This is a genomic window from uncultured Oceanisphaera sp., assembly GCF_947495715.1.
In the GTDB taxonomy this organism is placed as follows: Bacteria; Pseudomonadota; Gammaproteobacteria; order Enterobacterales; family Aeromonadaceae; genus Oceanimonas; species Oceanimonas sediminis.
Window position 1 is genome coordinate 57,672 of sequence record NZ_CANLZU010000012.1, and the last position, 57,443, is coordinate 115,114.

At 57.7% G+C, this 57,443-nt stretch carries 54 protein-coding genes (2 of these 54 cut by a window edge); 19 read left to right on the plus strand and 35 right to left on the minus strand.

From position 1 onward, the window contains the following. From Q0753_RS09060 to Q0753_RS09075, 4 genes are all read left to right on the plus strand, one after another. On the plus strand, positions 1-1,125 hold the 3' portion of the coding sequence (locus Q0753_RS09060) for a UxaA family hydrolase (protein WP_298719683.1). It extends 54 nt beyond the left edge of the window; the window shows 1,125 of its 1,179 coding nt (coding positions 55-1,179); its start codon lies beyond the left edge, outside the window; it ends in the stop codon at positions 1,123-1,125. 10 nt (positions 1,126-1,135) lie between these two features. After that, on the plus strand, positions 1,136-2,251 hold the full coding sequence (locus Q0753_RS09065) for a mandelate racemase/muconate lactonizing enzyme family protein (RefSeq protein WP_298719685.1): 1,116 nt from the start codon (positions 1,136-1,138) through the stop codon (positions 2,249-2,251). A 29-nt stretch (positions 2,252-2,280) separates the two neighbouring features. Then, the gene (locus Q0753_RS09070; protein ID WP_298719687.1) at positions 2,281-3,846 is read left to right on the plus strand and encodes a BCCT family transporter; all 1,566 of its coding nucleotides are present in this window, start codon (positions 2,281-2,283) and stop codon (positions 3,844-3,846) included. Between the two features lie 629 nt (positions 3,847-4,475). Next, positions 4,476-4,895 (plus strand): VOC family protein, encoded by a 420-nt coding sequence (locus Q0753_RS09075; RefSeq protein WP_298719689.1) that lies wholly within the window; start codon positions 4,476-4,478, stop codon positions 4,893-4,895. A 15-nt stretch (positions 4,896-4,910) separates the two neighbouring features. Here the strand turns inward: Q0753_RS09075 and Q0753_RS09080 are convergent, their stop codons facing one another. After that, the gene (locus tag Q0753_RS09080) at positions 4,911-6,848 is read right to left on the minus strand and encodes an alkaline phosphatase D family protein (protein ID WP_298719691.1); all 1,938 of its coding nucleotides are present in this window, start codon (positions 6,846-6,848) and stop codon (positions 4,911-4,913) included. Positions 6,849-7,030: 182 nt separating this feature from the next. Between Q0753_RS09080 and Q0753_RS09085 the strand changes: the two genes are divergently transcribed. Both Q0753_RS09085 and Q0753_RS09090 read left to right on the plus strand, forming a co-directional pair. After that, positions 7,031-8,701 carry a methyl-accepting chemotaxis protein gene (locus tag Q0753_RS09085; RefSeq protein WP_298719693.1) on the plus strand — a complete coding sequence of 557 codons (1,671 nt, stop codon included), beginning with the start codon at positions 7,031-7,033 and terminating at the stop codon, positions 8,699-8,701. A 185-nt stretch (positions 8,702-8,886) separates the two neighbouring features. After that, positions 8,887-9,945 (plus strand): AI-2E family transporter, encoded by a 1,059-nt coding sequence (locus Q0753_RS09090; protein ID WP_298719695.1) that lies wholly within the window; start codon positions 8,887-8,889, stop codon positions 9,943-9,945. Between the two features lie 99 nt (positions 9,946-10,044). On the opposite strand, the gene Q0753_RS09095 is transcribed toward Q0753_RS09090, so the two are convergent. From Q0753_RS09095 to puuE, 3 genes are all read right to left on the minus strand, one after another. Next, positions 10,045-10,551 (minus strand): ureidoglycolate lyase, encoded by a 507-nt coding sequence (locus tag Q0753_RS09095; RefSeq protein ID WP_298719802.1) that lies wholly within the window; start codon positions 10,549-10,551, stop codon positions 10,045-10,047. Positions 10,552-10,613: 62 nt separating this feature from the next. Continuing rightward, entirely contained in the window at positions 10,614-11,129 is a 516-nt protein-coding gene (gene uraD, locus Q0753_RS09100) for a 2-oxo-4-hydroxy-4-carboxy-5-ureidoimidazoline decarboxylase (protein WP_298719696.1), read from the minus strand. Continuing rightward, positions 11,129-12,049: an allantoinase PuuE gene (gene puuE / locus Q0753_RS09105; protein WP_298719698.1), complete on the minus strand. Its 921-nt coding sequence runs from the start codon at positions 12,047-12,049 to the stop codon at positions 11,129-11,131. Before puuE ends, uraD begins: the two co-directional genes overlap by 1 nt. A 389-nt stretch (positions 12,050-12,438) precedes the next feature. Between puuE and uraH the strand changes: the two genes are divergently transcribed. Both uraH and Q0753_RS09115 read left to right on the plus strand, forming a co-directional pair. After that, positions 12,439-12,792: a hydroxyisourate hydrolase gene (gene uraH / locus Q0753_RS09110; RefSeq protein ID WP_298719702.1), complete on the plus strand. Its 354-nt coding sequence runs from the start codon at positions 12,439-12,441 to the stop codon at positions 12,790-12,792. An 89-nt stretch (positions 12,793-12,881) separates the two neighbouring features. Then, on the plus strand, positions 12,882-14,225 hold the full coding sequence (locus tag Q0753_RS09115; RefSeq protein WP_298719704.1) for an NCS2 family permease: 1,344 nt from the start codon (positions 12,882-12,884) through the stop codon (positions 14,223-14,225). A gap of 96 nt (positions 14,226-14,321) precedes the next feature. On the opposite strand, the gene Q0753_RS09120 is transcribed toward Q0753_RS09115, so the two are convergent. After that, positions 14,322-14,654, minus strand: a complete 333-nt coding sequence (locus Q0753_RS09120; RefSeq protein ID WP_298719706.1) for a DUF3461 family protein — start codon at positions 14,652-14,654, stop codon at positions 14,322-14,324. Between the two features lie 225 nt (positions 14,655-14,879). On the opposite strand from Q0753_RS09120, the gene Q0753_RS09125 reads away from it, so the two are divergent. Next, positions 14,880-15,131, plus strand: coding sequence for a hypothetical protein (locus Q0753_RS09125; protein ID WP_298719708.1), 252 nt, complete (start codon positions 14,880-14,882; stop codon positions 15,129-15,131). Positions 15,132-15,182: 51 nt separating this feature from the next. Here the strand turns inward: Q0753_RS09125 and Q0753_RS09130 are convergent, their stop codons facing one another. Further along, positions 15,183-15,596: a DUF3461 family protein gene (locus Q0753_RS09130; protein WP_298719710.1), complete on the minus strand. Its 414-nt coding sequence runs from the start codon at positions 15,594-15,596 to the stop codon at positions 15,183-15,185. A gap of 3 nt (positions 15,597-15,599) precedes the next feature. Between Q0753_RS09130 and Q0753_RS09135 the strand changes: the two genes are divergently transcribed. Beyond that, positions 15,600-15,728, plus strand: coding sequence for a hypothetical protein (locus tag Q0753_RS09135; RefSeq protein ID WP_298719712.1), 129 nt, complete (start codon positions 15,600-15,602; stop codon positions 15,726-15,728). A gap of 72 nt (positions 15,729-15,800) precedes the next feature. Here Q0753_RS09135 and Q0753_RS09140 read toward each other — a convergent pair whose 3' ends face one another. Further along, complete coding sequence (locus Q0753_RS09140) at positions 15,801-17,132, minus strand: aldehyde dehydrogenase family protein (protein WP_298719714.1); 1,332 nt, start codon at positions 17,130-17,132, stop codon at positions 15,801-15,803. A 270-nt stretch (positions 17,133-17,402) separates the two neighbouring features. Between Q0753_RS09140 and Q0753_RS09145 the strand changes: the two genes are divergently transcribed. The 7 genes from Q0753_RS09145 to Q0753_RS09175 all read left to right on the plus strand — a co-directional run bounded on the left by Q0753_RS09145 (position 17,403) and on the right by Q0753_RS09175 (position 26,160). Next, entirely contained in the window at positions 17,403-19,199 is a 1,797-nt protein-coding gene (locus Q0753_RS09145; RefSeq protein WP_298719716.1) for a SulP family inorganic anion transporter, read from the plus strand. Positions 19,200-19,342: 143 nt separating this feature from the next. Next, positions 19,343-20,323, plus strand: coding sequence for an AAA family ATPase (locus tag Q0753_RS09150; protein WP_298719718.1), 981 nt, complete (start codon positions 19,343-19,345; stop codon positions 20,321-20,323). A gap of 162 nt (positions 20,324-20,485) precedes the next feature. Then, on the plus strand, positions 20,486-22,246 hold the full coding sequence (locus Q0753_RS09155) for a cobalamin biosynthesis protein CobT (protein ID WP_298719720.1): 1,761 nt from the start codon (positions 20,486-20,488) through the stop codon (positions 22,244-22,246). A 305-nt stretch (positions 22,247-22,551) separates the two neighbouring features. Beyond that, complete coding sequence (locus Q0753_RS09160; protein ID WP_298719722.1) at positions 22,552-23,568, plus strand: TRAP transporter substrate-binding protein; 1,017 nt, start codon at positions 22,552-22,554, stop codon at positions 23,566-23,568. 63 nt (positions 23,569-23,631) lie between these two features. Then, the gene (locus Q0753_RS09165) at positions 23,632-24,225 is read left to right on the plus strand and encodes a TRAP transporter small permease (RefSeq protein WP_298719724.1); all 594 of its coding nucleotides are present in this window, start codon (positions 23,632-23,634) and stop codon (positions 24,223-24,225) included. Then, positions 24,218-25,561, plus strand: a complete 1,344-nt coding sequence (locus Q0753_RS09170; RefSeq protein WP_298719726.1) for a TRAP transporter large permease — start codon at positions 24,218-24,220, stop codon at positions 25,559-25,561. Before Q0753_RS09165 ends, Q0753_RS09170 begins: the two co-directional genes overlap by 8 nt. A gap of 74 nt (positions 25,562-25,635) precedes the next feature. Beyond that, complete coding sequence (locus tag Q0753_RS09175; RefSeq protein ID WP_298719728.1) at positions 25,636-26,160, plus strand: universal stress protein; 525 nt, start codon at positions 25,636-25,638, stop codon at positions 26,158-26,160. Positions 26,161-26,457: 297 nt separating this feature from the next. Here the strand turns inward: Q0753_RS09175 and Q0753_RS09180 are convergent, their stop codons facing one another. The 14 genes from Q0753_RS09180 to Q0753_RS09245 form a co-directional block, all read right to left on the minus strand. Continuing rightward, positions 26,458-27,927 carry an NCS1 family nucleobase:cation symporter-1 gene (locus Q0753_RS09180; protein ID WP_298719730.1) on the minus strand — a complete coding sequence of 490 codons (1,470 nt, stop codon included), beginning with the start codon at positions 27,925-27,927 and terminating at the stop codon, positions 26,458-26,460. Between the two features lie 410 nt (positions 27,928-28,337). Next, a complete protein-coding gene (locus Q0753_RS09185; RefSeq protein ID WP_298719733.1) occupies positions 28,338-28,631 on the minus strand; it encodes a DUF6506 family protein in 294 nt (97 codons plus the stop codon). Positions 28,632-28,659: 28 nt separating this feature from the next. Then, entirely contained in the window at positions 28,660-29,607 is a 948-nt protein-coding gene (locus tag Q0753_RS09190; protein WP_298719735.1) for a bifunctional enoyl-CoA hydratase/phosphate acetyltransferase, read from the minus strand. 197 nt (positions 29,608-29,804) lie between these two features. After that, the gene (gene xsc, locus Q0753_RS09195) at positions 29,805-31,565 is read right to left on the minus strand and encodes a sulfoacetaldehyde acetyltransferase (protein WP_298719737.1); all 1,761 of its coding nucleotides are present in this window, start codon (positions 31,563-31,565) and stop codon (positions 29,805-29,807) included. A gap of 402 nt (positions 31,566-31,967) precedes the next feature. Further along, positions 31,968-33,434: a PLP-dependent aminotransferase family protein gene (locus Q0753_RS09200; RefSeq protein ID WP_298719739.1), complete on the minus strand. Its 1,467-nt coding sequence runs from the start codon at positions 33,432-33,434 to the stop codon at positions 31,968-31,970. 133 nt (positions 33,435-33,567) lie between these two features. Next, positions 33,568-34,992 (minus strand): FAD-binding oxidoreductase, encoded by a 1,425-nt coding sequence (locus Q0753_RS09205; protein ID WP_298719741.1) that lies wholly within the window; start codon positions 34,990-34,992, stop codon positions 33,568-33,570. 42 nt (positions 34,993-35,034) lie between these two features. Continuing rightward, positions 35,035-35,430: a nuclear transport factor 2 family protein gene (locus Q0753_RS09210; RefSeq protein WP_298719743.1), complete on the minus strand. Its 396-nt coding sequence runs from the start codon at positions 35,428-35,430 to the stop codon at positions 35,035-35,037. Between the two features lie 303 nt (positions 35,431-35,733). Then, positions 35,734-36,474, minus strand: coding sequence for a GntR family transcriptional regulator (locus Q0753_RS09215; protein WP_298719744.1), 741 nt, complete (start codon positions 36,472-36,474; stop codon positions 35,734-35,736). Between the two features lie 217 nt (positions 36,475-36,691). Beyond that, on the minus strand, positions 36,692-37,996 hold the full coding sequence (guaD, locus tag Q0753_RS09220; RefSeq protein WP_298719746.1) for a guanine deaminase: 1,305 nt from the start codon (positions 37,994-37,996) through the stop codon (positions 36,692-36,694). A 30-nt stretch (positions 37,997-38,026) separates the two neighbouring features. Then, the gene (gene xdhC / locus Q0753_RS09225) at positions 38,027-38,872 is read right to left on the minus strand and encodes a xanthine dehydrogenase accessory protein XdhC (RefSeq protein ID WP_298719747.1); all 846 of its coding nucleotides are present in this window, start codon (positions 38,870-38,872) and stop codon (positions 38,027-38,029) included. Between the two features lie 355 nt (positions 38,873-39,227). Then, positions 39,228-41,624, minus strand: a complete 2,397-nt coding sequence (gene xdhB, locus Q0753_RS09230; protein ID WP_298719749.1) for a xanthine dehydrogenase molybdopterin binding subunit — start codon at positions 41,622-41,624, stop codon at positions 39,228-39,230. Continuing rightward, positions 41,617-43,062 carry a xanthine dehydrogenase small subunit gene (gene xdhA / locus Q0753_RS09235; RefSeq protein ID WP_298719751.1) on the minus strand — a complete coding sequence of 482 codons (1,446 nt, stop codon included), beginning with the start codon at positions 43,060-43,062 and terminating at the stop codon, positions 41,617-41,619. The genes xdhB and xdhA overlap by 8 nt, the downstream gene beginning before the upstream one ends. Before the next feature lie 339 nt (positions 43,063-43,401). Then, positions 43,402-44,022, minus strand: coding sequence for a TetR/AcrR family transcriptional regulator (locus Q0753_RS09240; RefSeq protein WP_298719753.1), 621 nt, complete (start codon positions 44,020-44,022; stop codon positions 43,402-43,404). Between the two features lie 191 nt (positions 44,023-44,213). Beyond that, entirely contained in the window at positions 44,214-44,645 is a 432-nt protein-coding gene (locus Q0753_RS09245) for a heme-binding protein (RefSeq protein WP_298719755.1), read from the minus strand. 277 nt (positions 44,646-44,922) lie between these two features. On the opposite strand from Q0753_RS09245, the gene Q0753_RS09250 reads away from it, so the two are divergent. Then, positions 44,923-45,495, plus strand: coding sequence for a superinfection exclusion B family protein (locus Q0753_RS09250; RefSeq protein ID WP_298719757.1), 573 nt, complete (start codon positions 44,923-44,925; stop codon positions 45,493-45,495). Between the two features lie 72 nt (positions 45,496-45,567). Here the strand turns inward: Q0753_RS09250 and Q0753_RS09255 are convergent, their stop codons facing one another. The 14 genes from Q0753_RS09255 to Q0753_RS09320 all read right to left on the minus strand — a co-directional run bounded on the left by Q0753_RS09255 (position 45,568) and on the right by Q0753_RS09320 (position 56,104). Continuing rightward, entirely contained in the window at positions 45,568-45,759 is a 192-nt protein-coding gene (locus Q0753_RS09255; RefSeq protein ID WP_298719759.1) for a bacterioferritin-associated ferredoxin, read from the minus strand. Positions 45,760-46,031: 272 nt separating this feature from the next. Beyond that, entirely contained in the window at positions 46,032-46,457 is a 426-nt protein-coding gene (locus Q0753_RS09260; RefSeq protein ID WP_298719761.1) for a TIGR01244 family sulfur transferase, read from the minus strand. Between the two features lie 164 nt (positions 46,458-46,621). Further along, complete coding sequence (gene tuf / locus Q0753_RS09265) at positions 46,622-47,806, minus strand: elongation factor Tu (protein WP_298719763.1); 1,185 nt, start codon at positions 47,804-47,806, stop codon at positions 46,622-46,624. A gap of 63 nt (positions 47,807-47,869) precedes the next feature. After that, positions 47,870-49,966, minus strand: a complete 2,097-nt coding sequence (gene fusA, locus Q0753_RS09270; protein WP_298719765.1) for an elongation factor G — start codon at positions 49,964-49,966, stop codon at positions 47,870-47,872. Between the two features lie 75 nt (positions 49,967-50,041). Further along, positions 50,042-50,512 (minus strand): 30S ribosomal protein S7, encoded by a 471-nt coding sequence (gene rpsG / locus Q0753_RS09275; RefSeq protein ID WP_298719767.1) that lies wholly within the window; start codon positions 50,510-50,512, stop codon positions 50,042-50,044. Positions 50,513-50,596: 84 nt separating this feature from the next. Continuing rightward, on the minus strand, positions 50,597-50,971 hold the full coding sequence (gene rpsL / locus Q0753_RS09280) for a 30S ribosomal protein S12 (RefSeq protein ID WP_071474210.1): 375 nt from the start codon (positions 50,969-50,971) through the stop codon (positions 50,597-50,599). A 135-nt stretch (positions 50,972-51,106) separates the two neighbouring features. Beyond that, positions 51,107-51,391, minus strand: a complete 285-nt coding sequence (tusB, locus tag Q0753_RS09285; protein ID WP_298719772.1) for a sulfurtransferase complex subunit TusB — start codon at positions 51,389-51,391, stop codon at positions 51,107-51,109. An 8-nt stretch (positions 51,392-51,399) separates the two neighbouring features. Further along, positions 51,400-51,756, minus strand: a complete 357-nt coding sequence (gene tusC, locus Q0753_RS09290) for a sulfurtransferase complex subunit TusC (RefSeq protein ID WP_298719774.1) — start codon at positions 51,754-51,756, stop codon at positions 51,400-51,402. Between the two features lie 28 nt (positions 51,757-51,784). Then, entirely contained in the window at positions 51,785-52,186 is a 402-nt protein-coding gene (tusD, locus tag Q0753_RS09295) for a sulfurtransferase complex subunit TusD (protein ID WP_298719776.1), read from the minus strand. Positions 52,187-52,235: 49 nt separating this feature from the next. Further along, complete coding sequence (locus tag Q0753_RS09300) at positions 52,236-52,619, minus strand: RidA family protein (RefSeq protein ID WP_298719778.1); 384 nt, start codon at positions 52,617-52,619, stop codon at positions 52,236-52,238. Then, a complete protein-coding gene (locus Q0753_RS09305; RefSeq protein WP_298719780.1) occupies positions 52,616-53,350 on the minus strand; it encodes a PAS domain-containing protein in 735 nt (244 codons plus the stop codon). Before Q0753_RS09305 ends, Q0753_RS09300 begins: the two co-directional genes overlap by 4 nt. Before the next feature lie 124 nt (positions 53,351-53,474). Next, on the minus strand, positions 53,475-53,786 hold the full coding sequence (locus Q0753_RS09310) for a DUF2845 domain-containing protein (protein WP_298719782.1): 312 nt from the start codon (positions 53,784-53,786) through the stop codon (positions 53,475-53,477). Positions 53,787-53,891: 105 nt separating this feature from the next. Next, the gene (gene ilvN, locus Q0753_RS09315) at positions 53,892-54,386 is read right to left on the minus strand and encodes an acetolactate synthase small subunit (protein ID WP_298719784.1); all 495 of its coding nucleotides are present in this window, start codon (positions 54,384-54,386) and stop codon (positions 53,892-53,894) included. Next, on the minus strand, positions 54,386-56,104 hold the full coding sequence (locus Q0753_RS09320) for an acetolactate synthase 3 large subunit (protein WP_298719786.1): 1,719 nt from the start codon (positions 56,102-56,104) through the stop codon (positions 54,386-54,388). Before Q0753_RS09320 ends, ilvN begins: the two co-directional genes overlap by 1 nt. Positions 56,105-56,936: 832 nt before the next feature. Here Q0753_RS09320 and leuA point away from each other — a divergent pair. Further along, on the plus strand, positions 56,937-57,443 hold the beginning of the coding sequence (gene leuA, locus Q0753_RS09325; RefSeq protein WP_298719788.1) for a 2-isopropylmalate synthase. 1,059 nt of this gene lie beyond the right edge of the window; only the first 507 of its 1,566 coding nucleotides appear in the window; the start codon lies at positions 56,937-56,939; its stop codon lies off the right edge, out of view.

Below are 57,443 nucleotides of genomic sequence, written 5' to 3' on the forward strand. Positions count from 1 at the left end.
AACCACATTCTGATTCTGGTTATCGACGAGTGTGCCGAGGGCATCGCTCAGGCCATTCGTCAGACCGTGAGCGAGTGCGTCATCGTCACCAACCATTACACCTGCATGTATGGCGGCAATGAAGAGCTGGTCAACGTGATGATCGGCGCCGCACTCAACCCCAACGTGGCGGGTGTGCTGGTGCTCAACATGGGCTGTGGCAGCATAGACCCGAGCATTCTGACCACGCCGGTAGAACAGGCCGGCAAGCCGGCTCGTAGCCTGCCGGTGATCAAGAGCAACGGCACCCGGCAAACCATTCGCCAGGGTATCGCCCTGGCCCGGGAGCTGGTGGCGCTGGCAAAGGAAGTACCGGTTGAACCCGTATCAATCAGCGAGCTGCTGGTCGGGGTGAAATGTGGCGGCTCGGACACCAGCTCCGGCATTGCCTCCAACCCCGCCGTGGGCAAGGCGGTCGACACCCTGGTGGACATGGGCGCCAGCTGTGTGGCCGGCGAGCTTATCGAGCTTATCGGCTGCGAAGAGATTCTGCGTCGGCGTGCGGTCAGCGACACCGTGGCCGACAAGATAGAGCGCCTGATCTTCGAGGAAGAGCGCCGCTGGCATGTGCCGGGCACCGATGTAGAAACCATGAGCATCGGCAACAGCGTCGGCGGCCTGACCACGCTGGAAGAAAAGGCCCTGGGCGCACTGCACAAGACCGGTACCCGCCCGATTCAGGATGTACTGCAAATCACGCCCACCGGCATCGAAAAACCGGGCGCACCGGGCATGTACCTTTCCGAAACCACTCACCTGTGTGGCGCGGCCGGCATGCACTTTGCCGCGCTGGGCGCCCAGGTAATCCTGTGGACCACCGGCGGCGCCGGCTTTAACAACCCGATAGTGCCGGTCATTCGCGTCAGCGGCAATGCGTCACTGATCACCGAAGATATCGACGTGGATGTCAGCGGCATCATGTCTGCCACCCAGAGTGTCGAGCAGGCGGCCACCGAGGTGCTGAGCTGCCTGAATCAGGTGATTCAGGGGGAGCAGACCGCTATCGAAGAGGTCGGTTTTGCCTTTTGCTCGCTGTATCAGAAAGACCAGCGCCTGGAAACGCTGATCCATTCTCAACCGGTATAAAGAGAAACTCATGAAAATTACCGATATTGAAGTGATCTGCCTGCGGGTGCCCGCACCGGATCAGGAATGCGAGTGGGGTGAAGATGCGGTCATCGTCCGCGTGCATACCGACACCGGCCTGATCGGCATCGGCGAAGCCGACAGCTCGCCCGAGGTGGTCAGGGCCTGTATCGAAACGCCCCAGTCCAATCTGTATTGTCACGGCCTCAAGTCACTGCTGATCGGTGAAAGCCCGCTGGAAATAGAGCGGCTGTGGAACAAGATGTACTGGGCCTCGAACTACTTCGGACGCCGCGGCGCCGGTATTCATGCCATCAGCGCCATCGATATTGCCCTGTGGGACATCGCCGGCCAGTTTTATGGCGTGCCCCTGCATACCCTGCTCGGTGGCAAGTATCGCGACCGTATCAAGGCATACGGCACCTTCATTCCCGCTCCCCGGCCGGAAGACAACCGCGCCATTGCCGCCCGTCTGGTGCAGCAGGGCTTTACCAGCATCAAGTTTGGCGGTGGCGTGTTTGGCGATGATCCGGAAACGGATTACCAGATAGTGAAGCAGGTGCGCGAAGCCGTCGGCGAGCATATCGAGGTGCAGATCGACCTGGCCTCGAAGTGGCGCACCGCAGGGCATTCCGCCTACATGGCCGAGAGACTGGAGCCCTTCAATCTCAACTGGATAGAAGAACCGGTACTGGCCGATGATCTGGCCGGTTACAGCAAGCTGGCCGGCAAGGTACGGGCCAAAATCGCCGGCGGCGAGTCGCTGACCACCCGTTACGAGTTCAAACACTTTCTCGAGCATTCCCGGATAGACATAGTGCAGCCGGATATCACCCGCTGCGGTGGCATCACCGAGATGAAAAAGATCTATGACCTGGCCCAGATGCACGGCGTTCAGCTGGTGCCTCACGGATTCAGCACCGGCATTCTGCTGGCCGCATCGGTGCATTTTCTCGCGGCCAGTGAACACGGCACCCTGATGGAGTACTCGCAGAGTCAAAGCCCCCTGTCCACCGCTTTGGTGGCGAATGGTTTGCCGTTTGAAAACGGTTATGTCCCTGTTCCGAATCAACCGGGCTTAGGGGTAGAGCTCAATGAAGACATCATCGAGCGTTACAAAGCATAAACATGTCAATATGGATGGAATCATTAGTTATGAAACACGAAAAGAGAAACATAGATAAACCCTTGATGCTGATCAGCCTCTCCACGATTCTGTTTATCGTGGCCGGGCTGTCGATCTATCCCGAACAGGGCAATGCCATTGCCAAGCAGTTGTTCAGCATGATTACCGACCACTTCGGCTCGCTTTACCTGCTGTTCGGCTTTTTCAGCGTGATTGTTCTGGCCTGGATTGCCCTTAGCAAGCATGGCGCCATTCGCCTGGGTGACAGCAAGCCCCAGTACGGTTTTTTCACCTATCTGTCGATGATGATCTGTGCCGGACTGGGCTCGGCCACCGTGTACTGGGCCTTTCTGGAATGGGGCTACTATTACATGGATCCCCCTTACGGTATCGCGCCCTACTCGTCTCAGGCAGCCGAGTGGGCCACCGGTTACAACATGTTCCACTGGGGTATTTCGGCCTGGTCGCTGTACTGTCTCGCCTCGCTGCCCGTGGCCTACTCCTTCCATGTTCGCAAGAATCCCAAGCTCAAACTGAGCGCGGTGTGCGAAAGCATCATGGGCCGTTTCTATAATGCGGCCGTGGGTAGAACCATAGATACCATCTTTATCTTCAGTTGCGTCGGTGCCATGGGTATTACCCTGGGTCTGAGTGTTCCCATGGTGACCGAGGGCATCGCTTCTCTGCTGGGCACCGAAAGCAGCTTCGCCATGAACGTGGGCCTGATGTTGTTTATCACCGCCCTGTTTACCATCAGCTCCTACGTCGGCATTGAAAAGGGCATGGCCAAGCTGAGCGACATGAACACCAAGCTGGCCATCCTGTTTGTGGTGTCGATTCTGCTGATTGGCCCCACCACTTTTATCATCGATCAAACGGTCAATGGCTACGGCCTGATGCTGCAGAACTTTATTCGCATGAGCCTGTGGACCGATCCGGTAGAAGGCGGCTCCTTCCCGACCTCCTGGACCGTCTTCTACTGGGCCTACTGGATGACCTATGTGCCCTTTATGGCGCTGTTTGTCACCAAGGTGTCTGCCGGTCGTACCCTGAGAGAAGTGATTGCCAGCATGGTGCTGGGTGGCAGTGCCGGCTGTTTCATCTTCTTTGGTGTGCTGGGCAGCTTCAGCATGAGCGCGCACCTCAATGAACTGATCAACCTGACCGAGTCACTCAACACCGCCGGCGGCTCCGCCACCGTGGTGGCGGTGATGAAGACATTGCCGTTCAGCTCGCTGTTTATTGTGATGTTTGCGGTGATGTCAGTCCTGTTTCTGGCCACCACGCTCGATTCCGCCTCCTTTACCCTGGCGGCAACGGCGGCAAACCAGCTGGATGAAAATGCCAACCCGCCCACCTCGTTGCGTCTGTTCTGGTGTCTGATCCTGGCGGCGGTCCCCCTGGCCATGATGTTTATCGACGCACCGCTCAGCACGGTGCAAACACTGGCCATCGTCACCTCGCTGCCGCTGATGGTGGTGATCTTCATCATGCTGTACGGCTTCTTCCGCTGGATAAATGGCCAGGAAACCGTAAGTGAGCAACAAGAGCAAACGGTGGAGCAAGCAGCCGTGATATCGGTACCGGCCGACTGAGGCCGTGGCTGAACACCTGATGTGAAAGGGCAGAAGCGCAAGCTTCTGCCCTTTTTCATATTGAGCCACCGTGGCACAACCCTCGGCTCGCCACCATACTCAGCACCGAGTGATACCAATTTGAATAAAGATCTGATCATTTTTTAAACCCGAGCTCAGAGGCAACACAGCCGCCTCCCACGACACGCCATGGGCTAAGGCCATCTGCGCTTGGCGATGGCTGCAAACATTCACTGGATGTTTGGTCCATCACCAAACTTGATGCAGACAGCAAGCTGCCCCCTGAGGGCTCAGGAAATGCCGTCTGACCGTCAGGGATGACAGGAATGCCGAAACGGCAGGAGCATTTTTCGGCCATGGCATTTCATGGTCGTGGCAGTCGATCTCTGTTGCCTCTTCTCGAGCACCGAGTTGCCTGTAAACGACGCTAACAGGCAACTCCTTGGCATCAGAGAGGATAAAGGGATCTGCTCCGCCGACCCTCCGCGCCAAGGATGGCGCGGCGGAGCCTACATGGAGGTATTCACGGCGTGTCGGCGGAGCGGGGCCTTTGTCCGATCTTTACAGAGCAACCAAATAGATAGGTTCTTAATCCCTTTGGTATGAGATCAACTCGAGGAGTACAACCCATGGCGCACATTCACTACCCCCGCCTCACCCACATCGCCCTGCATGTGCAGGACATAGAAGCCTGCATCCGTTTCTACCGCGACTTCTGCGGCATGGTCGAGACTCACCGGCGCGACAAGCCACCGCAAATCATCGTCTGGCTGGCGGAGCCCGGCCGTGAACGAGACTTCATCTTCGTGTTGATGAACGGCGGCGAGGATCTGCAGCTGTCCGAACACGACTACCGCCATTTCGGCTTCGCCCTGCCCAGTCGGGCGGCGGTGGACGAGATTGCCCGCCGGGCCGACGCCGCCGGGTGCCTGATCTGGCTACCCAGAGACGAGCCCTGGCCGGTGGGCTATTACTGCGGCGTGAAGGATCCCAACGGTAACTACGTGGAATTCAGCCACGGCCAGCCATTGGGGCTACCCGAAGAGTAAGCGCCTGCCGAACGCTCAGCGTCCTTCCCGATTCAGGGCCGCCGCCGGCTCGGCCGCCTTGTCGGCGACAAAATCCACCGCGCCCTCATTGGTGATCTGCTGCACCAATACCGGCTCGCCGGCGTCGTTGAAGCGCACATAGCCGATACCGGAACGGTTCAGCAATCGCTCGCCTTTTGATGCCGATACCGGCGGATGCGGGGTAATCTCCAACCGCCGCCGCCGGGTAAACCAGTTCAGCGGTGAACGGGGGGCATAGAGCCAGCGGTTGAGCCGGTCCAGTACATCCAGCAGCCGGGCCGGAAACTCGTTCTTGATGCCGCTGCTGGTGATTTGCCAGATATGCGGCTCCCCGCCCCGATGCCGCAACTTGATGTCGTACATGAAGGAGTAATGCACGTCTCCCGACAGGATCACGTAGTTGGCCGGGGTGCGGGCATGGCGGAAGATGTTGAGGATCACGTTGGCGGTGCCCTTGTGAGCCATCCAGTTTTCCGCATCCACCAGCAATGGCTTGCCGAACCAGGTGAAGATCTTCTGGATCACCTCGATAAGCTTGACCCCGAACACCGGCGTCGGTGACACGATCACCACGGCGTCATGGTGCAGCAACTCCCCCTGCAGCTCGGTCAATGCTTCCCAGTCCATCAGCCCCGAAGGGCGATCGAAATTGGACTCGGCACGCCAGCGGCGGGTGCGGGTATCCAGCACCAGCAGCTTGGGGCTGGTCGGCAGGTGATAGTGCCAGCGTTCGAATTTCAGCAGGTGATCGATCAGTCGATCCTGTTGCTGTGCTTCCGGCTTTCTGCTCCAGGCATAGAGCAAGGCCAGCGGATCACCCTTGAAGGCATCCGGATCGTTACCCCAGCCCTGACAGATCGAATAGCCCACCAGCGCATTGCCGATGATCCGGCGAGAAAAAGGGTGGCCGTAGGCACTCTGCTCCCAGGCGGCGGTCAGGTTCCAGTCGTCGGTGACATCATGATCATCGAAGATCATCAGGGTCGGCAGGTGTGCCAGCAGACGCCGTACCGCCGACAAGCCTTCCACAAAGGCCGCCAGCCGCGTGCGCTCGGTCTGGTATTGACGCTGTCGCTCCGGGCTCAACTCCGGCTGATAATCCGACAGCCCACGCCAGGGCTCCGGCGACCAGACCAGCAGATACATGGCCAGTACCTCGGCCAGGGTAATCAGGTGGTTGTCGGCACTGCTGGTGGTAAAAATGGGCTTGCGCGCCCCTTCGAAGAAACGCTGCTGCAGCGTCCGGTTGCCTTGATTACTGGGCAGCAGTTCGCTGCGGCGGTAGTAGTTGAGCGGGCTGGCAAACAGCTCTTCACTATTGGCAACCAGGGCGCCGTCCAGCGTTTCCGGATACAGGCCCAGCTCTTCAATCAACTGATGAATGGCGGTCAGCATGGGGCCGGCCACATCGTCCGCATAAATCTGATCGCCGCTCAGCATCAAGACCGCCGGGCGCTTGAGTGGCTGCTGGTGGCATTGTTGCAGCCAGCTATCGGCCGCCACCAGCCCGTCGTCTGCGGCGTGATGAGGCTTGCGACAGGAGCCGTGCAGTATTTCTTCCAGCCGGCTGCGGATCACCAGCTGCGGCAGCGGCTCGCCCGGGTAGCACAGATCCGGCGCCCAGTCGGCCATGCCGTGCCATTCATCCTGCTCCGACGCACGCCACTGCAGATCGTAGGCCACCAGGGTATCGGCCGGCAGCGGCGTGTCGAGTTCGAGATCCAGTAACTGAATAAAGCAGCGCTCTCCTACCCGCACTTCTTGCTGCCGGTCTCCGCTGAATACCAGTGGGCTGCGCTCCGGCAGCAACAGGCGAAATTGCAGTGGGGTTCGGCTGGCCAGCCAGAATACCAGCCGTTCGCAACTGGTCCGGCGCAGCATGGGACCGGCGAGAATGGTTGAACGCATGTGGTGCTCGATGAATAAAGTCATGTCCGCATCATAACGGGGCCGGTCATCGCTTGAAAAGACAAGCCGCCCACGCTGCCGCTGGCATCGCTCGAAATCGTGCACTTTATTGTCTTAAATTGCAGCTTGCGATACTAGTTTCAATGACAAATGGAAGGCAAAATGATACAAGATTGTGAACAACTGATAACACAGTGAGATCAAGGATGAACCGACTTTCCATCAGGCAAAAAATACTGCTGCTGGCACTGCTGCCCCTGACGCTACTCGCCGCCGTCAGCACCTGGGTGAATGTAAACCAGTCGCTGCGGCTCAAGGAGTTGAGCGGTGAAAGCCTGCATCGCTCTTTGTTCGATGCCCGCAAGCAACAGCTGGCCAATTACATGGAACTGGCGGTAAGTGGCATTAGTCCCCTGCTGCAACAAGGCAGGATCGACGCCGCCAAGGCCCAGCTGCGCCGGCTGCGCTTCGATGACGGCAGCGGCTACTTCTTTGTTTACAACGGCGACGGGGTACAGGTAGTCAGTGCCGATAATCCGGCGCGGGAAGGGAACAATTATCTCAACTCCACCAGCCCGGACGGACGCCATCTGGTGCAGGAATACGTAGCCCTGGGTCGCCAGGGCGGCGGGTACGTCGAATACCGCTGGCCGAGACCGGATTCGACCGAGGGCGCACCCAAGCTGGCCAACATTACCCCGATTCCGGGTAGCGACTGGCTGCTGGGCACCGGCTTCTACATCGATGATCTGCAGGCCACCGTGGCCGGGCTGGAGCAGGAGCTCTCCGCGTCGGTACGTCAGGGCCTGATTAACTCCGCCCTGTCTGCCGCCCTGCTGCTGGCGCTGATTGCCGCCGCCGGTCTGGTGATGGCGCGCAGTATTCACGCCCCCATCCGTCAGGCGGTGTCCACCATGGAAGACATTGCCCGGGGTGAAGGCGATCTGACCCGCCGGCTCGATACCGGTCATGGCCATGAGCTGGGCGTGCTGGCCCGCTCGTTCAACCACTTTGCCGGCCAGATCAGCACCCTGGTGCAAAGCACCCGCCAGTCGGCCGATACCCTGCAGGAAGCCAGTGCCGAGCTGCAGCGCTTTATGGACGAAACCGAAACCGGCATCAGCCGCCAGCATCACGAAAGCGATCAACTGGCCACCGCCATGAACCAGATGTCGGCCACCGCGCAGGAAGTCGCGGCCAGTGCCGCCCAGGCCGCCGATGCGGCCCGCCAGGCAGAACATCAGGTCTCGGGAGCCCAGCAGCTGCTGCAGGGCGCCATCACCGTCATCGACGGGCTGGAAAGCCAGGTAGCCAGCGGCGTGGAGATCATTCAACGACTGGGGCTGGAGTCGGAACAGATTGGCTCGGTACTCGACGTGATCCGCGGCATTGCCGAACAGACCAATCTGCTGGCACTCAACGCCGCCATCGAGGCGGCCCGGGCCGGCGAGCAGGGCCGTGGCTTCGCGGTGGTGGCCGACGAGGTGCGCACCCTGGCCGGACGCACCCAGAGCAGCACCGAAGAGATTCACAACATGATCAATCGGTTGCAACAGGGGTCCAAGGACGCGGTACAGGCTATCGAAAGCATTCGTGATCGCAGCAGCCACACTGTGACCGAGGCCCGTCGCATCGACGATGCGCTGGTCGATATCGGCACCGCCGTCAATACCATCAACTGCATGAACGAGCAGATTGCCAGCGCCGCCGAAGAGCAGACCCAGGTGTCGGAAAGCATCAACGTCAACGTGCATCAGATTGTGGCCATTGCCGAGCAGACCAACGCCGGCTCCCGCGCCGCCAGCCAGACCAGCCGCCAGGTTGGCGAGCTGGCCAACAGCCTGCAGCAACTGGTAGGTCGCTATCGCACCAGCTGATCTGCCGCTCACTCGGCAAACAGGAGAGTAACGTTAACGTGCGCCAGTCAGGATGAAAGTCCCGACTGGCGCAACGCGTTTATAGCGGCGCCACTCGCTTGCGAATGACTTGCAGATGAATAGGTAGCTTAGACTCCCGCCCTTCTTTACCATGGGCTCAGTGTCTTATCAGGAATCACCTACCCATGCGTGAAAAACTCGAACAACGCTCTTTTCTGTTTATGCTGCTGCTGGTCAGCCTGCTGTTCGGGCTGGTGCTCAAGCCCTTCTGGGGCGCCATTTTCTGGGCCTGCGCCATCGGCGTCATCTTCTCTCCGCTGCAGGAGCGCATTCTGCGCCTGATTGGTCACAAGCCCAATCGCGCCGCCCTGCTGACCCTGCTGATCTGCATGGTCATAGTGGTGCTGCCGGTACTGCTGATCGCCACCTCCTTCATTCAGGAAGGGCTGGCGCTGTACCAGCGCATCGACAAGGGCGAGATAAATCCGGCCGGCTGGCTGGAGCAGATGCGCCACGCCTTTCCGCTGGTGCCCGAGCTGTTCGAACGACTGGGCGTCGATGTCGACAGCATTCGCCAGAAGCTGTCCGAAGGCGCCGTCGCCACCAGTAAACTGATGGCAGAAAAGGCGCTCGGCGCCGGTCAGAGCACCTTCACCTTTCTGATGAACGTGGCGCTGATGCTCTATCTGAGCTTCTTTCTGCTGCGCGATGGCCACCATCTTATCGAGGTGCTGGTCAAGGCGCTGCCGCTGGGTGATGCCCGTGAACGCCGGCTGTTCAGCAAGTTTTCGGAAGTCACCCGGGCCACGGTCAAGGGCAACATTCTGGTCGCCATGGTACAGGGCGCCCTGGGGGGCTTTATTTTCTGGGCGCTGTCCATTCCCGGCCCGCTGCTGTGGGGGGTGGTGATGGCCTTTCTGTCGTTGATTCCGGCGGTGGGAGCCGGTCTGGTATGGCTGCCGGTGGCGTTATACCTCTATGCCAGCGGCGACTGGATTGCCGGCTCGGTGCTGGTCGGCTTCGGCGCCCTGGTGATTGGCCTGGCCGATAATGTACTGCGCCCCTTGCTGGTCGGCCGTGACACCAAGCTGCCCGATTATCTGGTGCTGTTTTCCACTCTCGGCGGGCTGAGTCTGATGGGCATCAATGGCTTTGTGATAGGCCCGCTGGTCGCGGCACTGTTTCTGGTGGTCTGGGACATTTTCACCCAGGAATTCAACGGCGAGGATCCGTACAAGTCTTGAGATGTAAGATGTGAGGTGTGAGGTGTGAGGTGTGAGGTGTGAGGTGTGAGGTGAAATAAGATTTCCTCTTGCCGGGCGGCAAGAGGAAAAGGGCACAACTTAGTCGAGTTCTACGGTGAGCTGAATGGACTCATCGAAGAAGAATTCGTCACAGTTGTTACCGGGACCACTGCGGTCAACCACCAGGAACTCGTCGTCATCGCGCAGCGCCATGATCGGATGGTGCCAGACGCCACTATGATAGTTGACGCCCTGACGAGCGCTTGCGCGGAAGGCGCGCACCGTGCTGGGGTCTATGTTCAGGCTGCCGTCGCCAACGGGCGCCACCACCAGCAGAAACTCGTGGCCAAACAGCGGAATGAAAGACTGGGAACCGAACGGGTGACGTTCCAGCATTTTCACCTGCAGCGGATATTCCAGAGTCTTGGCACGAAAAATATTGATAATGCCCTGGCCTTCTTCATCCAGCTGCACATCACCCAGCTTGTGATAACGACGGGTAGAACCGTTGTTGATCATGAAGTAGTCACGGCCTTCAGACTCGATAACGTCGCCAAAGGGGGCGAACGCTTCTTTGGTCAGCGGCTCTATCTTGAGAGTCTTGATCATTTCTGTCTCCGAAAACGAATAAAAAAACGGGGTGACTGACACCCCGCCTCTCTTCTAGATTACATAGCGCTCAGTCGAAACTCGGCAATCTTGTTGATTTCTTTGACCGCACGAGCAAATTCGGTGTCGTAGTCGTTGTGAATACGCTCTTCGAATGCCGCCAGGATCTGGTGCCGGTTAGAGCCTCTTACCGCCATGATGAACGGAAACTGGAACTTTTCCTTGTAGGCGTTGTTCAGGAAAGTGAAGCGCTCGAATTCTTCGGCGTTGCACTCGCTGATGCCGGCGCCGGCCTGCTCGCTGGTAGAGGCTTCGGTCAGCTCGCCGCGCTGGGCAGCCTTGCCGGCCAAATCCGGGTGAGCGTTGATCAGGTCGAGCTGTGCTTTCTTGTCGGCGTTGCCCATCACTGCCGCCATGCGGCCGTGCAGTTGCTCGATGTTGTCATCTTCCGTAGTCAGGCCCTGATCGAAGGTCTGCTCGGCCACCCAGGGAGAGTGCTCGTAGATGTCGGCGAACGCGGCCACAAACTCGTCGCGGCTCATGGAGCTAGGAGTACAGGTAGTAAAACGGCTCATTACTTGTTTCCTTTATAGGGGTGATGCTCGTGCCAGTGCTTGGCAATGTCGATACGGCGGGTAAACCACACCTGATCATGACTGCGGGCGTACTTGATGAAACGCTCCAGACCCGCCATCCGGCCGGGACGACCCAGAATGCGACAGTGCATACCGATAGACAGCATTTTCGGCGCTTCGGCACCCTCTTCATACAACACGTCGAAGGCGTCTTTCAGGTACTGGTAGAATTCTTCGCCGTTGTTATAGCCATTCAGGCCAAAGCGCATGTCGTTGGTATCCATCACATACGGCACCACCAGGTGGCCCTTGCCGTTGTTGTCTACCCAATAAGGCAGATCGTCGGCGTAGGAATCGGAGTCGTACAGGATGCCTTCGTCTTCCATCACAATCTTGCGGGTATTGGGGCTGTCGCGGCCGGTATACCAGCCTTGTGGGCGCTGGCCACAGACACGCTCGAAGATTTCCATCGCTTTATGATAGTGCTCGCGCTCTTCTGCTTCGTCTTTGAACTGATAAGAAATCCACTTGTAGGCGTGAGAGCAGATCTCGTGACCTTCATCCATGAACGCCTGGGCTACCTCGGGATAACGCTCGATGGCGGTGGCCACGGCGAAGATGGTCATGGGAATGTCGTAACGCTTGAACAGACGCAGCAGGCGCCATACACCGGCACGGCTGCCATACTCGTAGATGGACTCCATGCTCATGTGACGCGCATCGGGGAAGGCGACGGCGGTCGGCATTTCGGACAGGAAGGCTTCGGATTCGCCATCGCCATGCAATACGTTGCGCTCACCGCCTTCTTCGTAGTTCAGTACAAAGTTGATGGCGATACGGGCCTTGTTCGGCCACTTGGGGTGAGGCGGGTTGGCACCATACCCGACGAGATCGCGAGGATAGTCGTTGTTTTGGCTCATCGGAAAAACTCCTTGAAACGCAGGTTGAGACACCAGCCGAGACAAGAATTTGCAGAGGGCTGGCCAGTCATGGTAATGATTTTATTGTATACAATAGAACCAATATATGTAAATAACAGGTTTGATTTTTGTATCCGCTCTCGCGGGAAATCTTGCTTTGAACCACCAAAGCAAAGACAATCCTGTCTTGTCAGGATAATGAAGATCACAGTGGTGCCGGCAATTGTAAACATATTGCACGCCAATGTTAACTAAATGTGGACCTCGAGTATTATCTTGATGTAAAATTACTTCTGTCGCCGTACCCTTCCTACGCCAACCGGCAGGGAAAATGCGAAGGCAGTACCTTGAATCAATGAAGACGCTACTACGCGCAAGGTAACGAAACCATGGGAAGATTAACCACACACGTCCTCGACGCCTCCAAGGGCCTGCCCGGTTCCGACATCAAAATCGAACTGTATCGGGTTGAAGGTGAGCACACCACGCTGATCAACACCGTGTACACCAACAGCGATGGCCGTACCGACGCACCGGTACTGGAAGGCGAAGATTATGTACCCGGTAAATACCAGCTGGTATTCCATACCGGCACTTATCTGAGAGCTTCAGGCGTTGAGCTGCTCGAGCCCGCCTTCCTGGATGACGTGGTTATCCGCTTCGGCATCGCCGCCGGTCAAGAGCACTACCACGTACCCCTGCTGATCTCACCTTACAGCTACTCTACCTACAGAGGCAGCTAACGGGTAGAGACAGCCCCTGTCAATGCCGGCCGATGAAACATCGCCGGCATTGACAGTCTGCCACCCCATCTATTCGAGGATTTCCGGTCATGGAAAACACCAAACATGAGTCAACCCCGCACGCCACTCCCGCCTCCGGGGGCGTGCTGGACAAATGGTTTAAGTTAAGTGCCCACGGCACCTCGGTCAAAACCGAACTGGTTGCCGGCCTGACAACTTTTATCACCATGGCTTACATCATCTTTGTTAACCCCAACATCATGGCCGCCTCGGGTATGGATGCCGGCGCCGTCTTCGTTGCTACCTGCATCGGTGCCGCCATCGCCACTCTTTTCATGGGTCTGTACGCCAACTGGCCGGTCGGCCTGGCGCCGGGTATGGGCCTGAATGCCTTTTTCGCCTTCACCGTGGTCGGCGAAATGGGTTACAGCTGGGAGATAGCGCTCGGCGCCGTGTTCTGGTCCGGCGTGATTTTTACCGCCATGAGTTTCTGGAAGATTCGTGAATGGGTGCTCGACGCCATTCCCGAGTCTTTACGCTATGCCATGACCGCCGGTGTTGGCCTGTTTCTGGGTCTGATTGGCCTCAAGACCGCCGGCATAGTGGTGCCCAGCCAGGCCACCATGGTCACCCTGGGCGACTTTACCCAACCCAGTGCCTGGCTGGCCGCCGTCTGCTTCCTGACCATCGCCGTTCTGGCCCATCGCAAAATTTTCGGCGCCGTCTTGATCGGGGTAATCGGCGTGACCCTCATCGGGCTCTCGATGGGAATCGTGGAATATAACGGCGTATTCGCCATGCCGCCCAGCATAGCGCCGACCTTCATGAAGCTGGATATCATGGGCGCGCTGGATGTAGGCATGATCACCGTGATCCTGTCGTTTTTGTTCGTCAACATGTTCGATACCGCCGGCACCCTGATGGGCGTGGCCGAACGGGCCCATCTGCGTCGTCCGGACGGCTCGATTGAAGGACTGAAAAAGTCCCTGAAGGCCGACAGCGCCTCTTCGGTCATCGGTACTTTCGTCGGCTGCCCGCCGGTGACCAGTTACGTAGAAAGCGCCGCCGGCGTGGCCGCCGGTGGTCGTACCGGCCTGACCGCCATCACCATTGCCGCACTCTTTCTGCTGTCCATGTTCCTGGCGCCGCTGGCGGGCATGATTCCGGCCTACGCCACCGCCGGCGCCCTGCTCTACGTCGCCTTTGCCATGATGAGCAGTCTGGCCAAGATAGAGTGGGACGACTACACAGAAATGGCTCCGGCTGCGCTCACCGCCCTGATGATGCCGCTGACCTTCTCCATCGCCAACGGCATCGCCATAGGCTTTGTCAGCTACGCCGTGCTCAAGCTGGCCACCGGTCAGGCAAACAAGGTCTCGATCGGTGTCTATGTGCTGAGCGTCGTCTTTATCGCCAAGTTCGTTTACATGTAACGCTTCCATGTAATGACTCGGCCAAAAAAAACCACCGGTGCATACCGGTGGTTTTTTTATAGCTGAATCTGCGATGCATCCACGGGATGCTCGCCGCTACAACTCTGCCAGCCGCCGACGGATTTCCTCCATCTTGGCATGCATCACCTGCTCCAGGCTGGCCAGGTTGTCGACAATCTCTGCCTTGGCATCCGCCGACGGCGCTTCTCCCTGCAACCGGTTCAGCTCGCTCACCGCCTGCTTCAGCACCGCCTGATCGTCCGCTAAAAAGGCGAACTTGAGGCTGGCCGGCTGACTGCCTTCCTGCCCCGGATGAAAATAGACTTTCAGTTCATCTTCACCCTTTGCATGGCGCACCGTAAATCGTGCGATATCACCGGTATTCTCGATACCCATGGCGGTCAAGGTTGGAAATTCGGACATGGACATATAGCTACCCCGTGACGGATGAAACACGCTGACACGCTGAGTTTACAGCCTGTTAACAAAGGCTCACGCTAATGGTCTTGACCTTTCCCGGCTAGAGCCAGAGACCCGACATTGATAAGGCCAGCACTACTGGCCCCAGGCTAACCGATGAGCTGGTTCTAACGTGGAGCCGTCAGGCTCTCTAGATTGCCATTCATACCCAGCCGAATAGCCACAGGAGTGACCATGTCAGAGAAGACCGAGCTGAACATCGCATTGAACAATGACACCGCCCGTCTGTTTGCCGAATACGAGGCCTTTACCCAGGTGTCACCGGAAGTGTATGTACAGCAGTTGATTGAAAAGACGATGCCGACCCTGGAAGCCATGGTAGGTGCCTTGCGTGATGCCAATGGCGATGAAGAGGCGGTGATGGAGTTGTTTGGCAAGAAAATGGCGGAGTCGATGCTGAAGCAGCAACAGGCGCTGGCCTCCTGAGCCGGCATGGTTGCCAATGAAAAGGGGCGGCTCCTGGCCGCCCCTTTTCGGTTATTTCAACGCGTCTATCTGCCGACGCAGCTCGTCCAGCTTGTCCTTCATCACCCGTTCCATATGCTCCAGATCGGCCAGCAACTGCTGCTTGGTCGCCTGCACCGAGGTGTTATCTTCGGCTGGCGCCTCGGCCGGCTGCAGCAAGGCATGCAATTCCACCAGCGCCTGGCGCAATATCGGGCTGGTATCTTCCAGCTGATGCCAGGCATCGGTTTTCTGAAACTCGACCGGCACATTGGCCCTGGGCCGGGCAAAGGTAAACTTCTTGCTGCGTGACAGAAAGGAGCCGCTCGGCCGGTGATAATACACCTTGAGCACGTCGGCCCTGGCCTCGCGGCGCAGGCGGTAACGGCTGATGCTGTCGAAAGAGGTGATCCCCATCTGTTCCAGGGTCGGGTATGGTGCTGTCATCTGATGTGGCCCAAAAAGGTGATGCAACTAAAAGATGCCGCCACCAGCAAGGCGGTGGCAGCGTATCGGGGCATCCGAGCCGTGACCGTCGATGAAGACAGTGCCGTTCCTGGCGAGCGCACTAGGCGATAGATGACGAAATTATAAGCGAGCCCCGTCGAAAAACGACAGGGCCAGATACCGGGAATGGCTGGAACCAGGGGATCAAACCGAGACGAGCAGCGTCTTCAGGTGACAGAAGGCCTTGATGTTGAATCGCCCTTCCGGTGCCGGGTTGAACCCGGACGGATAACCCTTGCCCTGATGAGGATCCATGTTGATCAGGCAGCGGCCAAACGACAATCGCCGCGCCAATTGCTCTCCCCGTGCCAGATCCCGGGTCCAGATACTGGCGGTGCCGTCGGGCCCCAGTTCCCGGCAGAGATCGGTGATCGCATCCAGATTCGGCACCCGGATCACGCAGGCCAGCGGCCCGCTCAGCTGTTGCCGAAACACTTCCATCTCCGGCGCTACGCCATCCAGCAAGGAGGCGGGATAATGCCAGCCCTCGCCTGCCGGCAGCTCACAGCCCACTACCGCCCGTGCGCCGGCGGCCAGTGCGGCGGTAACCTGCTGATGCAATTCATCCCGCTGCAAACCGGTGGCCAGTGGGCCCAGAGTAGCAGCCTCCTGCTCCGGGTCGCCGCATTGCAGCTCGCTCAGCCGCGCCGACAGCCGAGCCACAAAATCATCGGCAATGCCCGGCGTCACGATAAATCCCCGTGCCGCATAACCCAGCTGGCCGGCATTACGAAAACGTGAACGCATGGCTGCATCTACCGCCAGTTCCAGATCCGCATCATCCAGAATGACATGCAGCTCGGTTTCATCCAGCTCCAGCACAATCGGCTTCAGTTGCTGTCCTGCCAGCGCCGCCACCTGGCTGGCATCCTGACGATTGCCGCTGAACGCCATTGCCTTCACTCGAGGATCCGCAATCAGACTGGCCACCTGTAGCTTGTCGATCAACAGGCTGAACACCAGCCCATGGGGGGCGCCGGCCTCGGCCAGCAGCCATTCGATCTCCCGGGCACAGCGCGGCAGGTTCTCGGCCAGTTTCAGCAGCACGACATTACCGGCCATCAGGGTCGGCGCCAGCATGCGAAACACCTGCCACAGCGGAAAGCGCCAGGACGTCAGCAACAGCACGGTTCCCATGGGCTCGAAGGTCGTCATACTGCGCGCCAGCGGCAGCATCGCCTGCCCCTGGGTGGCAAAGTAGGTACATTCCAGCGCACAGCGGTCGACCTCGGCCAGGGCTTCACTGAGCAGTTTGCCCATCTCTCGTGTCATGGTCAGCGCCAGCCGCTCCCGGTTGGCCGAGAGCAAGGACGCCAGCCGGTTCAGCACGGCGCTGCGATCGGCGAAACTGCTTTGTCGCCACTCCTTCGCCACCACATGACTCTGCTGCACCCGTTGCTCAAGTTCGGCGGCAGACAGCGTCGCCACCCGCTCGGCTTCGCGTCCGGTCGCCGGATGATACGAGATAAAGGCCATAAAGTTTCTCCCTGCCGGCCGCTAAGGGTGCCAAACGGCACATTCATTTCGGCGAGGGATGGCGCCACCGGTGATATAATAAGAAGGCTATTTGTGCCTTACCGCCGATCCGGGGTCGCCATCGCACCTTGTCATGACGTTAGCCGGAGGCGAACGGCGCTACAACAGCCAGTTATCCTCGTTTAATAGAACCAGGCAAAGGGTTCAAGGCGTGATGCGTCGCCATCGGCCGACGGAATCAGGCACACGACAACAAAAGGGAGATCAAGCATGGCAAACCAAGCCCTGGGCAAGCCGGGTATCTGGGTTCGGCTGCTGCCGTTTCTGCAGTGGACACCGCTGGTCAATGGCGCCAGCCTGCGCGCCGACGCCCAGGCCGGGCTGACCAACGCCATTATCGTGCTGCCCCAGGGGGTCGCCTATGCCCTGATCGCCGGCTTGCCGCCGGAATACGGGCTCTATGCCGCCATCATACCGGCCATCATCGCCGCCCTGTTCGGCTCGTCCTGGCACCTGATCTCCGGCCCCACCGCCGCCATGTCGATAGTGGTGTTCACCTCGGTCAGCCCCCTGGCCACCCCGGGAACGGCGGAGTTTATTGCGCTGGCACTGACCCTGACGCTGATGAAGGGGGTCTTTCAGCTGGTGCTGGCCTCGGCCCGGCTGGGGGTGCTGGTCAACTTCGTCTCCCATTCGGTGGTGATCGGCTTTACCGCCGGGGCCGCCGTGGTCATCGTGGTCAGTCAGCTGCAGAATCTGCTGGGGCTGTCGTTGCATACCAAGGGCACCTTTACCGATAACGGCTGGCAGGTGCTTAGCCATTTATCCAGCGCCGATCCCTACAGTCTGGCGGTCGGCATGACCACCCTGGTCAGCTGTGTGCTGATTAAAAAATTGCTGCCGCGCTGGCCCAATATGCTGATGGCGCTGGCCCTGGCCAGTGGCCTGGCCTTTATTCTCGACCCCGGCCAGCAGCACATCGCCATGGTGGGTGCCATTCCCGCCAGCCTGCCGCCGCTGAGCATGCCCGACCTCGGCTTTGGCAGCATCAGCGCCCTGTCTTCCGGTGCGCTGGCCATCAGCCTGCTTGGCCTGGTGGAAGCCTCTTCCATCGCCCGGGCCATCGCCAGTCGTTCTCATCAGCGGCTGGATGATAATCAGGAATTCATCGGCCAGGGCTTGTCGAATGTGGTCGGGGCCTTTTTCTCCTGCTATGCCTCCTCCGGCTCCTTTACCCGTACCGGCGTCAACTATACCTCCGGTGCCCGTACGCCGATGGCGGCGATTTTTGCCTCCCTTTTTCTGCTGATCATACTGCAGCTGTTTTCCGATATTACCGCCTGGCTGCCGGTGCCGGCCATGGCCGGCCTGCTGCTGGTGGTCGCCTGGAACCTGATTGATTTTCGCCACATTCGACTTATCGTTCGCGCCGCCAAGTCCGAAACCACGGTACTGGTGGTCACCTTTGCCGCCACCCTGCTGGTGGCACTGGAATTCGCCATTTATGCGGGGGTGATACTGTCGCTGATTTTCTATCTCAAGCGCACCTCCACCCCCCGTATCGTCAGCATATTGCCGGACCCGGATGCCAGGCATCCCTTCTTCGTCAGCGCCGAGGGCCGTCGCCTGCCCTACTGCCCTCAGCTGCGCATTATCCGCATCGAAGGCTCGCTGTTCTTCGGTGCCGTCAACCATGTACAGGAATACCTGCAGAATATTCGCGAACCCCGGCTGCTGATCGTCGGCAACGGCATGAACTTCGTGGATATCGTCGGCGCCGAACTGCTGCGCCAGGAGTCGGTGCGCCGGCGCGCGGCCGGCGGCGATCTTTATCTGTGCAACCTCAAGATGGGGGTGCTGCGGGTACTGAAGCGCAACAATCTGATCGAGCAATTGGGTGAGGATCATATTTTTGCCAACAAGGGCCAGGCCATTCACCGCATCTACGATCAGCTGGATCCGGCCATTTGCAAGACCTGTACCGCCAGAATCTTCCAGGAGTGTCATCTCGCCCCGCCCGGCGAAGGCACTCGCGGCGACATCCCCATCACCCAACAGAAAGTCTGATCACTCCCGGCAGGGTGAGCCCCTGCCGGTAACACACTGGCTACATTCCCCCGCGTCAACTGGCCCCTGCCCGCGCCGGTAGCGGCAGATACACTGTTAACACTTTGTTTACCCGTGTCGCCGCAGCCAACGAGGGCAGAACCATGACCAGTCTTATTCACGACCATCCCAGCCGGCTTGTGTCGGTACGCGAGCTGTTCAATATCGACTCCGACTTCAAGGTGCCGGTGTTCGATAACAAGGACGAGCACGTACCCGATATCGATCCGGCCTATTGCTTCAATCCCGATGTCACCATGGCCATTCTGGCCGGCTTTACCCGCAACCGGCGGGTACTGATCCAGGGGCTGCATGGCACCGGCAAGTCCACCCATATCGAGCAGGTGGCCGCCCGGCTGAACTGGCCCTGTGTGCGGGTCAACCTCGACGGTCATATCAGCCGGCTGGATCTGGTGGGCAAAGACACCATAGTGCTGAAGGATGGCAAGCAGATCACCGAATTTCAGGAAGGCATAGTGCCCTGGGCCCTGCGCCGGCCGGTGGCGCTGATCTTCGACGAATTCGATGCCGGCCGCCCGGACGTAATGTTCGTGATCCAGCGGATCCTGGAGCAGGACGGCAAGTTCACCCTGCTCGATCAGAATCAGGTGATCAACCCGCATTCCCACTTTCGGCTGTTCGCCACCGCCAATACCGTGGGTCTGGGCAACGTCAGTGGCCTGTATCATGGCACCCAGCAGGTCAACCAGGCGCAAATGGATCGCTGGAACATAGTGGCCAGCCTGGATTACCTGCCACGGGAAGATGAAATCAGCATAGTGCAGGGCAAGGTGCCCCGGTATGCGGACGAGCGTGGCTATCAGCTGATCAGCACCATGGTGGCGGTGGCCGAGCTGACCCGTTCCGGCTTCGCCGCCGGCGATCTGTCCACCCTGATGTCACCCCGCACCCTGATCGCCTGGGCCGAAAACACCGAGATATTCGGTGATCCGGCGCTGGCGTTCCGGTTGTCGTTTCTCAACAAGTGTGACGAGGCCGAACGCCCGCTGGTGGCCGAATACTATCAACGCTGTTTCGATCAGGAACTGGAAGAATCCCGTTCGCTCAAGCTGGCGCTGATGTAAGCTAAATTATCGAATTGAACCGGCGGCAATGAAGGTAGCTACCCTGTTTTGCGTGATGGTGGAACACAGCCGGCTTGGCCGGCTCGCCGTTCATCCTTGATGGAGGCTCGGCGAATCCCTTTACCCCCCTGGTTCTCTCTCGCTTTGTGAGGAAGCCCCAACATGACCACATCCCCCCCCACCCCGGGCCTGGATCCGGCCGAGCAAGAACGCCGGCAGCAACGACTCGAGGAGCTGAGTGCCGCGCTGATCCGTGCCCTGTCGGCCCAGCAGGCCCTGCGTTACCGGGGCCACCGGCTGGAATGGCAGGGTAAACCCTATCCGCTGCGCGCGCCCCATCTGCACCCCGAACAAGGCAAGGACGATCTGGGCTCCTTTCGTGGCGTCGCCGATGCCATCGCCCTGCGCCTGCGCCATAACGATGTCGAACTGCACCGGCACTGGCTGCCAACCCCGCCCATTGCACGGCTGGTGTTTGAACTGCTGGAACAGCTTAGGGTCGAATCGCTGGTCGAGTCCTGGCATCCGGGCAGCAAGCACAATCTGCATCACCGCTTCGAAGCCTGGTGCAACCAGTTTCAGGCCTCGGGCCAGACCGAAACCCATATCGGGCTCTTGCTGTTCACCCTGGCGCAGATGAGCTGGGTACAGCTGGGTGGCGGCCCGCTGGAAGAAACCACCGAGATGATGATTGAGTCGACCCGCATGTTTCTGCTGCGGGAAATCGGCCCCGCCTTCGGCCTGCTCCGCCGCCATCGTCATGATCAGGCCGCCTTTGCCGAGCAGACCCTGTCTATCGCCCTGTGTATGGATGGCCTGATCGACGATCTCGGCCAGCAGCAAGGCACCGACGGTAAACAGGAAGAAACGCTCAGCGAAGATACCAAGCGGGCATTTGGCCTGTTACTGGATCTGGAAGGAGGTGATGAAGCCGGTCAGGCTCTGGCCGAGCAAAGCCATCATAACCGCCTGCGCCAGGCCGCCGAGGCATTGGACTACCGCGTTTACGACGGCGGTTTCGACCGGGAGTGGCCCGCCCACAAACGGGTGCGACCCGAGCTGCTGACCCGGCTGCGCGAGGGGCTGGATAACCGCATTCGTGAGCAGGGGATCAATCTCAATGTGCTGACCAAGAAACTGCGTCGCCTGCTGGCTCGCCCCCAGCGCCAGGGCTGGCGCTTCGGCGAAGAGGAAGGGCAACTCGACGGCCGTCGCCTACCGACCCTGGTCACCTCGGTGGCCGACCGCCGGGTGTTCAAGCAGGAACAACAGGAGCCGAAAGGGGATGCGGTGGTCACCTTTCTCATCGACAACTCCGGATCCATGCGCCCCCATATCGAAAGCATCAGCATGCTGGTGGATACCCTGGCCCGGGCGCTGGAACGGGTTGGCGCCAAGGTGGAAATTCTGGGCTTTACCACGGGCCACTGGAACGGCGGCAAGCCGCTCAAACGCTGGCAGCGTGAGGGCCGACCGGCCAACCCCGGCCGCTTGAACGAGCGCAGTCACCTGGTCTACAAGGATGCCGATACCCCCTGGCGCCGCGCCCGTCGCAATATCGCGGCCCTGCTCAAGGATGACCTGTTTCGCGAAGGGCTGGATGGCGAGGCCTTGCTGTGGGCCGAACAACGACTGCTGACACAACCGGCCCGGGATCGGCTGTTGCTGGTGATTTCCGACGGCTGCCCCATGGATACCGCCACCCGCCAGTGCAATGACCAGGACATTCTCGACCTGCATCTGCGCCAGGTCAGTGGCCGACTGGAACGAGAAGGCCGCCTGGCTCTGTGTGCGCTGGGTGTGGGGCTGGATCTGAGTGATTACTACCAACACAGTCAACTGCTGGATCTGAGCCGGTCGCTGGACAACAAGGTGTTCGACGAAGTGCTGACGCTAATGGCCAGGGCTCTGGAAAATAAATAACCAAAAAATAACATTAATTTTACAATGTGAAATTATAACAGACTGAATATAAAGAAGTTTAATGCTGGCCCCAGTCTGAAAACACAAGTGGCCCTAACTATTTAAGGGTACAGATTCGAGTATTGACGATGGGTATCACATCCGGGCCAGGCAGGGAATCGACAATACTGCCAGCCCGGAGACCGCATGAATAAGAGAACAGAGCCAGTTGTAGGCGAGTGAGGTAGAAAGCGTCATTCGCCTGGCATCACGGAAGGTCACGGCTCCCCCCTGTGGCGGAGCATCAAAAACTGGAGCAAGAAGCCATGTTATTCAAGCAACGTTTTATCAAGTCTATGTCTTTCGCCCTTTGTGCGGGCGCCATTGCCGCCGCCAGCTCGATGGCGCAGGCAAATACCTTTCGTATCGCGGTGGGTGACGGCGCCGGCGGCACTCAGCATGAACTGGGGCTGAAATTCTCGGAAGAGTTCAAAACCAGAACCGATGGCAAACACGACACCAAGATGTTCCTCAACGGCCAGCTCGGCGATGAGCAGGCTACCATCAACGATGCGTCCATGGGACTGCTGGATTTCTCGATTCTGGCCATCAACAACGTCACTCCCTTCTCGCCCTCCGTCGGCGTGCTGACTCTGCCCTACATGGTGCAAAGCCTGGACGATGCGGTCGAACTGACTCAGGGCGAGGTAGGCCAGGAGTTGGTGGAAAACACCATTCGCGATGCCGGGGTACGCATCGTCGGTTGGGCCTATTCCGGATTTCGAGTGTTGACCAACTCCAAAAAACCGGTACAGACCCTGGCCGATCTGGAAGGACTGAAAGTACGGGTGCCGAGCAACGAAATCATGATCGACACCTATCGCGCCTGGGGCATCAACCCGACCCCCATGGCCTGGTCGGAAACCTTTACCGGCCTGCAGCTGGGCGTGGTCGATGGTCAGGACAACCCCTACATCACCGTATCCGCCATGAAGTTTGACGAGGTGCAGAAGTACATCACCAATATACGCTATCTGTTCTCCATCGAGCCGCTGATCGTCTCTGAAGCCGTGTTCCAGTCTCAGCCTGACGACGTGCAAAAAGCCATTCTGGAAGCCGGCCAGGCGGCAACCGCCCACAGCGCCAAATGGCTGGTGGAACAGGAAGACAAGATCAAGGCCGAGCTGACCGCCGGTGGCATGGAAATCACCGAACCGGCCAATGGCGAAAAAGAGTGGATGGAGAAAGCCGTCAACCAGGTGTGGCCCAAGTACTATGAGCAGTTGGGCGGCAAGGACAAGCTGAACTCCATTCTGCAATCCCTGGGACGCGACACCATCTAAACCGTTGCTGCAACCGGAGTGTACCCCTGATCGGGTACACTCTTATTTCAGGGAGAAACCGCCATGACCATCGGCAAACTGATATTCAAGATTATCGACAACATCGAAAAGGTGATCTGCAGAACCCTGCTCGCCTCGTTTGTTGTTCTGCTGTTCATCCAGATCATATCGCGCCAGGTATTCGGTCATTCCCTGTCCTGGACCGAGGAACTGTCAACCTACATGTTTGTGTGGTTCGTTTATTTCGGCGCCAGCTACGCCACCAAGCTCGCCGCCCACAACCGAGTCACCTTTCAGTTCAAGCTTTTTCCACCCGTCGTCGCCGTGATTTCCGAGGCCATTGCCGATCTGATCTGGGTCTGCTTCAACGGCTACTTCGTTTTTTTGAGCTATGACTTCGTGTTCAACAAGATGAACCTGTTCTGGAAATCCCAGACCCTGGGTTTTCCGATGAAATATGTGTACATGATACTGCCCATCGCCTTCGCGCTGATGACCATTCGCATACTGCAGGTCAACTATTACAAGCTGGTCAAGGGTATCGATATACGGGATCCCGAATCACTGGAAGTCGAGAAATTGATCGAGTCCTCTTCTACAAACGCTGAAAAACCCACAAAAACAACCGAGTTAAGGCAGGAGCATACCCATGATTGAATCATCCGTTGTCATGATCCTGTTTGGGAGCTTTTTGCTGTTATTGCTGCTCGGCGCTCCCATCAGTGTGTCTTTGGGAGTTTCCGCGCTCGCGTCTTTCCTGTACCTGGACGAGAACCCCATCAAGTTCGTGCAGATCGCCTTTACCTCGGTCGGTTCCTTTCCGCTGATGGCGCTGCCCGCCTTTATTCTGGCCGGGGCCCTGATGGAAGCGGCAGGTATATCGAAGCGGCTGGTGGATTTGGCCGAAAGCTTTGCCGGGCCCTTTACCGGCGGCATGTCGGCCGCCACCGTCATGGCCTGCATGTTCTTTGGTGCCATTTCCGGATCCGGTCCGGCCACTACCGCCGCCGTGGGCATGCTGATGATACCGGCCATGATCGACCGGGGTTACGGCAAGGGCTATGCCTCGGCCGTGACCGCGTCGTCCGGTGGTCTGGGTGTGGTAATACCCCCTTCCATTCCCATGGTGATCTTCGGTATTTCCGCCATGGGCATGATGGCGCCGCCTGAAGCTATTGCCCAATACGGCCAGTTCCAGTCGGTGTCCATTCCCAAGCTGTTTATCGCCGGCGTGCTGCCGGGCATGGTGCTGGCCGGCGGCCTGCTTGTCATGAACTATTTTCTGTGCCGCAAGCACGGTTACAAAGGCACCACCGAAGGCTGGTCGGCCAGCGTGACCCGAGGCGCCCTGCGCAAGGGGTTCTGGTCGGTACTGGCACCGGTGGTGATTCTGGGGGGCATCTACAGCGGCCTGTTCACTCCCACCGAATCGGCCATTGTCGCCATCTTCTATACCCTGGTGATCGGTTTCTTCGTGCATCGGGAACTGAAGATCAAGGACGTGATGCGTTCACTGGAAACCACCACCTGGCTGACCGGCCGCGTGCTGCTGATCCTGTTTACCGCTACCGTGTTCGGTCGTCTGCTGGTCGAGAACCAGATTCCGGCCATTGTGGCCTCCTCCATGCTGGAGATGACCACCAACCTGTATCTGATCTGGGCGCTGATCATCTTCTTCCTGCTGTTTGTCGGCATGTTCATGGAAACCCTGGCGGCCATCATGATACTGACCCCGGTACTGCTGCCAGTGGCCTATAACCTGGGCATAGATCCGGTTCACTTCGGCATCGTGGTGGTGTGCTGTTTGTCCATCGGCTTCCAGACCCCGCCACTGGGCGAAAACCTGTTTATCGCCTCCGGGGTGTCCGGTACTTCGATAGAGGAAATATCGGTTCGCGCCCTGCCGTTTGCCGTCATGTCGGTAATCTCGGTGTTTATCATCGCCTACATACCGCAGATCACCCTGTTTCTGCCCGGGCTGCTGGGTTATTAGCGACGACTTCACTATGATAGACAGGGCCGACCACCGTCGGCCCTGTCCTTGCATTAACGATGAGGAATATGCTCATGTTGCCGGAAGTAAACAAGATTCTCTATTGTACCGATCTGTCCAAGAATGCCTCTTACGCTTTCAAGTACGCCGTTTATCTGGCCAGACAGACCGGCGCCGAGATCCATATTCTGAAGGTGGTCGAAGAGCTGTCCAGCGATGAACGGCTGACGCTGCAGTCCTATATTCTCAACCAGAACAGCCGTGAAGAATTTCTGCATCAGCGCCTTAATCATGCCCGGGACCAGTTGCAGCAACGCCTGGATCATTTCTGGGAGGTGATAGCACCAGAGGAGCAGGCCATGCGCAGCAAGATCATCGGCTGCGAGGTGGTGGAAGGCTACCCCACCCAGACCATTCTCAAACGCTCGAAGGAACTGGACTGCGATCTGATCGTGATGGGCGCCCACGAGAAGGGCTGGTTTCATACCCTGCTCGGCAGCGTGGCCAAGAACGTGTTGCGCGAGTCCCGTATTCCCACCCTGATTGTCCCCCGTCCCGAAAAAGTGGTCACCACCAAACAGGCGACCCAGAAGCACTGAGCTTCGGCGTGACTCGGTTGCACACGAAAAAAGACGAGACCGGAGTCTCGTCTTTTTTTATGGCCGGAATGCCAACTCCGGCACTGGCTACTGCATCTTGTTCTGTCTCCTGTTGCCCAACACCGGTCAGTTAAGCGTAAAACGGGATCAATTGACTTCCCACCGACACGCCGTAAACCCATCCCTGGGGGCTCTGCTGCGCCATCCATGGCGCAGAAGGTCGGTTTGAAAGCCAATCGATCCCGTTAACTAAGCGGTGTTATCCTGTTGCCGGCGTTTTTGCCAACGAGGCCGGCATTAATGCCCGGCCTGACCGACAGACACCGGTTTGGCAGCAGCATGCCGGAACATCAGCAGGTAATAGAAGAGCCCACCCAGTCCGGCACCCAGCAGCCAGCCGTAGCCATTGAGGTTACTCAATGCCGGCACCAGTACCGTCGAGATGGAAAATACCGCCGCCATGGCAAACGCCGCCAGTGCCCGGCCATTCCAGCCTTTGTTGTAGTAGTAGGCCCCTTTCGGATCGGATGAGAACAGCTGCTCCATACTCAGTTCCTGGCGTTTAATCAGATAGTAATCGACCACTATGATGCCGTAGAACGGCGCTACCACCGCGCCCAGGGCGTTCACGAAGCCGGGAATACCAATCTGGCTGATCACCGACACCCAGAGGCCACCGACAAAGAAGGCCACGGTGGCGGTGATCAGGCCACCGATGCGGAAGCTGATCACCCGGGGGAACAGGTTGGCCAGATCGTAGGCCGGCGGAATGAAGTTCGCGACCAGGTTGATACCCACGGTCGCGGCAAAGAAGGTCAGCGCCGCGATAATGGTCAGCGGCAGCGAGTCGACCCGCTCGACGATATCGGCCGGATTGGTCAGCGCATCACCAAACAGCACCAGGGTACCGGCGGTAATGATCAACGCGATAAAGGAAAAGAAGGCCGCGTTCAGGGGCAGGCCCAACAGGTTGCCGATCTTCATTTGCCGTTCACTGCGTACAAAGCGGGTGAAGTCACCGAAGTTGATCACCACGGCGGCAAAATAGGCCACCATGGTCCCCACAATGGCGGCAAAGGCGGCGATATCACCTCCTTCGTAGTCACCACCACCACTGAAGATGGTGCCGACTGCCGGCAGCAGTTGATCGCCGGCTTCAAACCAGACGATGGCCATCAGCACCAGCATCACCACATACACCAGCGGACCGGCCCAGTTGAGGAACACCGTGATCTTGTCGATACCCTGCCAGAACAGGGCAATCTGGAATACCCATACAATCACGAAGGCCAGCCAGGCGGTGCCGGACATGCCGAGATAGGTCTCGCCGCTGCCCGGGCCCCACAGGGCGGTCAACATCAGGGTCACGGCGGTCGAGGCGAAATAGGTCTGCACCCCGTACCAGAAGATACCGATGATGGCCCGCAACAGGGCCGGGAAGTTGGCACCGCGCACCCCCATGCTGGCCCGAATCATCACCGGAAAGGGAATACCGTATTTGACGCTGGGCTTGCCGGTCAGGTTGACCAGCACCATCACGATGCAACCGGCCAGGATGATGGCCGCCATCACCGCCCAGCCGTTCAGGCCGTAAGACAGAAACAGCGAGGCCGCCAGGGTATAGCCGAACAAGCTTTGAATATCGTTTGACCAGACGTTGAAGATCTCGAACCAGCCCCAGGATCTGTCTTTATGCTTGATCGGGGCCAGATCCTCGTTGTAAAGCGAAGGATCGATGTGCTTGATGTCCAGGTTGTTATCATCCATGAGTGACGCTCCCTAAATGAATAAAATAATCGCTCCGATACCAGACAATGGACGGAACTGCGTGCCGTGCTCGCATCGGGTACTGCTTGAGTTCAAGCGTTTCTTCCATGTTTATCGCTCACAAAAAATACACAATATCGTTAACAATATTTCAGGTTCGACAAAAATACAAAATATTTTGTTAACAAGTTGTGTCGATTGTGATGTGTGTCGGCAACGAATTCCACTGCGCGATCCGCTCGGCGAGGATGAAATACGAGAAAAACCGGCATGAAGGCCATTGGCCGGGGGTGGCTATTAACGGCAAGAGAAAGGGAGAAATCGCGCATAAAAAAACCGCCGGCAGCAGCCGGCGGTAATAGAGTAAGAACAACATAACGGCGGATCCGCGGCGGGATCCGCCCGCCAGTTCAGGGCCAGTCGACCCGCGCCTGATCTTCACTGCGGTATTGTACCCGCCCCAGCGGCACATGATCGTTGATAGCCTCACGAATGTGCGCTTCTTCTTCGGCGCTGAAACCACCACACAACTCGATCACCTCTATACGCCGAGTCAGCATTTCCTGTGCCGCCATCACCGCCTCTTCCAGGGTGCGTACGCCGGACACGGCGATATCGAACAGCTCACTCTTGATGCGGCTATGGTGCTTGAACAGCTCCAGATCCGCCCCTTTTACAATAAAACCATAACGACTGAGCGACATAAACGACTCCTTACGCTAAAAAACGAATTCAGGATGCCTGCACCAGCGCAGGCGACAGCTGATGAGCACAATAAAGCGATGCCAGGGCGCAGGACGCCAACCGGGCCTCGGGCGGATCGGCCCGCGAGGTCAGAATGATCGGCACCCGGGCGCCCAGCACCAGACCGGCGGCGGTGGCGCCCATGAAATACACCATCTGCTTGAACAGGAAGTTGCCCGACTCCAGGTTGGGCACCAGCAGAATATCCACCTGACCGGGCACCTTGCCCGTAATGCCCTTGATGGCGGCGGCTTCCGGCGACACCGCATTGTCGAACGCCAGCGGCCCCTCTACCACGGCGCCGGGCAGCGCGCCCATGGCCGCCAGCTTGACCAGCTCGGCCGCATCCTGACTGGACGGCATGCTCTTGCTGACCTCTTCGGTACCCGACAGCAGCGCCACCCTGGGCTCATCCTTGCCCAAGGCATGCATGAAGCCGATGGCGTTGCGGGCGATATGCAGCTTGTCGAGTACCGAGGGTTGTACGTTGATCACCGCATCGGTAATGCACAGGGCCTTGTCGCTGCCGGGCACCGTCATGTAGAACACATGACTCAGCCGGCTGTCGGTACGCAATCCCGCCGCCTTGTTAAGCACGGCCCGCAGCAGAATGTCGGTATGCACGTGTCCCTTCATGATGGAATGCGCCTCATTCTGGCTGACCAGCGCCACGCCCAGCCGGGCCGCTTCGGTTTCGTCGGCGGCCTGCACCAGACGAACCTGGTCAAGCGACCAGTCAATGACCTCGGCCTGACGGCGCATGGTGTCGATATCGCCCACCAGTATCGGCTCGATCAACCCCTGCTCGCTGGCCATGCGGGCGCTGGCCAGCGAAACCTCGTTGATCGGATTAATCACTACGGTGGTGACCCGGGGATGCTGACGGGCCTGGGCCAGCAACCGGGCCGGACATTCCTTGGGCGTGGTACTGAGCATGATTCCATTCCTTCCTGACTGACAGAAAACAACCGCACGCCACTGCAACAATGGCATCGGGTTGGCTCCCGTAGCTACTTGTTATCGCGTCGATGACGCCCCAAGCGGGTGAAAATAACAGGGCCGGCATTGCCAGCCCTGGTTAACGACTTCACCGATAAGTGAAGCCTGCCCGTCAGTGCGGGCAGACTCGGCTATCAGCAGAAGTCTTTGTACTTCTCCAGGTGACGTACCGGCTTGGACAGGGCGTCACGACGGAAGGGGTCGCCCAGCTCGCGGGTACACAGGATTTCGATAACGGTGGTCTTGCCTTCCTTCTGGGCAGCACAGGCGGCCTTCAGGGCCGGGCCTACGTCTTCCAGACGGTCAATGGTGACACCTTCGGCTCCCATGCCACGGGCGATTTCGGCGAAGCTCGGGTTTTCCAGATCGCCGGCCACGAAACGACGGTTGTAGAAGTCGACCTGGTTCTTCTTCTCGGCGCCCCACTGACGGTTGTGGAACACGATGGAAGTCACCGGAATCTGCTCACGCACACAAGTCATGATTTCCATCATCGACATGCCCCAGGCACCGTCACCGGCGTAGGAAATGGCGGTACGATCGGGCGCGGCCACCTTGGCACCGATAATGGTCGGCAGGGCATAACCACAGTTGCCGAAGCTCATGGCGGCGAAGAAAGAGCGGGGCTTTTCAAAGCGCAGATAGCTGTTGGACACCGAGTTGATGTTACCGATATCGGTGGATACCATGGCATCTTCCGGCATGGCTTTTTCCAGCTCGCGCAGTACCTGACGCGGGTGCAGGTAGTTGCCTTCTTCTTCGGCCTGCTCGGCAATCATGTCCAGCGAGTAGTCATCCTTCTCGTGAATCCACTCGTCCAGTTCCTGTTCCCAGGCCGCTTTTTCGGCGGCAATTTCGGTGGCGCGAGCGCCCTTGGTTTCCAGGCAGTACACGTTCTGCTCTTCCAGACGCTTCAGCATGGACACGGCAGCGGCCTTGGCATCGCCACAGACACCGACCGAAATTTTCTTCACCAGACCCAGCATCTTGGCATCGCAGTCAACCTGGATGATTTTGGCGTCTTTCGGCCAGTAATCCATGCCGTGCTGTGGCAGGGTGCCGAAGGGACCGAGGCGGGTACCCAGCGCCAGCACCACGTCGGCACGGGAAATCAGCTTCATGCCGGCCTTGGAGCCCTGGTAACCCAGAGGACCACACCACAAGGGGTGGCTGGCGGGGAAGGAGTCGTTGTGCAGGTAGCTGTTCACCACCGGCGCACCCAGGAATTCGGCCAGCGCCTTGCACTCTTCGACCGCGTCGGACATCACCACACCACCACCGGAGATGATCACCGGGTTCTTGGCGTTGGCCAGCAACTCGGCCGCTTCCTGCAGGCTCTGCTCGCCACCGGCACCGCGTTCGATGCGGATGGGCTGCGGGATCTCGACGTTGATGTCGCCGTAGAAGAAGTCACGCGGAATATTCAGCTGAGTCGGGCCATTTTCCAGCATGGCGCGGTCGAAACAGCGGGCGGTGATCTCGGCCATACGGGCCGGGTTGGCCACGTGACCCTGGTACTTGGTGATGGTTTCAAAGAACGGCAGCTGTTGGGCTTCCTGAAAACCGCCCAGACCCTGGCTCATGGAGCCGGTTTCGGGGGTAATACACACTACCGGGCTGTGCGCCCAGTAAGCGGCGGCAATGGCGGTCACGAAGTTGGTGATACCGGGGCCGTTCTGGGCGATACAAACCCCATGGCGACCACTGACGCGAGAATAGCCGTCGGCCATGTGGCCCGCACCCTGCTCGTGAACCGTTGGGATCAGTCGAATACCGGCCGGTGCGAAAATATCCATGGCATCCATGAAGGCCGAGCCCATGATGCCGAAGGCATCGGTTACACCGTTGGCCGCCAGAGTTTCAACCAGAGCTTCACTAGGAGTCATACGTGGCATAGCTGTCTTCCTTTTGCTGTGTCCTGTTGGTGACGGTACCTACCGCCACCCCGGAGTGTTCAATCCAATGTTCGGTTCAAGCAGGTTTACGTTCGTTATTGTGAATTCAGTGCGAATCGCAACGAGTGACGCCATGCTGGCCGTTTCCCCGAGCTTCCCCTCCCGGTGAACCGACGCAGGTAAATAACGTCTGGTGACCTGGATGCGATTCACTGAGGACTAGAGTAGGAACTGGGGGGATCACTGAGTAGGACCAGTTGCGTAACAATCGTTACGCCAGAAAATAAAACTATAAAAATCATAAACTTAAATACAAAAAAGACGCCTTTCGGCGTCTTTTTGTTAACATTTTTAAAACATTGTTCGTCGAAAAGGAATTGACGACCATACTGGCGCAGCGAATCAGATCATGTCTTCAATCAGCTCTACCAGTGCCTGGATGCCCGGCCGTATCTTGTTGGCCGGAATCGAGGAATAACCGAGACGGAAATAGTTAAGCGGTGCCGGCTGTTCCAGAAAGTGAATATCACCGGGTTCGATCAGTATGCCGCGGTCGGCCGCCTCCTTGCGCAACAGCCGGCTGTCGAGTCCTTCGGGCCCCTTCACCCAGTAACAGGAGCCGCCGAAACTGGGCTGACGACTGGACGAAGGCAGGTATTCGTTCAACGCCTCCCCCATTTCCTGCCAGCGCTCTTCGTAGGCCTTGGCAATCGTCATGATCAACGCATCGTGATAGCCCCGCTCCAGAAACAGCGCCACCGAGCGCTGGTTGTTGGCGGCCGGGTGGCGCAGTATCAGGCGACGCAAGGCCCGGGCCTCGCGGATCAACTCGGCGGGTCCGACCAGGTAACCCAGTCGCAGTCCCGGCGCCAGGGTCTTTGACAGGCTACCGACGTACAGCACTCGATCATTGGTATCCAGGCTCTTCAACGCCGGTATCGGATTGGACTTGAAGTTACTCTCGCATTCGTAATCGTCTTCGATGATCAAAAAGTCCTGCTCGCTCGCTTTTTCCAGCAGGGCATAGCGCCGTTCCAGCGGCATGGTCACCGTGGTCGGGCACTGATGACTGGGAGTGGTAAACACCGCATCACAGCCGTTCAGCCCTTCATCAACAATCAGTCCCTGATCATCGACCGGCAGGCCGCGTACCCGGGCCGGGTTCATGGTGGCGATGTTGCGAATGTCCACATAGCCCGGCTCTTCGATGCCGATGGTGCTGTCTTTGTCCAGCAGCAGCCGGGCCAGCATGTACAGCGCCTGCTGGGCGCCCACCGTCACCAGTATCTGATCCGCCGACGCCCAGACGCCGCGCCTTGGCAGCAGCCGGGTACGGATCTGCTCGATCAGCAGCGGATCATCCGCATCGAAACGATCCGAGGCCCAGTCGCGAATGGCCGGTACACTCACCGCATCCCGGCAGCATTCGCGCCAGTTGTTGCTGGGAAACAGGCTGGTATCGAACTGACCGTAAATAAAGGGATAGGGATATTTCTGCCAGTCTTTGGGCTTGGTGATGTTGTGCTGATGACTGGGAATAATCTTGAGTTTGTTCGCCCAGTCCGGTGGTGAGCCCTCTTCATTGCGGCTGCTCTGTACCGGCACCTCCAGCTGGCGGGACAGAATATCAGGGTTGACGAAATAACCACTGCGTTCCCTGGCCAGCAGATAGCCATCGTCCAGCAAATGCTCATAGGCCAGCACCACCGTATTGCGGGCAATACTCAGCTGCTTGGCCAGCTTGCGGCTGGAAGGCAGAGGGCTGTCCTGGGGAATATTGCCATTAAGGATGGCGGCGGCAATTTGCTCGCGCAGCTGCTGCTGCAGGCTGGTGGTTTTTTCCGTGGAGAAATGAAACAGCGGGAACATACAACGACTTACCTGTCTACGAGTGATAAAACAGACGCAAAAATGCCGAAGCCATAATGCGTCATTAGGTTACACCTTTGTAACCCAATGAACGCAAAAGTAAAGCTCCGGCATCTCAGGCTGTTAGCTCGGTTTACAAATGCTCGTCGCGCAGCTGGTACCAGTGGTACAGCATCCGTTGCCCCATGCGACGGAAGGGCGAAAACAGGTGTCCCGGCAGTGCCGTGTCGTAAATCGGCAGTTCGAAGCCTTCCTTGATGCCCGCCACGCGCTGGGCCATGCGCCGACCGGCATGGGCCGAGAACATGACACCGTTGCCACCGTAACCCAGAGCATAAAATACCTGCTCTTTTTCATCGGGCTGGGCGATACGCGGCATCATGTCGTGACTCACATCTACCCAGCCCCACCAGGAATAATCCACCTTGATACCGTTGAGCGCCGGAAACTTGCGATGCATGCCGTCGATCAGCAACTGCAGATGCTTGGGATTGGGCGCATCGCTGCCGGTAATGGAGCTGCGACTGCCGATCTGCAAGCGATTATCCGGCAGCTTGCGGTAATAATGCCGCAGGGTACGGGTGTCGGTGATCACCTCGTTGGTCTTGAAGTTACAGGCGGCGAGCTCCTGATCCGTCATCGGCCGGGTCACCAGCGAGTTGGACAGTATCGGCATTATCTTGCTGCGCAGGCTCTGATGCAGTCCCTGCGAGGTATAACCCCCGGTGGCGACCGCCACGGCCCGGGCACGCACTATGCCACCCGGCGTCTGCAGATAATGGATACCGTTCCTGGTTTCCCAGCCGGTGACCGGACTGGACGGATGCACGGTCGCGCCCAGCTCCCGCGCGATGCGCTGATAGCCATGGGCCAGCTTGAGCGGATGCACACCGATGCCGTCCGGCTCGTGCATGGCACCCACCGCCTCGGCTTCGTCAACGTAGTTGCGGCTGAGAGTGGCCTTGTCGAGCATCTCGGTCTCGTAACCGAACTGATTGCGCAATACCTTGGCTTCGGCCTCCAGCTTGCGCATCGCCTTGTCCCGGTGGGCGATGTAGAGATGACCGCCATCCTGGGGATTACAGTCGATATTGCCGTCCTTGATCAGCCCCTTGAAGGTATCGAAACCTTCACGCACCTCTTCGTGCATCTTGCGGGCGGTATCCAGGCCCCAGCGCTGTATCCACTGGGAACGAGTCAAGCGACCCGAGGCATTCTGGGCCTGACCACCGTTGCGGCTGGTACAGCCCCAGCTGATCTGGTTGGCTTCCAGTACCGTCGCCTTGATGCCATGTTCCTTGGCCAGAAACAGGGCGCAGCTCAGGCCGGTGAAGCCACTGCCGATAATGGCGACGTCCACATCCACGTCCTGAGTGATGGGGCCATCGTCTTCCGGCGGTGCGCCGGCGGTGGCCACCCAGTAGGTGGGCGCATACTGCTGGCCACGACCCGGCGTAGGAGCAACCAGTGGATCGTAGGTGGGATCATAGCTGTCCAGCACCTTCTTGGACTGAGCCGGCTGGCGGAGATCCGCCTGGGTTTTGTTGGCAATATCCATATTTGTATTCCCCGGATGAAAAGTTGAAATCCCTGGTGTTGTTTACTTGGGATCCAGCAGCGGGCGGTCTTTACGGAAGGCCTGCTTCAGCACCAGCTTGCCGTCGTTCACGGTAAAGATATCGACGCCGTCGGCTTCGATTCGCTTGCCATCCGGGCAGGTGGCACAGAAGGTCCACTGGGACACGCCCTTGTCGCCGGCGGCAAAGTGGCTGGTGTTCTGCCAGCTGACATCGGGATAGGTGGTCCATACCTTGACGAAGGCGGCGGCCACGGCGGCGGCACCATCGAAACGGGTGCCGTATGCTTCGGTGCCGGCGGCACCTTCGAACACAACATCTTCGCTCATGCAGGCCATGACGCCCTCGATATCGTGACGATTGAAGGCGGCAAACAGTTGTTCAAGCAAGGCGACGGTTTTCTGATTTTCTGCTGACATGACATTCTCCTTTGGCAGCCCCGTCCGGGCTGTGCGATGACCATAAATCCAGCAGTTGCTACTGCCGTTTACATGTTCACAACATTAGGAGGAAGGCGGCCATGCCGGTAGCGCCAGTTGGCTGCCGTGGCTTGGACCACCCCCTGACCGGGGTGTCGGCACGACAAAAACGCCACGGCAAGACAGCGGAGGCGGAGGAATAAAGCGAGAGAGAACAACAAGATAAGCGGAGCCTGCTACCGGCTCCGCACTCAGGGGAGATGAACGACCATGGCCTGACGGCTATGGCTTAACGACTATGGATTAACGGCTACGGCCAGGCTTTTTCTTGACCACACCGGAAAACACCACATGCAAATCGGTGGACGCGGACTCGTTATCCAGGTTCAGCTTGCCTTCAATATGGTTCAGGTGCTCGGTCATCATGTTGACGGCCTGTTGCGGATCACCGGACTCGATGGCCTTCAGCAGGGCGTCATGCTCGTTAAAGGAGCAGTGCACCTGATGGCCGACTTCGTACTGGGCAATGATCAGCGAGGTTTGTGATACGACGCTGCGCTGAAAGTTGAGCAGCGGCGTGTTGTTGGCCATGTGGGCCAACTCCAGATGAAACTCGCCCGACAGTCGAATGCCCTTGCCGCGGTCACCGCGAGCGAAGGCATCGTGCTCTTCCTGTACCATGGTACGGATGCGCTGCAGTCCTTCGGGCGTGGCATGTTTCACCGCCAGCTCGATCACCGCCAGCTCCACCACCCGGCGAGCGGCGAAAATCTGCCGCGCTTCTTCCACACTCGGGGCCGCTACCACGGCGCCACGGTTGGGTCTGATGCTGACGACCTGCTCGTGCGACAGGCGCAACAGAGCACGACGGATAATGGTTCGGCTGACGCCGAAGATTTCGCCCAGCGCTTCTTCGCTGAGCTTGGTGCCCGGCGCCAGCCGCTGTTCGAGAATGGCATCGAAGATATGTTCGTAAACAATATCATCCTGGGTATTTGAGCTCGACTTGACGGGTCTCGGCTCCAGTTGACTGAGTGAACTCATGCTGTGGGTTTCCAGTTACGGCCTGCATATACGACAAAAGGTATACCGCATGCTTGCCTGTTAGTTAAATTTTTGTAATCTCGTATACAATCTTACTGGGTTTTGCACGATACGACAGTTGCAATAGTCAAGACTGTGACTGAACACAAAAAACGCCCGAAATGGGCGCTTTTCGCAGCACAGCCGCAGCGGGCCGAGAAGGGGTTTCTATTGGAACTTAATGCCGGCGGTAGCAGCAGTCACCATAAATATAGGTTTCGGCAATCACCCGATCGTCCCCCAGCATCATCAGCACGAATAATTGTTCGAACAAATTGTGAGCATTTTTCATTCGCGCCTGTATCAAGGGGGTGGCATGGAGATCCAGCACCAGAAAATCGGCTTCCTTGCCGACCTCCAGGTTACCTATCTTGTTGTCCAGGCTGAGTGCCTTGGCACCGCCCAGGGTAGCCAGATACAGCGCCTTCAGCGGGTGCAGCTTGTGCTGCTGCAACTGCTGGATCTTGTAGGCCTCGGCGATGGTCTGCAGCATGGAAAAACTGGTGCCGCCGCCCACGTCGGTGCCCAGCCCGACCCGGATCTGATGCGCTTCCATCCCGGGCAGATCGAACAGCCCTGAGCCCAGAAACAGGTTGGAGGTGGGGCAGAAAGAGATCACCGAATCGGTCTCCCCCATGCGCGCGCATTCCTCCTGCTCCAGGTGTACCGCATGGGCGAATACCGAACGCTCACCGAGTAGACCGAAATGGTCATATACATCCAGATAGCCCTTGCGCTCGGGAAACAGCTCCTTCACCCATTCGATTTCCTGCTTGTTTTCGGACAGGTGCGTCTGCAGATAAACATCCGGATATTCCTGCAGCAGGCGACCGGCCACGGCCAACTGATCGGCGGTACTGGTGGGTGCAAAGCGTGGCGTTACCGCATAGAGCTGGCGGCCCTTGTGGTGCCAACGCTCGATCAATGCCTTGCTGTCGGCATAGGCGGACTCGGGAGTATCGAGCAGATAGTCGGGAGCGTGCCGGTCCATCATCACCTTGCCGGCGATCATCCGCATGTTGCGCTTTTCGGACTCGCTGAAAAAGGCATCGACCGAGGCTTTGTGCACGGTGCCGAACACCATGGCGGTGGTGGTGCCGTTACGCAACAGCTCATCCAGAAAGAAGCTCGCCACCCGCCGTGCGTGTGCGGGATCGGCGAACTTCCGCTCTTCCGGAAAGGTATAGTTGTTCAGCCAGTCGAGCAACTGCTCGCCATAGGAGGCGATCATCTCGGTCTGGGGAAAATGGATATGGGTATCGATAAAACCGGCGGTGATCAGCTTGTTTTCAAAACGGATCACCTCAAGATTCGCCGGCTGGCGCGCCAACACCTGGTCGGCCGGGCCGATATCGCAGATATGGCCGTCGGCCACCACCAGCACACCGTCTTCATAATAGGCATGGCTGGCGTCCAGCCCGACCCGGGCCGGATCGGCCAGGCAGTGCAGAATGGCGGCGCGATACGCGATCGCTTGCGTCATGTAAAGGCTTCTCCTTGAAAATTCGTATGGTTACGGTCGTACCGAGGCTGGCTCATCAGCAATCTCGTCCCGCTCGGAAACTGTGCCGCCAGTCGCGGACGCCGCCGGCTGCTGATAGGCGGCAATCAACTCGCCGGCCACCGACACCGCGATTTCTGCCGGATGCTTGCCGATCACCTCGGGCAGGCCGATGGGGCAGATCATCCGGGCCAGCGCCGCCTCGTCAAAGCCCCGCTCTTTCAGCTTGTAATCGAACCGCTTGCGCTTGGTGCGCGAGCCGATGACACCGAAGTAACGGGCATCTCCCCGCTTGAGAATACGGGCACAGAGTTCCAGATCGAGCTGATGATTATGGGTCATCACCAGATAGAAGCTGCCGGCAGGCTGGCCATCGATCTCGGCCACAGGATCATCGCTCACTAGCTTGCTGACACCGGCCGGCAGCTCGGTGGGAAACTCATCCTCCCGCTCGTCTATCCAGGTAATACGAAACGGCAGTGTGGCCAGTATGTGCACCAACGCCTTGGCCACATGACCGGCGCCGAACAGCACCAGATGATGGCGGGCGCGCACCACAGGCTCCAGCATGATGGTGGCCATGCCGCCACAACACTGGCCCAGGCTGGCGCCCAGATTGAAGCGTTCCACCTTCATCTGCTGCTCACCCTGCTGCAGCATGTTACGCGCCAGCTGCAACGCCTTGTATTCCAGGTGGCCACCGCCGATGGTGGCGTAACATCCCTGCTCGGTGACCAGCATTTTGGTACCGCTGTCGCGAGGCGTAGAGCCCTTGTGCTCGACCACAGTCACCAGCACGCAGGGTTCGCCCTTGCGTTCCAGCTCGGCCAGCACCTGAATCCAGTTGTCCTTGAACATCACTTCACCTCTACTACCGCCTCTACCACCAACAGTAAACGCAGGCTTTATCTCAGGAGAAACGTCGGATTAAGGGTCTACTCCTCCGACACGCCATAAACCCATCCCTGGGGGCTCGGACATGCCATCCCTGGCATGTCACGGTCGGCGGAGCAGATCCCTCAACCCTCCTCTGGGCGCCGGAGCCGGCTGTACCAATCGGTCACTCAGATGCCTGAAGGAGGACAAAGGGATCTGCTCCGCCGACCTTCTGTTTCAGGGATGAAACAGAGAGCGTACACGGACGTATTCACAGCGAGTCGACGGAGCGGACCCTTTGTCCAACTGGTGCAACCTGACCAGACGATGCCCGGCGTTACTTGACCAGCACTTCCTCGGTTACGGCTTCATCCTGCTCCACCAGCGCCTGCATCTGCTCCACCGCCCACAGCACCCGTTCCGGCGTGGCCGGTGAGTCCATGTGCGGATATTTCCGGTAATCCGACACGCTGGCCACCGCGTCTTTCAGCGCGCACCACACCGAGATACCGAGCATGAACGGCGGCTCGCCCACGGCCTTGGAGTGGAATACGGTGTCTTCCGGGTTCTTGCGGTTTTCCACCAGCTTGACGCGGAAGTCGAGGGGGGTGTCGGCCACCGCCGGTATCTTGTAGCCCGCCGGGCCGTTGGTCATCAGCTTGCCCTTGTCGTTCCACACCAATTCTTCGGTGGTGAGCCAACCCACGCCCTGAATGAAGGCGCCCTCGACCTGACCGATATCGATGGCCGGGTTCAGCGAGTCACCCACGTCGTGCAGTATGTCGGCGCGCAGTATCTTGTATTCGCCGGTCAGGGTGTCGATGATCACCTCGGAGCAGGCGGCACCGTAGGCGAAGTAGTAGAAGGGACAGCCGGATCCGCTGGCATGATCGTAATAGATCTTCGGCGTCTTGTAGAAGCCGGTGCTCGACAGCGAAATCTGGTTGAAGTACGCCAGTTGTACGAATTCCTGGAACGACAGTATCTGGTTGCGCACCCGCACGACGTTGTTCTTGAACACCACTTCTTCCGGGCTGACCTGAAAATGACCCGACGCCCAGTCGATCAACCGTTGCTTGATGATCTGCGCCGCATTCTGGGCCGCCTTGCCGTTCAGATCGGTGCCACTGGACGCCGCCGTGGGCGAGGTGTTGGGCACCTTGTCGGTATTGGTGGCGGTGATCTGGATACGATCGATGTCCACCTGAAATTCTTCCGCCACTATCTGGGCTACCTTGATGTTCAGCCCCTGCCCCATCTCGGTACCGCCGTGATTGAGGTGAATGCTGCCATCGGTGTAAATGTGTACCAGGGCGCCGGCCTGGTTGAGGAAGGTGGCGGTAAAGGAAATACCGAACTTCACCGGGGTGATGGCGATGCCCTTCTTCAGAATCGGGCTCCGGGCGTTGAACGCCTTGATCGCCGCGCGCCGGCTGGCGTATTCGGAAGACAGCTCCAGATCCGCCACCAGCTCGTGAATGATATTGTGCTCCACCGGCTGGTGATAATGGGTAACGTTACGGTCGTCCTTGCCGTAGAAGTTGATCTTGCGGATCTCCAGCGGATCCTTGCCAAGCTTCGAGGCGATCTCGTCCATCACATGCTCGATCGTCATCATGCCCTGGGGACCACCGAAACCACGATAGGCGGTGTTGGACGCAGTGTTGGTCTTGCAGCGGTGGCCGATAACGGTAGCGTCACCCAGGTAATAGGCGTTGTCCGAGTGGAACATGGCCCGGTCGACAATCGAGGACGACAGATCCGGCGAATAGCCGCAGTTACCGGCGACGATGATTTCCGCCGCCTCGATGCGGCCGCTATCGTCGAAACCGATCTTGTACTGGTTGAAGAAGGGATGACGCTTGCCGGTCATCATCATGTCTTCGACCCGCGGCAGGCGCATCTTGGTGGGGCGACCGGTGAGGCGCGCCACTACTGCCGCCATGCAGGCGGGACCGGCGGCCTGGGTTTCCTTGCCGCCGAAGCCGCCGCCCATGCGCCGCATGTCGATCACGACCTTGTGCATCGGCACGTCCAGCACGCCGGCCACCAGCTTCTGCACCTCGGTCGGGTTCTGGCTGGAGGTAAACACCATCATGCCGCCGTCTTCGGTGGGCACCACAGAGCTGACCTGGGTTTCCAGATAGAAGTGTTCCTGGCCGCCGATATGCAGGCTGCCTTCAATCACATGCTTGGCGCGCTTTAGACCGGCGGCGGAGTCGCCCCGTTGCTGCTTGTGACTTTCGGTCACGAACAGCTCTTTTTCCAGCGCTTCTTCTACCGACAGCACCGGCGGCAAATCTTCGTATTCGACAATGGCCGCCATCGCCGCCTTGCGCGCGGTCCCCAGATCTTTCGCCGCTACCGCCAGCACCGGCTGGCCAAGGTATTCGACCTTGCCGTCGGCCAGCAGCGGATCGCCGGCCAGTACCGGGCCTATATCCAGCTCGCCGGGCACGTCTTTGGCGGTAATGGCAATGGTTACACCGTCAAACTGGTAGCAGGGAGCCACATCGAGTTTGGTAATACGGGCATGGGCCCGATCCGACAGCCGAGCATACAGATGCAGCTGATTGGGGAATTCCAGCCGGTCGTCGATGTACTGGGCCTCGCCGGCCACCTGCATGGCGGCGCTGTCGTGGGGCACTCTCTTGCCCACGCCGGTTTGCAGGCTCTGTTTGACCCGCTCCATCATCTCGTCGATGGTGAGTGTGTTCATTGGCTTGTTAGACATAAGACGTCACCCTGGTTTCCAGTTTCAGACTCTGCTGCTCGATGAAGAACTTGTAGAGCAGGTTGCTGGCGGTTTTGCTGCGGTATTCCTTGCTGGCCCTGAAGTCGGACAGCGGCTCGAAATCACCGGTCAGCGCCTGCATCGCCGCCTTGACGGTGGCGTGATTCCAGGGCTGGCCGAGCAGTGCCTGTTCGCAGGCCGAGGCACGTTTGGGTACTGCCGCCATGCCGCCGAAGCCGATGCAGGCATCGGTCACCACGCCGTCTTCAATGGTCAGATTGAAGGCGCCACACACCGCGGAAATATCGTCATCCAATCTTTTGGACAACTTGTAGACTCTGAAGTGCTGATTGGCCGTCGGTTTGGGCACTATGATCTGCTCGATAAACTCGCCCTCTTCCAGCGCGGTCACCTTGTAGCCGAGGAAATAGGCTTCGACGGGCACCTCACGACGCCGGTCGCCCTTACGCAGCACCAGGCGGGCATCGAGCGCCATCAGCACCGGCGGTGCATCACCGATGGGCGAGGCGTTGCCGATGTTGCCGCCCAGGGTGCCCTGATTACGGATCTGCAGGGAGGCAAAGCGGTGCAGCAGCTCGCCGAAGTCGGGAAAGACCCGGCTCAGCGCCTCGTAACTGTCGCTCAGGCTGCGAGCCGCGCCAATCACCAGCTGTTGGTCGTCTTCTTTCAGCTGTTTCATGTCGGTCACGTTGCCCACATAAATCATCTTCGGCAGTTCGCGGTAGAACTGGGTCACTTCCAGCGCCAGGTCGGTGCCGCCGGCCAGCAGACGGGCATCCGGATGCTGAACCAGCAGCGCCGCCACTTCATCACTGCTGGTGGGCGAATAGCACACCTTGCCGTTTTCGTTAAGGGTAACCAGGGTATCGGTCTGGATCTGATCGAGCCGGGCCAGTACCTCGGACTCGTAGCGGGAAAAATCATCGGCCAGCTGCGGCTGCTCTGCAATCGTCCTGGCCGCATCGACGATGGGTCGATATCCGGTGCAGCGACACAGGTTACCGGCCAGGGCTTCGAGAATGTCGTGCTGGTCGGCCGAGGGCTTGTTCTTGCTCAGGGCAAACATCGACATGATAAAGCCGGGAGTACAGAAGCCGCACTGGGAACCGTGAAAGTCCACCATCGCCTGCTGCACCGGATGCAGGCTGCCGTCTTGCGACTTGAGGTCTTCCACCGTGATCAGCTGCTTGCCGTGCAGGGTCGACACGAAGGTCAGGCAGGAGTTCACCGTTTGATAACGAATATGTTCGCCTTCCCGCTCGCCCAGCACCACGGTGCAGGCGCCGCAGTCACCGGATGCACATCCTTCCTTGGTGCCGTTTTTACCCACGCGAGTGCGCAGATAATTGAGCACCGTCATATTGGGCGACAGGTCTTTTTCCTCCCGCACCTCCTGGTTAAGCAGAAACTTAATCAAGGCTTGCCTCCTTCAGCGAGTACATCGCACACATTACCGACCAGCGGAATAATAATATCTTCATGTGTAATTAAAGTTAAACCTGACCAAAGAGTCAACAAATATTTTACCGACGGATAACCTGAATCTTGCATCAGGCCGTTAATCCATTGTCACCAATGAGTATTTATCAGGCATGTGCTCAGGTTACGGCGGCGAGTTTTTTCGTCCTTTATATAAAGTGTAGCGGGAACGGCGCCGGATAACGGCGGGTGAAAAGAAGTCATGACAGATGAAAAAAATGACGTCAGTACAAGGTACTGACGTCATCAAGGTCGCAAGGTAACAGGCAAGTAGTTATCAGGTGGTTGGCAGGGATTGTACCTCACAGCCGCCAATCACCAGCCGGGTAATCAATTGAGCGGCCCGCTCGAAGTCCTGCTCGTCCAGCTCCTGCTTGCCCAGTGCCATGGTGATCTGCCAGTTGAAGTCCGCATAGGTCTGGGTCGAGGCCCAGATGGCGAACAGCAGATGATGAGCATCGACCGGTGCCATCAACCCCTGCCCCATCCAGTCGGTCAGTTTGGCGCTCAGGGTGCGGGTCTGCTCACTCAGGCGCGCTATGATGTCTTCCGGCAGGTGCGGGGCGCCATGCATGATTTCATTGGCAAACACCTTGGAGGCGTAGGGGTAGTCTTTCGAAATGATCAGCTTGGATTTGATATAGGCCGTCAGGGCCATGACCGGATCCCGATACTCGATAAAAGGTGCCGAGGCCGCCAGTAAAGGCTCGGTCACGCTCTCCAGCACGGCGCGATAGAGTTTTTCCTTGCTGCCGAAATAATAGTAGATATTGGGTTTCGGCAGCTCCGCCAGCACGGCGATATCGGCGGTCTTGGTGGCGGCGTAACCGTTTTCGGCAAAAACACGGCTGGCGGCGCGGATGATGATTTCTTCGTTTTTAGCTCTGATCCGGGACATACTGATTTTCAGGCTCCAGGCCATAAAATAAGAAGTGATATTGACTAACCATACCCGAGTTCCGGTCGTAGTTCGGCAAAAAACGCAAAAAAAAAGCGCCCACACTGGTGAGCGCTGAAACGAGTAACCAAGGTTACCCCTCGACCAAAACAACAGGTTTACTTATCAGGCTGACTGCCTGAAACCGAGATTCAGGCGCAATCTGCTACCAGCTCGGCCAGCTTGACACCCGCGACGGCACAGGCTTCATCGACATCGGGTTGATCACCGCTGATGCCTACCGCGCCCAGAATCTGGTTCTGTGCATCACGGATCAGCACGCCACCCGCCGCCGGAATGATATTGCCCCCCGCCATTACGTTAACGGATGCCATAAATGCCGGTCTGGCGGCGGCCACGTCTGCCAGACCGCGAGAACTGCGGCCCAACGCAACCGCGCCCCAGGCTTTGCCGGTGGCAATATCGGGGCGCAACAGGCTGGAGCCGTCCTGACGCTGCAGCGACACCAGACGGCCGGCATTATCCAGCACGGCAACGGTGAGCGGCGCAGCAGAGACTTCCAATGCGTGCTGCAAGGCACCACGTGTGATGGTCAGCGCCTGTTCAAGTGTAACTGTACTCATTTACCTGGACTCCCTGTCTACTGTAACAATAGAGGTTATTTGAATACTAATAAAACACAAAATACACACAATGTTAAGATATTTTGTACACACTTAACGTAAAGGTAATTTATTTATCACTTATTTACGCCAAGCAAGCCCCTGCACGACAGCCACCCGCCCAGCCTCATATCTGCCAGATGTCATACTCGCCATGGCACTTGCCTGGCTCATGGCACGCACTTTGCTTTAATGCTTGCTACTTCAGACGGGTGCGTCCGGGATTGTGGAGAAGAAGATGCTGGATTTAAGACAGGTTTCACCGCTTAACTGGTTTATGTGCTGGCTGCTGCTGAGCTGCATGCTGGTGACACTGCTGCCAGAACAGCTGTTTTCCGGTGCTTTCGGCCTCTGGCTGAATGACTATCGGCTGCTGTTTGTATTGGGTATGGTGGCGTCTGCGTCTTACTTTTTATCCCACGCCGCCGTTATGCTGTTTCAGCATGTGTTTTATCGCAAGCAGCGCTTGATGCAACAGAAGCTGCTGAAGGAATTACTGGACTACCTGGACGCCAGCGAAAAGGCGGTGCTGCGCGAGTTCGTGCTGCAGCGGAAAAACGTCATAAAATTGCCGGTCACCGAACCGGCCGTCAAAAATCTGCTGGAGCAGGGCATTCTGACCTATGCCTTCGGTGAACCCGGAGAAGCCGGCCTCAACGCCATCAAGCCCTTGATGATTACCATAGCCGCACGGCCTCTGCTCACCTTCAAGGTGCTGGGTTTGAACCCCACGAACATGACCGACGAACAAAAGCACCTGATCCTCAACAACCGACCCAAGTACGCCTACAAGCAACTGGACAGACACTGAATCGGGTTTTGATTCTTTTGCCCAAACGCAAAAAAGCCCCTTGCGGGGCTTTTCATGGCGGGTTGATGAGGTTCAGGCCACTTCATAGTAAAGCTGTGCCTTGGCATTTTCTTCTGCCAATATAGCCAGGGCAACCGGGATGCATTTGCCACATTGGGCCCCCACACCGAGTTCCTGTTTCAGATCTCTGAATTCGGTGTTGCCTTCTGCCACCGCCGCACGCAGCTGGCTGTCGGTAATGCCCTTGCACAAACACACATACATTGATGAACCCTCCGCGTTAATGCGGTAAATCTAAATGATATGAGTTATCAATGCAAGTCATAATTCGTTGAAAAAAGCGCCTCGAATCACATATTCAGGCTGTATCGTCACCCCGCTCCAGGCCTGATACGGGGTCAGAAATGGGTCGCCGCTCAACTCGGCCAACATGGGCCTAGCCGGTGACTACATCACAATCGCTACCGTCCCGGGATTCTGCCACAGGGTGGCCTTGTCATCACCTGGCAGCCGACTGAAAGCAACAGCTGCATCACTTAGCGCTTGGCTGATGCGGCGCTCAGACGCGGTGCCAGAGCCGACAGGTCATAACCGGCAGCGGCGGCAAGCCCCAGCAACTCGGCCGCCGGCTTTTCAGCCGCCTGAGCCAGCGCCCACAGGGTAATGGAACGGGTGCCGGTTCGGCAGAAGGCCAGTACCGCCTCGCTTCCGGCCAGCGCCTGACCAAAGTCGGCTACCGCCTCATCGGTAAAGTGACCGGAAGAGATGGGTATCCAGTGCCAGTCAAAGCCTTGCGCTCTTGCCTCGGCCGCCAGAGCCTCCGCCGCCGGCTGCCCTTCAACCTCACCATCGGGCCGGTTGCAAATCAGCGTCTGGTAACCCAGCGCCTTTAGCTGCGAGAAATCGGCTGCGGTCACCTGGTCGGCAACCGAGAAAGAGGAAGTAACCGGTTTGATGTCCATATAACACCTCGGTGAATTGACTGAATGGCTCAGATAGCAACATCGCTAACCGCAGATTGCAAACCAATAACATTAGCACATGTTGATGTTATTGGTTTGCCGTCGCGCCCCCAAACGAAAAAAGGAGGCCGAAGCCTCCTTTTTCGTGCAATCAAGAAACGTTATTACTTAACGATCTTGGCTACAACGCCGGCACCTACGGTACGGCCACCTTCACGGATGGCGAAACGCAGACCGTCTTCCATCGCGATAGGAGCAATCAGGCTAACAACCATTTTGATGTTGTCGCCAGGCATAACCATTTCAACGCCTTCCGGCAGTTCGATGGTACCGGTCACGTCAGTTGTACGGAAGTAGAACTGGGGACGGTAGCCTTTGAAGAACGGAGTGTGACGACCGCCTTCTTCCTTGGACAGCACGTATACTTCGGATTCGAAGTCGGTGTGCGGGTTGATTGAACCCGGCTTGGCCAGAACCTGACCACGCTCAACGTCTTCACGCTTGGTGCCACGCAGCAGAACGCCTACGTTCTCACCAGCACGACCTTCGTCCAGCAGCTTGCGGAACATTTCAACGCCGGTACAAGTAGTCTTGATGGTATCTTTGATACCAACGATTTCCACTTCTTCACCAACTTTAACGATACCGCGCTCAACACGACCGGTAACAACGGTACCACGGCCCTGGATTGAGAACACGTCCTCGATCGGCAGCAGGAAAGCACCGTCAACGGCACGCTCGGGCTCGGGGATGTAGGAATCCAGAGCATCGGCCAGTTCGATGATTTTCTCTTCCCACTGTGCATCGCCTTCCAGGCCTTTCAGAGCAGAGCCCTGGATAACCGGAATGTCGTCGCCCGGGAAGTCGTACTCGGACAGCAGTTCGCGCACTTCCATTTCTACCAGCTCGAGCAGCTCTTCATCGTCAACCATGTCACACTTGTTCATGAACACAACGATGTAAGGTACGCCTACCTGGCGGGCCAGCAGGATGTGCTCACGAGTTTGCGGCATAGGACCATCGGTCGCAGCAACAACCAGGATAGCGCCATCCATCTGAGCAGCACCGGTGATCATGTTTTTAACGTAATCGGCGTGTCCAGGGCAGTCAACGTGAGCGTAGTGACGAGTGTCAGTGTCGTACTCAACGTGAGAAGCAGCGATGGTGATACCACGCGCTTTTTCTTCGGGAGCGTTATCGATCTGGTCGAATGCGCGGGCGGAACCGCCGTTCTTTTTGGCCAGCACGTTGGTGATGGCAGCGGTCAGAGTGGTTTTACCGTGGTCAACGTGGCCGATAGTACCTACGTTTACGTGCGGTTTGTTACGTTCAAATTTTTCTTTAGACACGGACTAGTCCTTCCTAGTTTGATCCCACCCATTATAAGGATGGGGAGTTTAAACAAAGATTAGTTAACCTTTACGAGCAATAATCGCTTCAGCCATGCTGGCAGGTACTTCGGCGTACTTGGCAAACTCCATGGAGTAAGAAGCACGACCTTGCGACTGTGAACGCAGGTCTGTAGCGTAGCCGAACATTTCAGACAGCGGCAACACGGCATTAATAACCTTGCCGGAGGGGCCATCTTCCATGCCTTCGATGATACCACGACGACGATTCACGTCACCGATAACATCACCCATATACTCTTCCGGCGTCTCTACTTCAACCTTCATCACAGGTTCAAGCAGCACGGGATTACATTTCATGAAGCCCGCTTTAAACGCCATAGAACCGGCGATTTTAAAGGCCATTTCAGAAGAGTCAACATCGTGATAAGAACCATCGTACAGAGTGACCTTGATGTCTTCGATCGGATAACCCGCCAGAACGCCCTGCTTCATCTGTTCCTGAATGCCCTTGTCTACTGCCGGGATGTACTCCTTGGGAATAACACCACCGACAACGGCGTTCTCGAAGATGTAGCCGGTGCCTTCTGCCTGCGGCTCGATCTTGATCCATACATGACCAAACTGACCACGGCCTCCGGACTGGCGTACGAACTTGCCTTCCTGTTCGATGCTGTCACGGATACTTTCACGGTAGGCAACCATGGGCTTACCCACGTTGGCTTCTACCTTGAATTCACGCTTCATGCGGTCAACGAGAATATCCAGGTGCAGCTCGCCCATACCGGCGATGATGGTCTGCCCCGATTCTTCGTCGGTCCATACGCGGAAAGACGGATCTTCCTGCGCCAGACGACCCAGTGCCAACCCCATTTTTTCCTGGTCGGCCTGGGTTCTGGGCTCAACAGCCACGGAGATAACCGGTTCCGGAAACTCCATCCGCTCCAGAATGATAGGCGCGCTCGGGGCACACAGGGTGTCACCGGTCGTCACGTCTTTCAGACCGATAGCGGCGGCGATATCACCGGCACAAACGGATTTGATCTCTTCACGCTTGTTGGCATGCATCTGGACGATACGACCGAAACGCTCACGCTTGCCCTTGACCGAGTTCAGCACGGCATCACCGGTGTTAACCACACCGGAGTACACGCGGAAGAAGGTCAGGTTGCCCACGAACGGGTCGGTCGCAATCTTGAACGCCAGTGCAGAGAAAGGAGCGGCGTCGTCGGCCGGACGTGTGTCCGGCGTTTCGCCGTCTGCTTTCAAACCACTGATGGCGTGAACTTCTACCGGCGACGGCAGATAGTCAATCACCACGTCCAGCATCGCCTGTACGCCCTTGTTCTTGAACGCAGAGCCACAGGTGACCAGGATGATTTCGCTGTTCAGCACGCGACTACGCAAAGCAGCTTTGATTTCCGCTTCCGACAGCTCGCCGCCTTCCAGGTACTTGTCCATCAACTCTTCATTGGCCTCGGCTGCAGCCTCAACCAGGTTCTGATGCCATTCGTCGGCCAATTCCTGCATGTCGGCAGGAATGTCTTCGTAGACAAAAGTGGTACCGTGGTCTTCTTCACTCCAGTTGATGGCCTTCATCTTGATGAGGTCAACAACGCCGGTGAAGTGTTCTTCTGCGCCGATCGGCAGCTGAACAGGGACAGCTACGCCTTTGAGGCGTGACTTGATCTGCTCAACCACCCGCAGGAAATTGGCACCGGTACGGTCCATCTTGTTGACGAACGCAATACGCGGAACCGCATACTTGTTGGCCTGACGCCATACGGTTTCAGACTGGGGCTGAACGCCACCAACGGCACAGTAGACCATAACGGCACCGTCGAGCACCCGCATGGACCGTTCGACTTCAATAGTGAAGTCAACGTGCCCGGGAGTGTCGATGATATTAATACGATGCTGTGGATACTGATGCGCCATACCATCCCAAAAACAGGTAGTCGCGGCAGAGGTAATGGTAATACCACGCTCTTGTTCCTGCTCCATCCAGTCCATGGTAGCAGCGCCATCATGTACTTCGCCGATTTTATGGCTTACACCGGTATAAAACAGCACCCGTTCGGTGGTTGTCGTTTTACCGGCGTCAATGTGAGCGCTGATACCGATGTTGCGGTAACGCTCAATGGGAGTTGTACGAGCCACAATAATATCCTCTTGCTAAGGTCGATTGTCCTTAGTAAGCAATCAAACGGGTGCGGCAATGCCGCACCCATCCAATTACCAGCGGTAGTGGGCAAACGCTTTGTTTGCTTCGGCCATACGGTGCACGTCTTCACGCTTCTTAACCGCAGAACCTTTGTTTTCAGAAGCATCCAGCAGCTCGCCAGCCAGACGCTGAGCCATAGATTTTTCACCACGCTTACGAGCGGCGTCTACCAACCAGCGCATGGCCAGGGCATTACGACGCACGGGGCGTACTTCAACCGGCACCTGGTAGGTAGAACCACCTACACGGCGCGATTTAACTTCAACAGTAGGACGAATATTGTCCAGCGCTTCTTCGAACAGCGCCAGATGCTCTTTGCTGGTCTTGTCAGCAACGATTTCCAGAGCACCGTAAACAATCTTTTCAGAGGTAGATTTCTTACCATCTACCATTACGATGTTTACGAATTTTGCCAGCAGCTCGGATCCGAACTTGGGATCCGGCAGGATTTTACGCTGGCCGATTACGCGACGTCTTGGCATTGCAAACTCTCCGTAACTTCAGGGATAACCCAAAACACAACAGGTTAAAAAATAAAATGTTTGGCCTTACTTAACGGAGAACCATTAAGACTTGGGCTTCTTGGCACCGTACTTGGAACGGGCCTGGCGACGTGCGGAAACACCTGAGGTGTCCAGTGCGCCACGTACGGTGTGATAACGCACACCGGGCAAATCTTTAACACGACCGCCACGGATCAGCACGACGGAGTGCTCCTGCAGGTTGTGGCCTTCACCACCGATGTAGGAGTTGACTTCGAAACCGTTGGTCAGACGAACACGACATACTTTACGCAGTGCGGAGTTCGGCTTCTTCGGGGTGGTGGTGTATACGCGGGTACATACGCCGCGTTTCTGCGGGCAAGCTTCCAGCGCCGGCACGTTGCTTTTAGCTACGGCTTGTTGGCGAGGCTTGCGAACCAGCTGGTTAATTGTTGCCATTAACAGCTCCTGAAAAGTATCGTTCTACAGTTGTGAAAAATCTATCCCCAAAAGCGGGGACGCAAAATTCTATGCTTGCCGTGCTGGCGAGTCAAGATTTATACAATTTTTGGCACATGATTTGTGCAAAAGTCGTCACCAGGCCTGAGGGCTGCCCAGTTTTGCCACCAGTTCGACCAACCCGGCCATGGTAACAGGTTCACCCAGCCCATGCGTCAGCCCCCGCGCCTGCAGGTCTTCCTGCATCACATAGAGGCGTCTGCTGTCGGCCAGGGCCTGTAACCGTGTCTGCCAGGCAGGTACCGTGACCGCAATCACCGCATCCTGCCATAACAATAACCGATCGTCATTCTGCATCTGCGCCAGCACCTGCTCCAGATCGTGACGCGCGAAGGGAGAGTGTTTTACCGTATGTAGCATGGGGGTCCTCAGAAACTCAGCCGTACCGGGTAATCCGCCAGCCGTTGCTGCAATTCGGCCGGTGACAGCACCGCCGCCTCGATGGCCAGCCGTTCGACCGGCAGGCCACGCTCGGCCAGCGCCTCGGCGCTGATGTAGACGTTGTCGACATCATACAGCTCGAGCAGGCCGAAGGTGGGCGCATAATGCCGCCCCAGTATTAAGGACGGGTCCTGATCGGCCAGCAGCTGATAGACACCATCGTCGATAAAGAACACGCCGATGTCTTCACTCAGCGCCGAGGTAGCCAGCACCGCGTCCAGTCCTTCCCGGCCGGAAGCCGAGCCATGAGGCGGCGTTCGAAAAATAAAGGCGACCTTGTTCATCGGCATATACTCGTTAAGTTACCGCCACTCAAAATTGCACCACCCGGTCGGCACTCAGCGCCGCCTGCGCCAGCGAGCCCAACCCGCTGAGCCGAAAAGGCGCCGCCAGGTTCCACTGTTCCAGTCCGGCCTGAGTCGCGCTCGGCTCGTCGCTGACACCACGGCGCAGTGCGGCGGCCACACAAACATCCAGCGTCAGTCCATGCTTGGCGGCCAGCTCGACCCAGGCCTGCTGCAGGTGAGTTTCATCGCCGGCCGGCTGCACCAGCTGGCTGGCGTTATGTACGCCTTCCTGATAGAAGAAAATCTGATTGATCACATGGCCCTGCTGCAACAGGGCACGCGCAAAGCGGTAGGCATCCGCCGCCGACTGGGTACCGTAACAGGGGCCGGTGACCAAGAGTGCAAACTGCAGGGAAGCTGGTTTCATGACGGGATCCGGACAGAATGGGGCAACCGACGGCTGCCCCGGGCAAGACTTATTCGACGTAGGCAACCGCTTCCACTTCTACCAGCACGTCTTTCGGCAGACGGGCCACTTCCACACAGGAACGCGCCGGCGCACCCAGGGTGAAATAGCTGGCATAGACTTCGTTGAAGGCCAGGAAGTTGTTCATGTCGGACAGGAAGCAGGTGGTCTTCAGCACGCTGGAGGCATCGGCACCGGCTTCGGCCAACACGGCCATCAGGTTGTCCATTACCTGCTTGGTCTGGGCTTCGATACCGCCTTCAACCACATCCATGCTTACCGGATCGAGCGGGATCTGGCCAGAGGTATACACCATATTGCCGATGCGGGTAGCCTGAACATAAGGACCAATGGCGGCGGGAGCCTGGTCGGTGGCGATGATTGTTTTAGTCATGGGTTCTCCTGGTGGGGCGATGGTTCTTCGTCATCGCGTTTTTTTTGTCGAATATAAAGATAAACGGTGTGTTTGGATATATTGAGCTTGTTCGACACCATGGCAATGGCGTCCTTGATGTCGAAAATGCCCTTTTCATAGAGGGTAGTGACAATCTGCTTGTTCTTGGCGTTGTTGGCCACATCCGGATCGGCGTTGATGGCATCGATGGTGCGCTCCACCGTCAGGGTCACCAGCTCTTCCACGTTGTTGTTGAAGTTTTCCGGCGACACTTCGGCCCGCTCCGCCACTCTGGGTAGAAAGTCGGCCATCAGTTCGTGAAACGGCGCGCCCAGGTGCAGATTGATGCACAGAAGGCCGATGGCCTCGCCCTGCAGATCACGCAGTAGCTGGACCGAGGATTTCATCGGGGTACCTAACCGGCTCTGGGTAAAGCAGGTCAGCCACTGCGCCTCCCCTTGCCGCTCAAGCTCGGGCAACAGCCGAAGCGCCGGCTCGCCTATGGGCGCGCCGACCTGACAGCCACTCAGGCCGCCGTTGGCCACCTTGAGTACCGAGCGATTCGGGTCTGCCAGCGAGTGCAATACCACCTCACAGTGCTTGCCGAACATCTCGGCCAGACCATCGACCAGAACGCCGTGGAGATCCAGCAACTGCCGGTCTTGCCGGCTGAATGCATTTTTGGCTGCACTTTTATTCAGGGAACGGGCCGTCCCACTTTCCGCTGGCATTTCTGGCTCCCACCCACCAAACATCTGGCTCTGATTTTCAACTGCTGATGACAGATGTCAACTATTTTTGAGACCAGCTGGGAGCCCGCTCGCGCCGTCAGAGAAATTTAAGCTACAAACCTGGTCAGCCTCGGGGGCCATTTTCGATGCTGACAATTTTTCCCCTTCTGATAGTGACAATTTGCATGAATTGATAACGGCCAAAATGATAGGTCCAGCGCTCGCCATCGGGCTCTTGGTACCAACGGCCATAATGGTTGCGATAATGCCGCCAGGCCGTTTCCCGCACCAGGGGCTCACCACAGTAAAGCAACAACAGAGCGGTGGGATCACCGTCGGTGATCAGCCGGTTGTTGCAACGCATGCTGTCTGCCTGGGCCGGCACCAACGCCAGGCACAACCAAAGCAGCCCCCCTCCTGCCCACCCGTAACGCATCGGCACCTCCTGCCCCAAGCATAGTTCGCTCGCCGCAAGGAAAGCCGTTCGTCAGGCAATAAAAAACCGCCCGCAGGCGGTTTTTCAACATCAGGCAACAGGGACTCAAGCGCGCAGGGATTTCTCGCCGCGCGACACGCCGCAGACGCCGCTGCGAACCACTTCCACCACTTCGGTGGTTTCACTCATGTTGCGAATAAAGGCGTCCAGCTTGTCGCTGGTGCCGACCAGCTGCACCGTATACAGGTGCGGGGTCACATCGACGATCTGGCCACGGAAGATATCGGCGGTACGTTTGACTTCATCGCGGTTGGCACCATCGGCGCGTACCTTGACCAGCACGATTTCCCGTTCGATATGATCGCCTTCGCTCAGATCACTGACCTTGAGCACATCCACCAGCTTGTTCAGCTGTTTGGTGATCTGTTCGATGACCCGATCATCACCGGTGGTGACGATGGTCATCCGCGACAGGGTCGAATCTTCGGTCGGCGCCACCGTCAGGGTCTCGATGTTGTAGGCCCGCTGGGAAAACAACCCCACTACCCGGCTCAAGGCGCCGGATTCGTTTTCCAGCAACAGGGATATAATACGCCGCATCAGGTTCTCTCCGTTTTGCTTAACCACATTTCATCCATGGCTCCGGTTTTGATCTGCATGGGATAGACATGCTCTTCCGGGTCAATCTGAATATCCATAAACACCAGCTTGTCGGTCATGGAGAAGCATTTCTCCAGCGCCGCATCCAGCTCTTTCGGGTCGGAAACCCGAATCCCTACATGACCGTAAGACTCGGCCAGCTTGACGAAATCGGGCAGAGAATCCATGTAGGAGTGACTCTGACGGCCCTCGTAGAACATCTTCTGCCACTGCTTCACCATGCCCAAAGCATGGTTGTTCATGGAGATGATTTTCACCGGTATGTTGTACTGCATACAGGTGGACAGTTCCTGAATGTTCATCTGAATGGAGCCGTCACCGGTGACGCACACCGACACCGCGTCGGGACGCGCCAACTTGGCACCCATCGCCGCCGGCAAGCCAAAGCCCATGGTGCCGAGGCCACCGGAGTTGATCCACTGGCGCGGCTTGTCAAACGGATAGTAGAGGGCGGCAAACATCTGGTGCTGGCCCACATCGGAGCTGACCATGGCCTCGCCCTTGGTGATGCGATAGACCGACTGGATCACCTGTTGCGGCTTGATGTACTGCTCGCTGGTTTCAAAGCTCAGGCACTGACGGGCGCGCCACTGCTCGATTTGCTCCCACCAGTCGCTCATCGCCTGCGGGTCGGTTTTCAGACCCAGCTCGCGAATGGCTTCCAGCATTTGCGCCAGCACCGTATCGGCGGAGCCCACGATGGGAATATGGGTTTTGATATTCTTGGAAATCGAGGTCGGATCTATATCCACATGCACTATGGTGGCGTGCGGACAAAACTTCTCGACGTTGTTGGTCACCCGGTCGTCGAAACGGGCACCGATGGCCAGAATCAGATCCGAGTTATGCATGGTCTTGTTGGCTTCATAGGTACCATGCATGCCGAGCATACCGACAAACTGCTTGTGAGTACCGGGCATGGCACCCAGGCCCATCAGGGTGTTGGTCACCGGCAGATTGAACAACTCGGCCAGCTGAACCACCAGGGCACTGGCTTCGGCGGTAACGGCACCACCACCCACGTACATGACAGGACGCTTGGCATCGGCCAGGGCTTTCATCGCCTTCTTGATCTGGCCTTTATGCCCGACACCGGTCGGACTGTAGGAGCGCATTTCCACCGAGCTGGGGTACACATAGGGATGCTTTTCTTTCGGATTCTGCACATCTTTGGGCAGATCCACCACCACCGGGCCGGGGCGCCCGGTGGCCGCGATGTAATAGGCTTTCTTGATTGCCAGTGGAATATCTGCGGCGGTCTTGCACAGGAAGCTGTGCTTCACGATGGGCCGCGAGATACCGATCATGTCGGTCTCCTGGAAGGCATCGTCACCGATATAGAAGGTAGGCACCTGGCCGGACAGGACAACCATGGGAATGGAGTCCATGTAGGCGGTGGCAATACCGGTAATGCAGTTGGTCGCCCCCGGGCCCGAGGTGACCAGCACGGTACCCACCTTGCCGGTGGCGCGGGTATAGCCATCGGCCATGTGCACGGCCGCCTGTTCGTGACGAACCAGCACGTGTTCCATCTTGCCGTTTTCAAATAAGGCGTCATAGATATCAAGCACTGAACCGCCGGGGTAACCGAATATATGCTCGACTCCCTGATCTTCCAGCGCCCGCACTACCATTTCCGCGCCTGATAACATCTCCATGATAAGCCCTCCAGGCTTGTACTCCATTCACCTTGTCATCTTCCGCAGCCTGAACAGCCCGGTCGAACTGAAGTAATATGGCAAAGTGAACAGTTTTTTATCTTTATGAAACAAATACTTCTGCCACACAGCATATAAATAGGCAGAAAAAGGATCAAAAATCACCTTAACCTGCTTTAAATCACTTGTCTACGAGCTTTATAAAAAGCGACGTCCGACCATGCCCAGGCAGAGCTCTCAGCGTTTTTATAGCACGGACGCCATACGGAAAACGGGGCCAGTTTCGAGCCTGAAGTCAGACCAAATCACGGTTTGAACCGGGTTGCCGCCTTCATGGTCCGGCTACGTCTCCGTTAATGCCATGTCACACCATTGCACTAGCATGCACTATGTTGAGATGAACAGATGACATCATTATTACCCCTTTTTCTGCAAAAAATACCCACCGCCAACATGAGACATAAAAACCAATAAAAATTAAAAAACAAGAACTAAAACCCAGATTAAGAGCTAAATAACAACATAAAAAACCACACAACAAGATGACAACCTTATCAACCCCACAAGCTGTCTTTTGTTATCGGTATCGCTAATATTGACACCATCATCGATTCCCGTTATTGGTATAGCGTTGTTAACGGATTCTTCTTCGGTGATGAGTGCTATGTTCAAACATATTCAGCTACTACTACTAACCTCAGGGGTGCTCAAGCGCACGGGTCGAGCGTAGCTGGAATTCATCATCCACATCTATTCATACTAAAACCCGTGCCATCCGCACGGGTTTTTTATATCTGTCGCGGGCGGCAAGGAACAACAGAGGGAAAGCGACATGTCGAACCAGGTCATTATATTCGATACCACCTTGAGAGATGGTGAGCAGGCGCTTTCCGCCAGCCTGACGGTCAAGGAAAAATTACAAATTGCCTATGCATTAGAGCGCTTGGGCGTAGATGTGATGGAAGTCGGTTTCCCCATTTCATCACCCGGTGATTTCGAGTCGGTGCAGACCATCGCCCGTCACATCAAGAACAGCCGAGTCTGCGCCCTGTCGCGCGCACTCAAGGCCGATATCGACGCCGCCGGCGAAGCCTTGCGGGTCGCGGATCAGTTTCGCATCCACACCTTTATTTCCACCTCCGACATTCATGTGCAGAGCAAACTGCGCAAGGATTTCGACTCGGTGCTGGAGATGAGTGTCGGCGCGGTCAAGCATGCCCGTGGTTATACCGACGATGTGGAATTTTCCTGCGAAGATGCGGGCCGCACCCCCATCGACAACCTGTGTCGCATGGTCGAAGCGGTGATCAAGGCCGGCGCCACCACCGTCAACATTCCC

Bases quoted from the DNA above. Each gene is read 5' to 3' on its own strand.
- Q0753_RS09065 (WP_298719685.1), top strand. From the start codon at position 1,136: ATGAAAATTACCGATATTGAAGTGATCTGCCTGCGGGTGCCCGCACCG.
- Q0753_RS09150 (WP_298719718.1), top strand. From the start codon at position 19,343: ATGACCAGTCTTATTCACGACCATCCCAGCCGGCTTGTGTCGGTACGC.
- puuE (WP_298719698.1), bottom strand. From the start codon at position 12,049: ATGAGCCAAAACAACGACTATCCTCGCGATCTCGTCGGGTATGGTGCC.
- Q0753_RS09310 (WP_298719782.1), bottom strand. From the start codon at position 53,786: ATGCGTTACGGGTGGGCAGGAGGGGGGCTGCTTTGGTTGTGCCTGGCG.
- Q0753_RS09160 (WP_298719722.1), top strand. From the start codon at position 22,552: ATGTTATTCAAGCAACGTTTTATCAAGTCTATGTCTTTCGCCCTTTGT.
- Q0753_RS09135 (WP_298719712.1), top strand. From the start codon at position 15,600: ATGTGGCCCAAAAAGGTGATGCAACTAAAAGATGCCGCCACCAGCAAG.
- Q0753_RS09240 (WP_298719753.1), bottom strand. From the start codon at position 44,022: ATGTCCCGGATCAGAGCTAAAAACGAAGAAATCATCATCCGCGCCGCC.
- Q0753_RS09305 (WP_298719780.1), bottom strand. From the start codon at position 53,350: ATGCCAGCGGAAAGTGGGACGGCCCGTTCCCTGAATAAAAGTGCAGCC.
- guaD (WP_298719746.1), bottom strand. From the start codon at position 37,996: ATGACGCAAGCGATCGCGTATCGCGCCGCCATTCTGCACTGCCTGGCC.
- Q0753_RS09180 (WP_298719730.1), bottom strand. From the start codon at position 27,927: ATGGATGATAACAACCTGGACATCAAGCACATCGATCCTTCGCTTTAC.
- Q0753_RS09250 (WP_298719757.1), top strand. From the start codon at position 44,923: ATGCTGGATTTAAGACAGGTTTCACCGCTTAACTGGTTTATGTGCTGG.
- Q0753_RS09170 (WP_298719726.1), top strand. From the start codon at position 24,218: ATGATTGAATCATCCGTTGTCATGATCCTGTTTGGGAGCTTTTTGCTG.
- Q0753_RS09130 (WP_298719710.1), bottom strand. From the start codon at position 15,596: ATGACAGCACCATACCCGACCCTGGAACAGATGGGGATCACCTCTTTC.
- Q0753_RS09080 (WP_298719691.1), bottom strand. From the start codon at position 6,848: ATGACTTTATTCATCGAGCACCACATGCGTTCAACCATTCTCGCCGGT.
- xdhC (WP_298719747.1), bottom strand. From the start codon at position 38,872: ATGTTCAAGGACAACTGGATTCAGGTGCTGGCCGAGCTGGAACGCAAG.
- tusD (WP_298719776.1), bottom strand. From the start codon at position 52,186: ATGAAACCAGCTTCCCTGCAGTTTGCACTCTTGGTCACCGGCCCCTGT.
- tusC (WP_298719774.1), bottom strand. From the start codon at position 51,756: ATGAACAAGGTCGCCTTTATTTTTCGAACGCCGCCTCATGGCTCGGCT.
- Q0753_RS09165 (WP_298719724.1), top strand. From the start codon at position 23,632: ATGACCATCGGCAAACTGATATTCAAGATTATCGACAACATCGAAAAG.
- Q0753_RS09320 (WP_298719786.1), bottom strand. From the start codon at position 56,104: ATGGAGATGTTATCAGGCGCGGAAATGGTAGTGCGGGCGCTGGAAGAT.
- rpsL (WP_071474210.1), bottom strand. From the start codon at position 50,971: ATGGCAACAATTAACCAGCTGGTTCGCAAGCCTCGCCAACAAGCCGTA.
- Q0753_RS09260 (WP_298719761.1), bottom strand. From the start codon at position 46,457: ATGGACATCAAACCGGTTACTTCCTCTTTCTCGGTTGCCGACCAGGTG.
- Q0753_RS09215 (WP_298719744.1), bottom strand. From the start codon at position 36,474: ATGAGTTCACTCAGTCAACTGGAGCCGAGACCCGTCAAGTCGAGCTCA.
- Q0753_RS09140 (WP_298719714.1), bottom strand. From the start codon at position 17,132: ATGGCCTTTATCTCGTATCATCCGGCGACCGGACGCGAAGCCGAGCGG.
- ilvN (WP_298719784.1), bottom strand. From the start codon at position 54,386: ATGCGGCGTATTATATCCCTGTTGCTGGAAAACGAATCCGGCGCCTTG.
- uraH (WP_298719702.1), top strand. From the start codon at position 12,439: ATGGGAAGATTAACCACACACGTCCTCGACGCCTCCAAGGGCCTGCCC.
- tusB (WP_298719772.1), bottom strand. From the start codon at position 51,391: ATGCTACATACGGTAAAACACTCTCCCTTCGCGCGTCACGATCTGGAG.
- Q0753_RS09155 (WP_298719720.1), top strand. From the start codon at position 20,486: ATGACCACATCCCCCCCCACCCCGGGCCTGGATCCGGCCGAGCAAGAA.
- Q0753_RS09075 (WP_298719689.1), top strand. From the start codon at position 4,476: ATGGCGCACATTCACTACCCCCGCCTCACCCACATCGCCCTGCATGTG.
- Q0753_RS09085 (WP_298719693.1), top strand. From the start codon at position 7,031: ATGAACCGACTTTCCATCAGGCAAAAAATACTGCTGCTGGCACTGCTG.
- Q0753_RS09125 (WP_298719708.1), top strand. From the start codon at position 14,880: ATGTCAGAGAAGACCGAGCTGAACATCGCATTGAACAATGACACCGCC.
- Q0753_RS09115 (WP_298719704.1), top strand. From the start codon at position 12,882: ATGGAAAACACCAAACATGAGTCAACCCCGCACGCCACTCCCGCCTCC.
- Q0753_RS09210 (WP_298719743.1), bottom strand. From the start codon at position 35,430: ATGTCAGCAGAAAATCAGAAAACCGTCGCCTTGCTTGAACAACTGTTT.
- Q0753_RS09200 (WP_298719739.1), bottom strand. From the start codon at position 33,434: ATGTTCCCGCTGTTTCATTTCTCCACGGAAAAAACCACCAGCCTGCAG.
- Q0753_RS09190 (WP_298719735.1), bottom strand. From the start codon at position 29,607: ATGCTCAGTACCACGCCCAAGGAATGTCCGGCCCGGTTGCTGGCCCAG.
- Q0753_RS09300 (WP_298719778.1), bottom strand. From the start codon at position 52,619: ATGACTAAAACAATCATCGCCACCGACCAGGCTCCCGCCGCCATTGGT.
- rpsG (WP_298719767.1), bottom strand. From the start codon at position 50,512: ATGCCAAGACGTCGCGTAATCGGCCAGCGTAAAATCCTGCCGGATCCC.
- Q0753_RS09205 (WP_298719741.1), bottom strand. From the start codon at position 34,992: ATGGATATTGCCAACAAAACCCAGGCGGATCTCCGCCAGCCGGCTCAG.
- Q0753_RS09175 (WP_298719728.1), top strand. From the start codon at position 25,636: ATGTTGCCGGAAGTAAACAAGATTCTCTATTGTACCGATCTGTCCAAG.
- Q0753_RS09120 (WP_298719706.1), bottom strand. From the start codon at position 14,654: ATGTCCATGTCCGAATTTCCAACCTTGACCGCCATGGGTATCGAGAAT.
- Q0753_RS09255 (WP_298719759.1), bottom strand. From the start codon at position 45,759: ATGTATGTGTGTTTGTGCAAGGGCATTACCGACAGCCAGCTGCGTGCG.
- xsc (WP_298719737.1), bottom strand. From the start codon at position 31,565: ATGCCACGTATGACTCCTAGTGAAGCTCTGGTTGAAACTCTGGCGGCC.
- Q0753_RS09185 (WP_298719733.1), bottom strand. From the start codon at position 28,631: ATGTCGCTCAGTCGTTATGGTTTTATTGTAAAAGGGGCGGATCTGGAG.
- Q0753_RS09245 (WP_298719755.1), bottom strand. From the start codon at position 44,645: ATGAGTACAGTTACACTTGAACAGGCGCTGACCATCACACGTGGTGCC.
- Q0753_RS09145 (WP_298719716.1), top strand. From the start codon at position 17,403: ATGGCAAACCAAGCCCTGGGCAAGCCGGGTATCTGGGTTCGGCTGCTG.
- xdhB (WP_298719749.1), bottom strand. From the start codon at position 41,624: ATGTCTAACAAGCCAATGAACACACTCACCATCGACGAGATGATGGAG.
- uraD (WP_298719696.1), bottom strand. From the start codon at position 11,129: ATGAGCCGTTTTACTACCTGTACTCCTAGCTCCATGAGCCGCGACGAG.
- Q0753_RS09070 (WP_298719687.1), top strand. From the start codon at position 2,281: ATGAAACACGAAAAGAGAAACATAGATAAACCCTTGATGCTGATCAGC.
- Q0753_RS09090 (WP_298719695.1), top strand. From the start codon at position 8,887: ATGCGTGAAAAACTCGAACAACGCTCTTTTCTGTTTATGCTGCTGCTG.